This is a genomic window from Streptomyces sp. NBC_00016 (assembly GCF_045040885.1).
Classification (GTDB): domain Bacteria; phylum Actinomycetota; class Actinomycetes; order Streptomycetales; family Streptomycetaceae; genus Streptomyces; species Streptomyces coriariae.
Genome location: NZ_CP108304.1, coordinates 4,346,830 through 4,402,411 on the forward strand (window position 1 = coordinate 4,346,830; position 55,582 = coordinate 4,402,411).

Genomic DNA, 55,582 nt, shown 5'->3' on the forward strand with positions numbered 1-55,582 from the left:
CTCGCCGCAAGTTGCAGTTTGGTTTCCCTTGCAGTACAGAGCCTGCGGAGCATGTAACCGCGGGCTCTCGTCGTTTTCAGACGTATGCAGTTGTGCGGCACTTGCTTTCACGCTTGCAGGGTTCTGGAGCAGGGCAACCCTTTGGGCCCAAGGAGGGCTTATGGCTACCGGAACCGTGAAGTGGTTCAACGCCGAAAAGGGCTTTGGCTTCATCGCCCAAGAAGGCGGCGGCCCCGACGTCTTCGTCCACTACTCCGCGATCAACGCGCAGGGTTTCCGCTCGCTCGAGGAGAACCAGCAGGTCTCCTTCGACGTGACGCAGGGCCCGAAGGGTCCCCAGGCGGAGAACGTCACCCCCGTCTGATCTTCAGAACCCTGAGATCGCAAGTCTGAGAGCAGTACCCAAGGAGCCCTGTGCCGATCGGCACGGGGCTCCTGCCTTTGCCCTGCGGCCGCCACCCGCCGGCCTCCCGCTGCCGCCCCTTGCCCTCGGGCCGGCTCACACGTGCTGCATCACCAGGACGAACGTCGTGCCCGGCGCCAGCGCCTCGTACGAGTGCGGCACATCCCCGCGGTAGGTCATGTAGTCCCCCGGTTCCAGTTCCACCGTCTCCCCGGCCGGCCCCGCCTTCACCCGCCCCGTGCTCACCACCAGATGCTCGACCGTGCCCGGAATGTGCGGCTCCGAGGTCCGCGCCGCACCGGGCTCGGCCCGCAGGTGATAGATGTCCCGCCGCGCGCCCGGCGGGCTGGCCGACAGCAGAGTGGCCACGTAGGGCGCCTGCTCCGAGGCGACCGTGGGCCCCTCCCCGGCCCGGATCACCCGGACCGCCGACACCGGCGGCTCGACGAGCGCGGCGAACGGCACGCCCAGCGCCACACCCAGCGCCCAGATCGTCTCCATGCTCGGATTGCCGCTCGCCGCCTCCAGCTGGGACAGCGTGGACTTCGCGATACCGGCCCGCTTGGCCAGCTCCGAGAGGGAGAGCCCGGCCCGGGTGCGTTCGCGGCGCAGGGCGGCGGCGATCCAGTCGAGCGGCAGGCGGGACGGGGGCCGGGGCGGGGGCGGGGGCGGGGCTTCGGGCATGTCGTTCGCTCCATCGGTACGGGCGTTCGCCTTGACGAACAGTGGCCGGTCTGTTCATTGTAGAAAACATGCGTTCGCCACAACGAACATCCCCTCCTCCGAACCCGAACCCGACCCCGGCTCCGGCTCCGATTCCGGCTCCGGCCCCGGCTCCGGCTCCGGCCCCGGCTCGAACGACGCGATCCCTGGTCCGCGACAGTTCGCTCGTCTGGCTGGCCGGTGGCGTGGTGGGGGTCTCCTTCGGCGCGATCGCCGTGGCGGGCGGGCTGCCGGTCTGGGTGCCGGTGGTGATGTCCGTGGTGGTCTACGCGGGCTCCGCCCAGTTCAGCGCGGTCGGTGTGCTGCTCGCCGGGGGCGGTCCGCTCGCCGCCGCCGCGACCGGGCTCCTGCTCAACACCCGCAACGCCGCCTTCAGCCTCGCGGTCGCCGACCTCCTCGGCCCCGGCCGCGTGACCCGGCTCCTCGGCGCGCACCTGGTGACCGACGAAACGGTCGCCTTCGCGCTCGCCCAGCCGGATCCCGCCCGCCGCCGCGCCGCGTTCTGGATCTCCGGGATCGGCCTGTTCGCCGCGTGGAACACGGGCGTGCTGGCCGGCGCCTTCGCCGGAAGCGCCCTGGGGGACACGGCGGACTACGGCCTGGACGCGGCGTTTCCCGCCGTCCTCGTCGCCCTGGTCCTGCCCGCCCTCCGTGAGAACGCCCGCCTGCGAGGGCCGGCGGCACTCGGCGTCGTCCTGGCTCTGGCGGCCACACCCTTCGTACCGGCCGGGGTGCCCGTGCTGCTCGCCCTGGCCGGGCTGGGGCTGTACGGGTACGGCCGTAAGGGGGCCGCCGGATGAACGCGACGGTCGCCCTGATCCTGATGCTGGCGGTGGGCACGTACGCCCTCCGGCTGGTGGGCCCCGCGCTGCACGGACGGGTGGAGCTCCCCGCCCGGGTCCAGGAGCTGCTGTCGGCCGGGGCGGTGGTCCTGCTGGTCGCGCTGCTGGCGACGGGCGCGCTGACCGAGGGCGGCGGCTTCGCCGGGTGGGCGCGGCCGGCCGGGGTGCTGGCCGGTGGGGTCCTGGCGATGGGGGTTCCCCCACTCGGGCGCGGCCGGAAGTGGGGGAAGGGGGCGCCCTTCCCGGTGGTGGTGCTGGGGGCGGCGACGGTGACGGCGGTGCTGCGTGCGATGGGTGTGGCGTAGAACCGCCCCCGCTGTCGGTGCCTGCTCCTAGGCTCCTCGCCCATGACCACAACCCCGGACCCCGTCTCCGCCACCCGTGCCTTCTACGACGCCATCGCCGAGGACTACGCCGAGCGCTACCGTGACGAGCTGGCGGCGAAGCCGCTGGAGCGGGCCGTGCTCGGCGCGTATGCCGAGCTGGTCGGCGCCGGTGGCCGGGTGGCGGACCTGGGGTGTGGTCCCGGCCGGGTGACGGGGTTCCTCGATGCGCGTGGGCTCGACATCTGCGGGCTCGACCTGTCGGAGTCGATGCTGGCGGTCGCGCGGCGCGAGAACCCGACGATCCGGTTCGAGCGGGGCTCGATGCTGGAGCTGGACTTCGCCGACGGGAGTCTCGCGGGGGTCGTCTCCTTCTACTCCTCCATCCACACCCCTGTGGAGAACCTCCCGGCCCTCTTCACCGAGTTCCACCGCGTGCTCGCCCCCGGTGGCCATCTCCTCCTCGCTTTCCAGGTAGGCGACGAACCGCGTCACTTCGACCGCCCGTGGGGCCACCCGGTCACGCTCGACTTCGAACGGCGCCGCCCTGAGCGGATGGCCGAACTGCTGACGGCGGCCGGTTTCGCGGTGCTGTGGCGCACGGTGCGGGAGCCGGTCCTCGAGGAGTCGACCCCGCATGCCTTTCTGATCGCGCGCAGGCCGGCCGCGCCGGACTCCTGAGCTTTGGGCATGGGGTGACAGAAGCCGGGTACGGGAGGGGTCAGTGAGGTTTGGGAAACTGGTGGGTATGGACATCGCTCGCAGGAACAACGTCACGGTCACCGGCAACCCGCAGGGGCCGACGGTGGTGCTGGCGCATGGATTCGGCTGCGACCAGAACATGTGGCGGCTCACCGTGCCCGCCCTGGCCGAGCAGTACCGGGTGGTGATGTTCGACTACGTGGGGTCGGGCCGCTCGGATCTGTCCGCGTTCTCGGAGGCCCGCTACTCCTCCCTCGACGGTTACGCGCGAGACGTGGTGGAGGTCTGCGAGGCGCTCGACCTGCGCGACGCGGTGTTCGTCGGGCACTCGGTCAGCGCGATGATCGGCGTGCTGGCCGCCGACATGGCTCCGGAGCGCATCGGGGCGCTGGTGATGGTCGCGCCGTCGCCGCGCTACATCGACGACGCGGACTACCGGGGCGGGTTCAGCGCGCCGGACATCGACGAGCTGCTGACGTCACTGGAGTCGAACTATCTGGGCTGGTCGGCGGCGATGGCCCCGGTGATCATGGGGAACCCGGAGCGGCCCGAGCTCGGTGACGAGCTGAAGAACAGCTTCTGCGCCACCGATCCGGACATGGCGCGCGTCTTCGCCCGGACCACGTTCCTGTCGGACTCGCGGGACGACCTGAAGAGCGTGCGGGTGCCGACGCTGGTGCTGGAGTGCACCCAGGACGCCATCGCGCCCCGGGAGGTCGGCGCCTTCGTCCACCGGTCGATCCCCGGCTCGACGCTGATCACCCTCGACGCCATCGGGCACTGCCCGCACCTGTCCGCGCCCGAGGCCACCAACGAGGCGATCACCGGCTTCCTGGCCGGGCTGCGGTGATGTGCCGGACCGGCCGGCAGACCGACCCGGCCGATCCACATCCCGATACCCGTACCGACCCCGATACCCGTACCGACCCCGCTACCGATACCGACCCCTGCCTCGATAGCGACCCCGACCCCGGCCTCGATGTCGAGGCCGACAACGGGAAGGCCTCCAACGCGGCGTTCGCCGCACTGCTGGAGGACAGCGCCGAGGATCTGTACGAGAGCGCGCCGTGCGGGTACCTGTCCATGCTGATGGACGGCACCATCGCGAAGATCAACACCACGCTGCTGGACTGGCTCGGCCTCGACCGGGAGGCGGTGGTGGGCCGGATGCGCTTCACCGACCTGCTGGCCGTCGGCGGCAAGCTGTACCACGAGACCCATTTCGCGCCGCTGCTGCGCATGCAGGGCCGGATCGGCGGTATCGCGCTCGAGATGAAGCAGGCCGACGGCGCCCGGAGGCCGGTGCTGGTCTCCTCCGTGGTCAAGTACGGCGGTGGCGGCGAGCCGCTGCTGATCCGCACCACCGTCTTCGACGCCCGGGACCGACGTGCCTACGAGGAGGAACTCCTGCGCGGCCGGAAGGCGGCCGAGGAGGCGCGCCGGCAGGCGGAGGCCGACCGCGCCCGGCTGCAGGAGGCCCTCGCGGTGCTCCAGCAGTCGCTGCTGCCCGCCACCCTGCCGCCGGTGCCCGGGATGGAGACGGCCGCCCACTACTGCACGGCCTCCCCCGACCGGCTCGGCGGCGACTTCTACGACGTCTTCCCGATCGACGGCAAACGCTTCGCGTTCTTCCTCGGCGACGTGTGCGGCAAGGGCCCCCAGGCCGCCGCCGTCACCTCGCTGACCCGCTACACCCTGCGGGCCGCCGCGCTGCACGACTCCGACCCGGTCGCGGCCCTGTCGACCCTCAACAAGGTGCTGCACGAGCGGTACTCCGCCGGCGGTGATCCGCGCTACTGCACCGCCGTCTTCGGGGTTCTCGAACCCGACCCCGCGACCGGGCAGGTCACCGTCCGCATCGCCTCGGGCGGCCATCCGCCGGCCCTCGTCCTGCGGGCCGACGGCACGGCCGACTTCCTGCCCACGCCGGGCGGTCTCCTCGTCGGCGTCCTGCCCGACGCGCGCTTCGTCGCCGCCACCACGGTCCTCGCTCCCGGCGACACCCTCCTGCTCTACACCGACGGACTCACCGAGGCGCGTACCGGTGAGGACCGCGACACCCTGTACGGGGACGAGGCCCTGCGCGACTTCGCCGCCGAGCACGCCGGCCGGCGCCCGCAGGCCGTCGTCCAGGCCCTGACCGGCCTGCTGGACGAGTTCGGCGACGGCCTCGACGACGACACCGCCCTGCTCGCGCTCGGCGTCCCGGCCCTCGACCCCGCCCCCGACCCCGACCCGGCGACGAAGAGCACCCGATGAGCCCGCTGAAGATCACCACCCGCGACACGGCGACCGGTCCCGTCCTGGCGATCCTCGGCGACCTCGACTACGCCCACGCCGGTGAGCTGCGTGACCTGCTCGGCACGCTGACCCTCCGGCCGGGCCAGTGCCTCGTCCTGGACCTGGCCGGCATGGACTTCTGCGACTCCAGCGGCATCACCGCGCTGATCGCGGCCCACCACCACGCCCAGGCCGCCCACGCGGACATCGCGCTGGCCGCCGTTCCGGCCAACACCCTGCGCATCCTGCGCATCGTCGGTCTCGACCAGATCTTCCCCCTCCACCCCGACACCGAGAGCGCCGCCCGAAGCACCCGCCCGAGCCGCTGATCGAGAGGCGGCGGCCCCGGCACAATGGGGCCATGATCGAGGTACCGCAGGCCTTCGCGAGCACCACCGTCCAGCGGGAGGGGAAGCGCGGGGCGGGCTGGGTCGAGGGACTCCCCGCGCTGGTGGCCGAGTTGCTCGACCGCTGGGACTGCGCGCCCGACGGCGAGATCGTGCACGGCGGCGTCGGGATCGTCGTGCCCGTGCTGCGACGGTCCGACCGGGCCCCCGCCGTCATCAAGGTGTCCTTCCCGCACCCGGGCAACGTCCACGAGCCCGACGCCTTCGCCGCCTGGAGCGGAGCGGGTGCCGTGCGGCTGTACGAGCGGGACGACGCGCGCTTCGCGATGCTGCTGGAGCGGGTGGGGACGTCGTCCCTCGCCGAGGTCGAGGACGCCGAGGAGGTCGCCGTCGTCGCCGGGCGGATCAGCCGCCGCCTCGCCGTTCCCGCGCCGGACCGCCTGCCCCGGCTGAGCGACATGGCCGATGGCTGGAAGCGGCAACTGCTGCTCGACCAGGCGGAGTTCGACCGGGCCCTGCCCGCCCGTACCGTCGACGCGGCCCTGGACACCGTACGAGAACTCGGGCGCAGTCAGCCCGAGCTGCTCGTCCACGGTGACCTGCACGCCCGTAACATCCTGCGCGCCGAACGTGAGCCGTGGCTCGCCGTCGACCCCAAGGGGTGGGCCGGGGATCCCGCGTACGACGGCGGCACCCTGCTCAAGCCGCTGATCTTCGGGCACGTCATGCGGCACGGCCCGGGAAGCGACGCAGACCTGCGCCGGGTCGCCCACCGCATCCTGGACCACTTCGCGGAGGCCGCCGGGCTGGACCGCGAACGCACCCGCCGCTGGGCGCAGTTCCACCTCGTCCAGGCCGCCTTCCACGGGCGACACCACGGGTTCCGGGTCGCCCGTGAGGGGCCGCGTCTCGACCTCGTCACCGAGTTCGTGGACCGGCTGGCACAGACACTCACCCCGTATCGGCACCCTTCACATCCCTAGAGTTCCCCGGCGAGGTCGAGGGCCGCGATGTAGCCGAAGGTCATCGCGGGCCCGATCGTGGAACCCGCGCCGGCGTAGCTGTGCCCCATGACGGCGGCGCTGGCGTTCCCGGCGGCGTACAGGCCGGGGATCGTCGATCCGTCGGCGCGCAGCACGCGGGCCCTGGCGTCCGTGCGCAGGCCGCCCTTGGTGCCGAGGTCGCCGGGGACGATCCGGAAGGCGTAGTACGGCGGCAGCCAGAGGGGCGCGAGGCAGGAGTTGGGGAGGACCGAGGGGTCCGTGTAGTAGTGGTCGTAGGCGCTGTCGCCGCGCTTGAAGTCGGTGTCCTTGCCCTTGAGAGCAAGGGAGTTGAAGCGGTCGACGGTGGAGCGGAGCGCGGCGGCCGGAACACCGATCGAGGCGGCCAGGGCGTCGAGGGTCCAGGCCTTGCGCGCGGCGCCCGAGGTGTACCAGTCGTCGGGGAGCACGAAGGTCGGGGCGATGTCCTTGAAGAGGTACCGGTTGCGGTAGTTCTGGTCGACGACCAGCCACGCCGGGATGTCGGGGGCGGTGGGGTCGAGGTCGTACATCGTGTGCACCACGTCGCTGTAGGGACCGGCCTCGTTGACGAAGCGGGCACCGGCCTGGTTCACCAACAGGCCGCCGGGAAGGGTGCGTTCGGCGAGGCAGAAGTAGGGCTCGCCGGGGAGCGGGACGGCGGGCCCCCACCAGGCGTCGTCCATCAGCGCCAGCGCCCCGCCCGCGCGTTGACCGGCGCGTATCCCGTCTCCCGTGTTCTCCTTCGCGCCGACCGTCCACGCGGTCCCGATCGGCTGCCGCTGGTACTGCGCCCGCATCGCCGCGTTGTGCTCGAACCCGCCCGAGCCGACGACGACACCCCGCCGGGCCCGCAGGAGTCCCGGCACGCCGTCGCGCGTGACGACGGCCCCCGTCACCACTCCCCCCTCGACGTACAGGTCGGTGAGCGGGGTGTTCAGCCACACCGGCACCCCGGCGGCGAGCAGGCCGGCCCGCAGGCCCGCGGCCAGCGACTGCCCCATGGTGAGCGGCTTCTGCCCGAGCAGGGCGGCCCTGGTCCCCCGCGCCAGACACTCGGTGGCGACGGCGGCCCCCTTGACGCTGACGGCGGCCAGCGCCAGCCACTTGTAGTCCGCGCTGAACACGACCATGCCCGTCGGCACGGCCATGTACGGCGGGTTGAGGCGGGCGAGTTCCGCTCCGAGGAGGTTGCCGTCCAGCTGGTCGGGCTCGACGGAGCGGCCGCCGGGCAGCCCGCCCGGCAGCCCCGGGTAGTAGTCGCTGTACCCCTCCATCCAGCGGAAGCGCAGCGGACTGTTGGCCATGACGAAGGAGAGCATGGCGGGCCCGTGCGCGAGGAAGGCGGCCTGACGGTCGGCGGGGACGTCCGCCCCGACGACGGCGGCCAGGTAGGCGGCCGCCTTGGCGGGGGTGTCCGGGACCCCGGCGGACAGGACGACGGAGTTGTTCGGGATCCAGATCCCGGCGCCCGAGCGGGCCGCGGACCCGCCGAACGTCGGCGCCTTCTCGACCACGACACAGCTGAGCCCACGCTTCGCGGCCGTCAGCGCGGCAGTCATCCCGGCGGCGCCGGAGCCGATGACGACGACGTCGTAGGTACCGAGGACGGGAAGGTCGGCGGCGGCCGCCTCCCGCCCGACGGCGGCCAGCGCCAGCCCGGCACCGGCGGATGCGGAGGCGCCGAGCACGGCCCTCCGGGAGGGAAGGCCGACTTGTCTCACAGGGTCCGCGCTCGTGGTCATGGCCACTCCAGCCAGAGGGGAACGAATGGATGGATTCGGGTGCGGAGCCCGGAATGTCGCGCGAGGGTCTTGTGAAGTCAAGGGCTGAGCGGTAGTTCCGCCCAGACCGTCTTGCCGATGTCCCGCTCCGCGACACCCCACGTGCGGGCCAGCACCCAGACGAGGATCAGCCCCCGGCCGCCCTCCTCCTCCGGGTTCGTGACGATCCGCAGTCGCCGGTCCGCGCGGGCGTCGCTCACCTCGACACGCAGCGTGTCCTGCGGGAGCAGCCGGAGCCGCAGCTCGAAGTCCCGGCCCGGGACGCGTCCGTGCGTGACGGCGTTGGCGGCCAGCTCCGCGACCACCTGCTGCGCGGTGTGGTTGGCGTCGCTGCCGTGCGGATGCCCCCAGGCGGTGAGCTGGTGACCCGTGAGGCGACGGGCCAGCCGGGCGCCGCGCGGCGTCGCGCTGAGGCGCAGGGTCAGCTCACCGAGCGAGGCGTCCCGGGTGGATTCCAGGGTCGATTCCCGGGTGGAGATCTGGGTGGAGATTTCGGAGTTCACCTGACTGAGCGTGGCCGGTTGTCCCTACCCTGACCAGGAGCGGCATGGCAACTCTGTGTAGTTGTACGGCTGCGGTGGCGCAGGCGTACGGGTCGTCGGCCGTGACCACGGAGGCGGGAGGGTGGTGGCGTACGTGACGGAGGACCGCAGGCCGGAGACACCGGCGGAGGCCGACGGGACGACAGGGCTGTTCACGGCCCTGGGCAAGATGCTGAAGCTTCTGCGGGAACGCAAGGGGCTCACACAGAAGGAGTTCGGGGAGCTGGTGGGGTACGGGCCGGACGCCATCTCCGCGATGGAGCGGGGCGTGCGGACGATCCGGCCGGAGGTGCTGGAGAAGGCGGACGAACTGCTCGACGCCGGGGGCCTGTTCAAGGAGGCGATTCCCGAGGTCCGGGAGGCGATGAGTCGGGTTCGGACGCGACACCCCGAGTGGTATCGCGGGTACGCGGCGATGGAGGCCGAGGCCGTAGAGCTGCACCAGTACTCCATCAACGCGGTCCACGGGCTGCTCCAGACCAAGGCCCACGCCCGCGCGGTGTTCGCGAACCGGCGTCCCTTCCTGAATGAGGAGACCATCGAGAAACGAGTCGCCGACAGGCTCTCGCGGCAACAGGTCTTCGACCGTTGGCCGGTGCCGATTGTGAGCTACGTGATCGAGGAGACCGTCCTGGACCGGCCGATCGGCGGACGGGATGTCCATGCGGAGCAGTTGCGGCGTTTGCTGACGGTCAGCCGCATGCGGAACGTCGAAATCCAGGTGATGCCGACCAGGGTGGAAGAACACCCCAACCTGGACAGTGCATTCAATCTTCTGACGCCCAAGAAGCATTCACAGGTCGCCTATACAGAGGCGCAGGGCTTTCCCCGACTGATCACCGACCCGGAAGAGGTCCGGAAGATCGCCGACCGCTATGGGAGCATGCGGGCAATGGCTCTCCCGCCCAGGGAAACCCGCACGCTGATCGAGAAAAAGCTGGAGGAGCTGTGAACAGCGAGGACCTCAACTGGTTCAAGTCCAGCTACAGCAGCGGCGAAGGCGGTGATTGCCTCGAAGTCGCCTACACCTGGCGCAAGTCGACGTACAGCGACGGCGAAGGCGGCGATTGCGTGGAAGTAGCCGTCTGCCCCCGGACCATCCACGTCCGTGATTCCAAGAACCCCGACGGCCCCCGCCTCTCCCTCGCGACCGGTGCCTGGGCCGAGTTCCTCGCGCACGCAGTGAAGTAGTCGCCTCAGCGCAGCACGGCCCCCAGCAGGTCGGACCCCAGTGCCGTCAGCGCGGGCAGGTCGAGGGTGTAGCGCACGTAGCGACCGTGCCGCCGGGCCGTGAGCAGGCCCGCGCCGCGCAGGACGGCGAGGTGGCGGGAGACCTCCGGGGGTGTGAGGTCCCATGCGTAGGCCAGCTCACGGTTGGTCTGCGGGCTGCGGGCCAGGGTGCGCAGCAGCCGTAGCCGTACCGGATGGGCGAGGGCCTCCAGTCGCAGGGTGACCGTCTCCAGCGACACCTGCTCCGGCTCCGGCTCCGCCGCACTCGGCTCGGCCACCGGGTACTGCACCACCGGCCGCCAGCCGGGCGCGTGGACCGCCACCAGGTGCGGGCGGCCGAAGACGCTGGGGATGAAGGTGACCCCGGAGCCGTGGGCGGAGGTCGCCTTGTCCTGGAGCTTGTCCACGATGATCCAGTCGCCCTCCGGTGCCAGGGTGACCGCGTCGGAGACCGACGCGATCGCCGCTCCGATGCCCTGGCGCTTGAGCAGGTCGTTCTTCAGGCGCAGGTCGGTGGCGAGGCGCACGGCGGCGCCCGCCCAGGCGGCGTCGAAGAAGGCCTCGCCGCACTGTTCGAGGGTGTCGCGCACCCGCGCCCGTACGGCGGCCGGGTCGGCGAGCAGCCGTTCCGCGAAGGCCTCCTGCAGTGCGCCGCGGGACTGGGCCAGGTCAAGGGCCCGTTCGCGTGCGGTCGCGTCGGTGAGCGGCGACCGGGTGCCGAAGTGGACGCGGTTGCTGCCGCACGTGGTGACGAGCGCGGCCGTCACATACCTCTCGTCGTCGATCCGGTCCACGTCGTCCAGTTCCTCGGCGAGGGTCGGCCGGGGCCGGGCGGGGATCAGGAAGTCGGCCTGTGAGGAACGCCAGAGGAACTCCGCCTCCCGCAGCCGCTCGGCCAGCTCGGGCCGCAGAGCGGTCCAGACGTCCCCGGCCCAGTCGGCGAGCTGCGGATGGTGCCCGGGTTCGGCCAGCACGTGCAGCATCGCGGTCAGCTCGGCCAGCGGGGAGGCGGCGAACCGCAGTCGCTCGGCCGGCAGTCCGCCGATGTCGATCCTCAACGTCATCCCTCATCATCACCGACCGGCCGGCCGCCGACGGCGTCGGTTGACGGTGTCCGTCAACCGACGTGCCCGGCCCGGCGGTCGAACTCACCGTTGCCGCCATGGCAATCACCAGCACCGCGAAGATCCGGCCCCGCGCCCTCGTCCGGGCCTCCGGGGGACCCCGCTATGCCGTCGCCCTGGCCGTGGACGCGCTCGGCACCGGCCTGCTGCGGCCCTTTCTGCTGCTCTACGGGGTGACGGTGCTGAGGCTGTCCGCGCCGGTCACCGGTATCGCGATGACGGCCGGCATCGTCGTGGGCCTGGTGTGCATGCCCGCGGTGGGCCGCTGGCTGGACCGGGGCGCGCGCAGCACGGTCGTGGCGGCGTCGATGCTGGTGCGGGTGCTGGGTGTGGCGCTGCTCCTTGCCACCCCGGCGGGGCACGCCTGGCCGTTCGCGACGGCGGCGCTCTTCCTCGGCATCGGCAACCAGGCCTGGCCGGCCGCCCATGCCGCCCTCGTGGCCACGGTCGCCCACGGCCGGGAACGCGACACCGCTCTCGCGGCGGGCCGCGCCCTGCGCAACGCGGGCCTGGGCACGGGCGCGCTGATCGCCACCGCGTGCCTGGCGGGCGGTACCACGGCTCTGCAGGCGCTGGCAGCCGTCACCGGAGTCGCCTATCTCGCGGCGGCGACCCTGGCGTGGTCGGTCCACCTGCGCGCGGATCCGGCCGCGGCCCCGGCCGAGGCGGGAGCCGCCGGCGCAGCTCCCTCTCCCGCCCCCGCCCCCGCCCCCGCTCCCGCTCCCCGGATGCGCGCGCTGCTGGCCGCCAACGTGGTCTACGTGTTCTGCCTCAACGTGCCGGAGATCGCGCTTCCCCTGGTCCTGGTGACCCAGTTGCACGCGTCCCCGGTGTGGTCGGCGGCCATCTTCGTGGCCAACACGGTGCTGGTGGTCACCTTGCAGGTTCCGGTCACGGTCCTGATGTCCCGCTTCTCGCGGCGGAGCGTGCTGGCTCTCGCCGGTGTGATCCTCACCGTGTCCTACCTGGGCTTCCTCGCGGCCTCCTCACTGGGACACGGGTGGGGTGCCCCGGCCGTCGCCACGGTGTCCGTGGTCTGCACCCTCGGCGAGATCGTCTACGCGGGCAGCGCCACCGCGCTCGTCACCGTCCTGGCCCCGCCCCACGCCCTGGGCCGCACGCTCGCCCGTTTCGAGCTCTCCACGGGCTTCGGCCTCGCCGTCTCCCCGGCGGTCATCACCGCTCTCGCACCCCACGGCCCGGCCGCGCTCTGGGGCGGCCTCGCCGGTGCGACGCTGCTGTCCGCCGCCGCCGTCGCCACCGAGCAGGATCAGGGAACACAGCCCAAGGACACCGGAGCCGGGCCCAGCGGGTCCTCCGCCAGCACCTCCGGCGCGCTCAGCGCCTCCTCGTAGGCCTGCCGCTCGAAGACGAACGGGCCCAGGGGCAGTTCGCCCCACTCCTCGCGCTCCGGGTAGTGAAAGCCGGACCAGGTGACCGTCGTGGGCGTCATGGCGACGCGGGCCATGAGGGGCCAGCACTGCCAGATGCCACAGGGGCAGCCGAGGAGCGGGGTCCGGCCGGCCGTGCGCAGAAACGGGTTCTCGGTGAAGTCGAGAACGCCCAGCCCGCCGTGCTGACGCCAGATCAGCTCGGCCGACTCCCGCTCCTGATCCTCGAACTGCCCCGCCAGCTCCGGCCGCCACAGCTCCCGCGTCGCCCAGGCGGTCAGCGCCCGCAGATCGACACCGTCGACACGGGCACCCCAGACCGGGGCGGCGGGGCGCTCGTCCCAGGGACAGTGGAAGAACTCGATACCGTTCACCATCCGCATACTCCCCGGCCGAGAGGCACCCCGCGAATCCTTTGCCGCTTCACAGCAGGTGACACGGGTATCGAGCGGTTCGGTGGTACGTCCCGCGGGCATGATTGCCGTCTGTTGCGGGGGCAACTGCCAAGAGGGGGGCGTCAGATGGCGTTCGGAAGCAGCATCGTCATGGACCAGCCGAGAACGATGTTCGCCCATGTGCTGAGTGTGCGGGGGGTCGCGGTGGTGGTCACCAATCACCGGGTCCAGCCGCTTCCCATGCGGCCCGAGAAGGGCAGCGGCAAGGGCGTGATCGTCTGCCAGGCATGCGGAGGGCAGTTCCTGGTGACCGTCCAAAGTCGCGACCGCACCACCGCCAGGCGAGTCCGCTACTTCGTTCTCGGCCTCATCGGCCTGGCCCTCGGCGCCTTGCTGCTCTGGCTGTCCTTCGACGTCGCCATACAGCCGGACGGCCCGGACAGCGACCTGGACACGGACGTTGCTTCCTGGCTCGCGTACACCGGCATAGCCGGCGTCCTTCTCCCCATCTTCGGCCTGGGCTACCTCAGCAACGCCCGCAGGTACGACGGCGTCGGCAATCTCCGCCGCATCAGTGAGGACGGCACCAGGTTCATCCGCGCCTCAGGGCACAAGCTGCTGCCGAACAAGTAGGAGCGCGTACCACCTCCCTAGTGCGCGTACAGCCCCTCCACCTGGTCGGCGAAGTCCGCCAGGACCGCCTCGCGGCGGAGTTTCATCGAGGGGGTGAGGTGGCCGGCGTGCTCCGAGAAGTCGGTCGGGAGGATGGCGAAGCGGCGGATCGACTCGGGGCGGGAGACCAGCTTGTTGGCCTCGTCGATCGCTCGCTGGAGTACGGCGTGCAGGTCGGGGTCGTCCATCAGCAGTTCCACCGGGACCGGGTGCTTGCCGTTCATCTGGCGCCAGTGGGTGAGGCCGTCCGGGTCGAGGGTGAGGAGGACGGAGACATAGGGGCGGCCGTCGCCGAGGACCATGGCCTGGGAGACCAGGGGGTGGGAGCGCAGCCAGTTCTCCAGGGGCGCGGGGGCCACGCTCTTGCCGCCCGCCGTGATGATCATTTCCTTCTTGCGGCCGGTGATCGTCAGATAGCCCTCGTCGTCGAGTTCGCCGATGTCGCCGGTGGGCAGCCAGCCGTCGGGCGTGGCGGGGACCACTCCCCCGGCCGCCGGGTCCCAGTAGCCCCGCAGGACGTGTTCGCCGGCGATCAGGATCTCGCCGTCCGCCGCGATGCGGATCTTCGTCCCCGGCAGGGGCCAGCCGACCGTGCCCAGGCGGGGCTTGAGCGGCGGGGTGACCGTGGACGCTCCGGTCGTCTCCGTCAGGCCGTAGCCCTCGTAGATCTCGATGCCCGCGCCGAGGTAGAACGCGGAGAGGCGCTGGCCGAGGGGCGAGCCGCCGCAGATGGCGTGGCGGACGCGGCCGCCCATGGCGTTGCGGATGCGGCGGTAGACGAGCGGGTCGTAGATGGTGCGGGCGGCGCGGAGGGTGGCCGCGGGGCCGGATCCGGTGCCGGTCTTCTGTGCCTCGACCGCCTCGCCGTAGCGGCGGGCCACGCCGGCCGCCCGGTCGAAGGAGGACAGTTTGCCGCCGGCCTCGGCCTTCGCGCGGGCGGTGTTGAAGATCTTCTCCAGCATGTACGGGATGGCGAGCAGGCAGGTGGGTCTGAAGGCCGCCAGGTCCGGGAGGAGCTCGTCGGCCTTCAGGCTAGGAGCGTGCCCGAGGCGGACCCGGGCGCGGACGCAGGCGATGGCGACCATGCGGCCGAAGACGTGGGACATGGGGAGGAAGAGGAGGACGGAGAGGTCCTCGCCGCTCGACTTGAAGACCGGGTAGAGCAGTTCGATCGCGTTGTCGACCTCGGCGAAGAAGTTGCCGTGGGTGAGCGCGCAGCCCTTGGGGCGGCCCGTGGTGCCGGAGGTGTAGATGAGGGTGGCGAGGGTGTCGGGGACCAGCATTCCCCGGCGGATCTCGACCTCGGCGTCCGGTACGTGCTCGCCCGCCTCGATCAGCCGGTCCACATGCCCCTTCTCCATCACCCACAGGTGGTGCAGGTCGGGCAGCCGGTCGAGTTCGGGGCCGAGGGCGGCCGCCTGGGCGGTGCTCTCGGTGACCAGGGCGACCGCGCCGGAGTCGTGGAGGATCCAGCGGGTCTGGAAGACGGAGGAGGTCGGGTAGATCGGGACGGTGACCAGGCCGGCCGCCCAGGCCGCGAAGTCGAGCAGCGTCCACTCGTAGGTGGTGCGGGCCATGATGGCGAGCCGGTCGCCGGGCACGAGGCCCTCGGCGATCAGCCCTTTGGCCACCGCGTGGACCTGGGCGGCGAAGCGTTCGGCCGTGATGTCCGTCCACTCGCCGTCCTGGCCCTTGCGGCTGAGCACCACCGTCTCGGGGACGGCGGCCGCGTTGTCGTAGGGCAGGTCGGCGAGCGACCCGTACGTCACCGGGCGGGCGAGCGCCGGTACGGACGCCTCCCGGACCACGCCGTCCAGTCGTCGTGTCTCGGGTTCCACCAGGGTGGGGGGAGCGTCGGGATCGGCGAAGGCCGAGCCGTCGGCTGGATACGGGGTGGACACGGGCGACTCCCTGGGCGTGCAGCGACGAAACTGCTTGCTGCATGACGTACGTGCCTCACGTGCCGAGGCGTTCAACCGGGATGCCCCCGAAGAAAGGGGTTACCGCCAGTTAGGTAGGGGATCGTACGGCGCTCACGTGTGGGGCTTGTGCGCATTCCGGGATGTTCCGGGGCTGGGGATGTGCAATCTCGGGGGTTATAGGAGGAATCTTCACGTTCGTTCCAGAATCGCGGTGACTCCCTGTCCGCCCGCCGCGCAGATCGAGATCAACCCCCTTGCGGGGCCCTCCCGTTCGGCGAGCAGCTTGGCCAAAGTCGCCACGATGCGGGCGCCGGTCGCCGCGAAGGGGTGACCGGTGGCGAGGGAGGAGCCGGCCACGTTCAAACGGTCGCGGTCCACCGGCGCCAGCCCCTGCTTCTCCCAGGCCGCGAGCGTCGCCAGCACCTGGGAGGCGAAGGCCTCGTGGATCTCGAACAGGTCGAAGTCCTCAATGCCCAGACCGGTCCGCTCCAGCATGCGCGGGACAGCGTACGCGGGCGCCATCAGCAACCCGTCCTCGCCGCCCGCGACATCGCCGCGTACGAAGTCCACGGCCGCCGTCTCGTACGCCGTCAGGTAGGCGAGCGGTTCCAGGCCCCGCGCCTCGGCCCACTCCTCGGAGGCGAGGAGCACGACCGCCGCTCCGTCCGTCAGCGGCGTCGAATTGCCCGCCGTCATGGTCGGGTTCGGCCCGTCGGTGCCGAACACCGGCTTCAGCGTGGCCAGTTTCTCGACCGTGGAGTCCGGGCGCAGGTTCTGGTCGCGGGCCAGGTCGCGGAACGGGACCACCAGGTCGCCGAAGAATCCGCGTTCGTAGGCGGCGGCGAGCCGCTGGTGACTGGTGGCCGCCAGTTCGTCCTGGGCCTCGCGCTCGACGCCCCAGGCACGGGCGGTGACCGCCGCGTGCTCACCCATGGAGAGACCGGTGCGCGGTTCGGCGTTGCGCGGGATGTCGGGGACCAGATGGGAGGGGCGGATCTGCGCGAGGGCCTTGACACGGTCGCCCGTCGACTTCGCCCGGCGGGCCTCGAGGAGGATGCGGCGCAGCCGGTCGTTGACGCCGAGCGGGGCGTCGCTGGCGGTGTCGGCGCCGCCGGCGATCGCGGACTCGGTCTGGCCGAGGGCGATCTTGTTGGCGGCGGCGATCACGGCCTGCAGGCCGGTGCCGCAGGCCTGCTGGATGTCGTAGGCGGGGGTGCGGGCGTCGAGCTTCGAGCCGAGGACGGTTTCGCGGGCGAGGTTGAAGTCGCGGCTGTGCTTGAGCACGGCCCCGGCGACCAACTCGCCCACCACGCCGGGCACATCGAGCGCGTAGCGGTTCGCCAGACCGTTCACGGCCGCCGTCAGCATCTCCTGGTTGGAGGCGGTGGCGTAGGGGCCGTCCGAGCGGGCGAAGGGGATGCGGGTGCCGCCGACGATCGCCACGCGGCGGATCCGCGGCAGTTCCGGCCGGGCCCCCGGCGCGCCGCTCTCCGCGACCTTCAGATGGCTCACTCGCCGGCTCGCCCGTGACGGTTCCGAGGTACTCATCTCGACCTGCTCCTCACCCGTGACCTAGACTTACCCACGGTAACCTTACTCCAGAGTAAGCACCCGGTACGAGGTGTGCGCCGAGCCCGTGGGAGATCATCATGGCCGACCGCTATCTGAGCTTCACCGCCACGGCCCCCGGCCGGTTCCTCACGGCGCGGCTCGGGCTTCCACAGCCGGCCGCGCTCAGCCGCTGGACAGCCGAACGTCCTGGCCTGGACGGCCACTTGCTGCACCTCACGGCCGGCGGACCGTCCGGGCTCGACCTCGCGCCGGTCCTGGCCCGCACCGGACTGCCCACGGCCACCGAAGCAGCCGGAGCCACCACCGGATCCACCGCCGGGTCCGCCACCGGGTCGCCCGGTCCCGCCGCCGTCGTCCTGGACGCGACCGGTGTCCGGGACGTCGACGCGCTCGCCGAGGTCCACGCGGCCCTGCACCCGGTCGTACGGTCGGTCGCGGCGAGCGGGCGGGTCGTCGTGCTGGGCGCTCCCCTGGACGCCCGGGACCACCACCAGTCGGCCGTGCAGCAGGCCCTGGAGGGCTTCGTACGGTCCCTCGGCAAGGAGATAGGACGGGGCAGGACCGTCAACCTCGTCCGGCTGACCGACGCGCCCGCCGCCGAGTCCACCCTGCGCTTCCTGCTCTCCCCCAAGTCGGCCTACGTCAGCGGCCAGGTGATCGGGGTGGGGACCGCCGAGGGGCCCGACGGCCCCGTCGACTGGACCCTCCCCCTCACCGGGCGCACCGCGCTCGTCACCGGCGCCGCCCGCGGCATCGGCGAGGCCGTCGCGGAGACGCTGGCCCGGTACGGCGCCCATGTCGTCGTACTGGACGTACCGCAGGCCGCGGAGGACGCCCGCCGGGTCGCCGCGCGGCTGGGCGGCAGCGCCCTCACCCTCGACATCACGGCCGCCGACGCGGGCGAGCGGATCGCCGCCGAGCTGCCCGACGGGCTGGACGTACTGATCCACAACGCGGGGATCACCCGGGACCGGCGGCTGGTCAACATGCCCGCCGAGCGCTGGAGTTCGGTGCTGGACGTCAATCTGGCGTCCGTGCTGCGCACCACGGACGCCCTGCTCGCCAAGGGCGCCCTGCGGACGGGCGGGCGGATCGTGGCCACCGCCTCCATCGCCGGACTCGCGGGCAACGCGGGGCAGACGAACTACGGCGCGAGCAAGGCCGGCGTCGCCGGTCTGGTCCGGTCCCTCGCGCCGCGCGCGCTCGCCGAGCACGGGGTCACGGTCAACGCGGTGGCGCCGGGCTTCATCGAGACGAAGATGACGGCCGCGGTGCCGTTGTTCATCCGCGAGGCGGGGCGCCGGATGAACTCCCTCGCCCAGGGGGGCCTGCCGGTCGACGTGGCCGAGACGACCGCCTGGCTCGCCCACCCCGCGTCCGGTTCGGTGAACGGTCAGGTCGTGCGCGTGTGCGGCCAGAGTCTGCTGGGGGCGTAGTGACCGGCACGGTGACCATCCTGTCCGGACCTCCCTCCCTCGGTCCGCTGCTCGCCCTCGGCGCACTGCGCTCGCCGTTCAAGCGGCCCCGGCCGGGCGTCGCGTTCCCCGGCACCGGCGACCGGCTCGTCCTGCCCGACCTGCGGGTGGACCTGGCCCGGCTGGCCGCCTACGAGCGGGTGTGCGGCTTCCCGACCGGCGAGGACTCCCTGCCGCTCACCTATCCGCATGTCCTGGGCTTCCCGCTGGCCATGCGGATCATGAGCGGCCGCGGCTTCCCGCTGCCGCTGCTCGGCCTCGTCCACACGTCGATCGAGATCACCCGCCACACCACCCTCGCGGCCACCGGCAGCTACGAACTCACCGTGCACGTCGAGCGGTTGGCCGCGCACCGGCGCGGGACCGAGGCGGTCGTCGTGACGGAGCTGCGGGACGGCGGCACGGTCGTGTGGGAGTCGACGAGCACGTATCTGGCCCGGCACCGCACCGAGGCCGCGCCCGCCGCGCGGGAACCGGAGCCCGACCCGCTCCCCGTGCTCGACGAATGGCGGCTCGCCGCCGACGTCGGACGGCGCTACGGCGCCGCGTCGGGCGACCGCAACCCCATTCACCTCCACCCGCTCACCGCCCGTCTCTTCGGCTTCCCCCGGGCCATCGCGCACGGCATGTGGACCGTGGCCCGCTGCCTCGCCGCACACGGCACCCCCCAGGCCGTACGGGTACGCGCGGAGTTCCGGGCACCGGTCCTGCTGCCGGGAACGGTGACCTTCGCGGCGGACGGCGAGCGGTTCGAGCTGCGCGGGACGGGAGAGTCGGGACGGGTGCATGTAAGCGGCCGGGTGGCCCCGCTGACACGGTGACCGGGCCCGAGTGACGGGCGGCCCGAGTGACGGGCCCGGGGGTGCGGGCCCGGGTGTGCGGGCCCGGGTGTGCGGGCCCGCGTGACCGGCCCTGGTGACCAGCCCGGATGACCGGGCCCTGGTGACCGGTGCGCTGCTTCGTCGGGAGGGCGCCGACTGCCCTGTCCGTCGCAGCACGGCTCCGCCGGAGCGCCCGGTGGTCCTGCGCGATCGGCCCCCGACGCTGCCCTCGAGGTCCTTACCCCGGTCGCGTCCGGTCGAGCACAGTGGTGGGTTCAGATGGCTCTGTCGCTGAAGGGAGCGTCCATGCGCGCGCAGGACCAGGAGAACGACCTGGGTGGCAACCACCGGTCCAAGGCCGGGAGAGGCTCCGCACGGTCGTCGCTCACGGGACCGGCAGCGGGACTGCTCGCCCTCCAGCGCTCTGCGGGCAACGCGGCGGTGACGCGTGCCATCGAGGAACAGCGGCACGAGCACGGCCCCGGCTGTGGCCACGCGGACCGGTCGGTCCAGCGGGCCGTGGACACCGACGAGGCGCAGCAGGCCGCGGTGCAGCGCCGGGTGTCGCTGGCCGAGGTGACCGGATCCGGCGGCAGCGGTCTGGACCCGCGCATCCAGGCCAAGGCCGAGCAGGCGTACGGAATGTCGCTCGGTCATGTGCGCGTGCACAACGACGCGACCGCGCAGCGCGCGAGCGCCGACTTCCAGGCCCACGCCATGACCGTCGGCCATCACATCGTGCTCGGCTCGTCACGGGTGGACGACGAGACGATGTTCCACGAACTCGACCACGTCCGGCAGCAGTCGCAGGGCCCGGTGGCGGGCAGCGACAACGGCTCGGGTGTGAAGGTGTCCGACCCGGGCGACGCCTTCGAGCGCCAGTCGGCCGCCAACGGGCGTCTCGTCGCGCAGGGTTCGACCCCCGACCTCTCGCTGCCCGGCTCGGCGGGCCACGGGGCTCCGGTACAGCGGGCGGCGACCGGGACCGCCGAGCGGCAGAGCGTGCAGCGGATGCCCACGGCCCCCAGCGGCGTGACCAAGTCCAAGGCCAAGGCCAAGGCCAAGGGCGGCAGCAAGAAGACCATCGCGCAGGCGATCACCAGGGCACTCGTGGACGACTACGGCTGGAAGGAGTACGGCGGGGCGCAGAACAAGACCGTGCACCTGCCGATCGCCTCCGATGCCCCTCCCGAGCACGCGGTGAAAGAGGGGCTCTTGGGTGCCACGATGAGCGCGATGTACCACGGCACCGACAACATCCGGAAGGAACGCTCCTTCTCCGCGGAACGTCCGGAGCAGGCCCTGCGCTGGATCTCCACCGTCACCTTCAACTACCTCAACGACCTGCGCAAGCAGCCCGAGGAAGTACAGGCGGGCGTGAGCGGCGTCCAGCAGGAGGGGCCGGACGGCGCCGCCATGAGGTACCAGCTGTACATCTCGTCGAACAAGGACGGCGCCAACAAGGCACTCTCCGACCTGTACGAGGGCAAGGCCAACGCCAAGGCGTTCCTCACCGCGATCCTGGAGGCAGGCGAGCCGAACCTCTCCAGCCGCACGGCGCGCGAGCAACGGCACGCCCAGAAGCTGGCCTCACGTCTGCTGGGGGACAGGGAGGGCATGGAGGCGTACGGAGCGGTTCTCCAGGCTCTCGGTGGCTCGGTGAGCGTGCCCGCGAAGCGGGAGGACGCCGCCACGGACGGCCTGCACGCCGAGCGCCGCATCGTGGAGAGCGCGCCGGCGGGAAGCGTCTCCGCGATCGCCGGGGTCAAGCGGCCCTGCATGGTCTGCTACATGGAGCTCTTCCCCGGCGACGCCTCCAAGCGTCCCGGCCCCTACTGGCCCAGCAGGGCCGCCAACACGGGGAGGTTCGACTACACCCTCGACATGGCCCCGATGCTCGCTCGCAGCATCAATGAAGCGGCGGTGAAGGGCGGCGGCACGCATGTCAGCCTCCGGGTCGACTGCGAGGGCCAGGATCGGGTGGACACCGGGTACGGTTCCGAATCCGACTCCTCGGCCTCCGACAGCGAGCAGGCCCCGATGCTGGTACCGGCGGAAGCGATGGATCTGAGCTGAGGCGACACCCCGAGGTCCTTGCCGCGGGGCCTCTCAGGCCTCCGGTGGGGCCCAGGGCCGCCCCTCCATGAGGTTGCCCAGGCCTGCCCAGGCGAAGTTCATCAGGGTCGCCGCCGCCTGCCGGGCCGTGGTGCCGTCGGCGGTGTTGGCCCAGGCGGCGAGGGACTCGGCGGCGCCGACCAGCGCCTCGGCGAGTCCGGCGACCTCTCGTTCGGGCAGGTCGGGGTCCCGGTGTGCTTCCCTGGCCGCGACCACGATCAGGTGCGTGACGAACGCGACGATCTCCTCGCGCATCGCCGTGACCTCGGCGGCGAAGGGCTCGCCGTGCGTGCGGGCCTGAAGATGCAGGACGGACCAGGCGTGCGGATGCTCGGCGGTGTGCGCGAAGAACGCCCGCAGACCGTCCCAGAGTTGGCGGTCGGCGGGCAGGTCGGTGCGGACGCCGGTGCGCACCGCCGCGACGAGCGCCTTGGCCTCGCGCCGGATGCAGGCGGTGAAGAGGTCTTCCTTGGAGTTCAGGTACAGGTACACCAACGGCTTGGACACGCCCGCGAGTTCGGCGATCTCGTCCATGGACGCGGCCATGTACCCCCGGCGGCCGAAGGTCTCCACGGCGGCGTCCAGCATCTGCTGCTCACGGACCGCACGCGGCATCCGCTTGGTCTTCACGGTCCCCATGGACACAGCGTAGTTGGGCCCGCTCGGGTCCCCGCTCGGGTCCCTGCCCGGCCGTCCCGCCGCGCGACGCGACTACGAGGTCTGCGCCTGGCTCTGCGGCCGCGTCGCCTCGTCGATCGAGGCGTCCTCCTGGGACTTGTTGGCCTCCAGGTTGGCCTTCATACGGTCCACCCGCTGCACGACGTGCACCGAGGCACGGTCGCGCTCCTTGCGCAGCACCACGAAGCTGATCGGCGCGGAGATCACCAGTGAGAGCAGCAGGATCCACATGATGTTGGAGTCGCCGAGCCCGCGGGGCACGACGCCCGAGTAGACGAGACCCCAGACGACCACGAGGCAGCCGGCGAAGACACCGAGGCGCATCAGTGTGTAGCGGAGCATGTCAATCCACTCTTCCGAATCCAAAAGGGGCCGTCATCCAGTGAAGCACGCCGGGGTGCCGATCTTGCATCGGGGTGCGAGCGGTCGCGGCGGTCGCGGCGGTCTCAGACGTCACAGCGGTCACAGCGGTCACGTCAGGGGCAGCAGCATGATGATGTCGTCGCGGTCGTCGCCCGGCGCGACCCGGATGGCGCCGGGCACCCGGCCGACCTCCTTGTAGCCGCAGGAGCCGTAGAAGTGCTCCAGGCCGAGTCCGCCGCGGCAGGTGAGCCGGATCGCGTCGATGCCGTCGAAGGCGCGGGCCTCCTCGGCGGCGGCCGCCAGCAGGTCACGGCCGTAGCCCTTGCCCTGGTGCCGGGGGTGCACCATCACCGTGTAGAGCATCACCCAGTGGGTCTGGAGCCGGTGGGTGTTGAAGCTGAGGAACGCCGTCGCCGCCACCTGGCCGGCCGCGTCGTGTCCGACGAGCAGCCGGGTACGGCCCTCGGCCATCTGGACGAGGTGGCGGACCAGTTCCGGCCGGACCGTCTCGCGCTCCACCGGCGCCACGAAGCCGACGGCTCCGCCCGTGTTGGAGACGTCCGTCCACAGGTCGAGGATGCCGTCACGCAGGGCGGGGGTGACGGCGGGGTCGAGAGTGAAAGTAAGGGCCACGAAAGGATGGTAATCCTTACGCGGCCCCGACTTCCCAGTCCCTGCTCCTACCGCCTCAGACCCGCATCGGCTGCGGCGACTCGCGGAGCGCCGGGTCGGGGCCGTCGTACTCGCGGATGATCTCGTACCGGGTGTTGCGCTCCACCGGGCGGAAGCCGGCGTCCCGGATGAGGTCCAGCAGGTCGTCGCGGGTCAGCTTGTTCGGGGTGCCGTAGTTGTCGGCGTCGTGCGTGATCTTGTACTCGACGACCGAGCCGTCCATGTCGTCGGCGCCGTGCTGGAGCGCGAGCTGCGCGGTCTGGACGCCGTGCATGACCCAGAAGACCTTGACGTGCGGGACGTTGTCGAAGAGCAGCCGGGAGACCGCGAAGGTCTTGAGGGCCTCCGCGCCGGTCGCCATCTGGGTGCGGGCCTGGAGCCGGTTGCGGACCTTGCCGTCCTGCATGTCCACGAAGTCGTGCTGGTAGCGCAGGGGGATGAAGACCTGGAAGCCGTTCGTCTCGTCCTGGAGCTCACGCAGGCGCAGGACGTGGTCGACGCGGTGGCGGGGCTCCTCGATGTGTCCGTACAGCATGGTGCACGGGGTCTTGAGCCCCTTCTCGTGCGCCAGCCGGTGGATGCGCGACCAGTCCTCCCAGTGGGTGCGGTGGTCGACGATGTGCTGCCGGACCTCCCAGTCGAAGATCTCGGCGCCGCCGCCGGTCAGCGACTCCAGACCGGCGTCGATCAGCTCGTCGAGGATCTCGGAGGCGGACAGCCCGCTGATCGTCTCGAAGTGGTGGATCTCCGTCGCCGTGAACGCCTTCAGGGAGACGTCCGGGAGCGCGGCCTTCAGCTCCCGCAGCGAGCGCGGGTAGTAGCGCCACGGCAGGTTCGGGTGCAGGCCGTTGACGATGTGCAGCTCGGTGAGGTTCTCGCCCTCCATCGCCTTGGCGAGCTTCACCGCCTCCTCGATGCGCATCGTGTACGCGTCCTTCTCGCCCGGCTTGCGCTGGAAGGAGCAGTAGGCGCAGGAGGCCGTGCACACGTTCGTCATGTTGAGGTGCCGGTTGACGTTGAAGTGCACGACGTCGCCGTTCTTGCGGGTCCGCACCTCGTGCGCCAGTCCGCCCAGCCACGCCAGGTCGTCCGACTCGTACAGCGCGATGCCGTCCTCACGGGTCAGCCGCTCACCGGCCCTGACCTTCTGCTCCAGCTCGCGCTTGAGTCCGGCATCCATGCCCACACCTCTCTACGACTTCTCTTCGACTTCCTACGACGCCACCGACCGCCAACCGTACGCCCCCACCCTTCGGGCGGGAGGTACCCCCAGACGGCCCTGAAACGGGCCTACACCTCTTCGGGAAGCTCCCCGACCCGGTTCTCCCACTTGGTGGAGAGCACGATGGTGGTACGGGTCCGGGACACGCCCTTGGTCCCGCTGAGCCGCCGGATGATCCGCTCGAGACCGTCCACGTCGTTCGCCCGCACCTTGAGCATGAACGAGTCGTCGCCGGCGATGAACCAGCAGTCCTCGATCTCGCTGAGGTCCTTCATCCGGTTCGCCACGTCCTCGTGGTCGGCGGCGTCGGAGAGGGAGATGCCGATGAGGGCGGTGACGCCGAGGCCGAGCTGGGCGGCGTTCACCGTGGCGCGGTAGCCGGTGATGACACCGGCCGCCTCCAGCCGGTTGATGCGGTCGGTGACGCTGGGTCCCGACAGACCGACGAGGCGTCCCAGCTCCGCGTAGGAGGCCCGGCCGTTCTCCCTCAGGGCCTGGATGAGCTGCCTGTCCACCGCGTCCATGCGATCGAAGCCTTCCGATGAGGAGAGATGAGGAGTGTGGGGGGAGTTCCTGAAACGGGTGTTTCTGAAGCGGGTGTTTCTGAAACGGGTGTTTCTGAAGCGGTTTCCTGGAGCGGTGTTCCTGGAGCGGTGGTGCGTGCCGCCCGCGCCGTCCGTGCCGCCCGACGCTCAGGCGGGAGGACGGGAGCCGCCGCCGATCTCGCCCTTCCAGCGGCGGTACAGCCCGTGCCCGACGCCCGCCGCGTCGAGGACCCGCCCGGCGACGAAGTCCACCAGGTCCTGGATGTGGGTGGCGCCCGCGTAGAAGGCCGGGGAGGCCGGCACGACGCTCGCGCCCGCCTCGTCCAGGGCGACCAGATGACGCAGGGTCTGCCCGTTCAGCGGGGTCTCCCGTACGGCCACGACCAGCGGACGCCGCTCCTTGAGCGTCACGCTCGCCGCCCGCTGGAGGAGGTCCTTGGAGAGCCCTAGGGCGACCCCGGCCACACAGGCGGTGGAGGCGGGCACGATCAGCATGCCCTTCGTGGCGTACGACCCGGAGGAGGGCCCGGCGGCCAGGTCCCCGGCCGCCCAGTACCGCACCCGGTCGCCCCCGCCCTCACCGTCGAGGTCCACATCGAAGGTGCCCGGCTTCCCGTCGGCCCCCCGAGCGAGCCATTCCCGCAGGTCGTCGCGCCAGTGCGCGTCCCGGAAGGAGATCCCCGTCTCGTCGAGCAGGGTGAGCCGCGAGGCCCGGCTGACCACCAGGTCGACGCTCTCTCCCGCGGCGAGCAGCGCGCGCAGCACAGCGGCGGCATAGGGCGTACCGGACGCCCCGGACACCCCCACGATCCAAGGCACGCGCTGCGTTTCTCCTGCGTTCACACCTTGAGCGTACCGGTGGGCGGAGAGGTCTTCAGGACCGGTCGGCCCCGGAGCCCGCGTGCCCCCTTCGCTCCCTGCGCCCGCCCGTTCACCCGGACGGAGTACATGGCCGGATCACACGGACCGCCCGGCCCTAGACGGTGAGCCCCCGCACCAGCAGGTCGATCAGCGCGCACCCGAACAGGCTGATGCCGATGAACCCGTTCGTCGAGAAGAACGCCCTGTTCAGGCGGGTCAGGTCGTGGGGCCGCACGATCGTGTGCTCGTAGACGAAGGCCCCCGCGACGATCACCAGGCCGAACCAGAAGAAGGCGCCGGCGTCGGTGGCCAGGGCGTACCAGACGAACAGGGCCGTCGTGATCGCGTGACAGACCCGCGCCCCCCAGACCGCCGCCGGGATGCCGAAGCGGGCCGGGACCGACATGACGCCGACCTCGCGGTCCGTCTCCACGTCCTGGCAGGCGTAGATCAGGTCGAAGCCGCCGATCCAGATGCCCACCGCCAGGCCCAGGATCACCGCGTCCCAGGACCACTCGCCGGTGATCGCCAGCCAGCCGCCGATCGGGCCCATCGCCTGCGCCAGGCCGAGGATGGCCTGCGGGAAGTTCGTGAAGCGTTTGCCGTACGGGTAGACCACCATCGGGATCACCGCGATGGGAGCCAGGGCCAGGCAGAGCGGGTTCAGCAGCGCCGCCGCGCCCAGGAAGATCACCAGGGCGATCAGGGCGCCGGTCCAGGCGTGCCGCACCGACATCGCGCCCGTCACCAGCTCGCGGTGTGCCGTGCGGGGGTTACGGGCGTCGATCTCGCGGTCGATGATCCGGTTGACCGCCATGGCGAAGGTGCGCAGGCCCACCATGCAGACGGTGACCAGCAGCAGCCTGCCCCAGTGGATGTTCTCGTCGGTCTGGAACATCGCCGTCAGCGCGGCGATGTAGGCGAAGGGCAGCGCGAAGACCGAGTGCTCGATCATCACCAGCCGCAGGAAGGCCTTGGTGCGTCCTGGCTGCGGCAGCGCCGCGGAAGCGGAACTCACAGGCCGTACTCCTTCCAGCGGCGGTCGACCTTCGCCGCCGTATCCGGGTCGGACAGCACCATCTCCGGCCAGCCCCCGTCCCGCGTGTACCCCTCCTCGGGCCACTTCCGCGTCGCGTCGATGCCCGCCTTGCCGCCCCAGAACTGCTGGTAGGAGGCATGGTCGAGATGGTCGACCGGGCCTTCGACGACGGACAGGTCGCGGGCGTAGTCGGTGTTGCCGAGCGCCCGCCACGCGACCTCGTGCAGATCGTGGACGTCGCAGTCCGCGTCGACGACCACGATCAGCTTGGTCAGGGACATCATGTGGGCGCCCCAGACCGCGTGCATGACCTTCTGCGCGTGCTTGGGGTACTTCTTGTCGATCGAGACGATCGCACAGTTGTGGAAGCCGCCGGCCTCGGGCAGGTGGTAGTCCACGATGTCCGGGACGATGATCTTCAGCAGCGGGAGGAAGAAGCGTTCCGTGGCACGGCCCAGCGGGCCGTCCTCCGTCGGCGGCCGGCCGACCACGATCGACTGGAGCAGCGGACGCTTGCGCATCGTCACGCAGTCGATCTTCAGGGCGGGGAACGGCTCCTGCGGGGTGTAGAAGCCGGTGTGGTCGCCGAACGGGCCCTCCGGCAGCATCTCGCCCGGCTCCAGCCAGCCCTCGATCACGACCTCCGCCTGCGCCGGCACCTGGAGCGGGACCGTCTTGCAGTCGACCATCTCGATCCGCTTGCCCGCGATGAAGCCGGCGAAGAGGTACTCGTCGATGTCGCCGGGGAGCGGGGCGGTGGAGGCGTACGTCACGGCGGGCGGGCAGCCGAAGGCGATCGCGACGGGGAGCCTCTCGCCCTTGCGGGCCGCGACCTGGTAGTGGTTGCGGCTGTCCTTGTGGATCTGCCAGTGCATGCCGATCGTGCGCTTGTCGTGGCGCTGGAGGCGGTACAGGCCGAGGTTGCGGATCCCGCTCTCCGGGTCCTTGGTGTGCGTCAGGCCCAGGTTGAAGAAGGAGCCGCCGTCCTGCGGCCAGGTGAAGAGGGCGGGGAGGGCGTCGAGGTCGACGTCGTCGCCGTGCAGGACCACCTCCTGGACGGGGGCGTCCTGGGGCTTCACCTTCTTCGGCGGGACGTGCGTCATCGCGCCGAGCTTGCCGAACGCCTCGCGGACGCCGACGAACCCGTGCGGCAGCTCGGGCCGCAGCAGTCCGCCGATCTTCTCGCTGATCTCGGCGTAGGACTTGAGGCCGAGAGCCTTCAGGAGCCGTCGGTCGGTGCCGAACACGTTCATCGCGAGGGGCATGCTCGACCCCTTCACGTTCTCGAAGAGCAGCGCGGGGCCACCGGACTTCTGGACCCGGTCGACGATCTCCCCGACTTCCAGATACGGATCGACCTCAGCCTTGACGCGCTTGAGGTCGCCTTCGCGTTCCAGTGCCCTGAGCAGGGAACGAAGATCGTCGTAAGCCATGTGTCCCAGTATCGCCGAGGCCCGTCCGGCGCCGACGCGCGCCCCGCACTACGCCCCCGCACCGCCTCGCGGGAACGTTTTCCGCCACCCGCTACCCTGGCCCGGTCACCGGGGCGCTCCCGCGCCCCCGTCGCCGTCACCGTCTCCTGGGGGAACCCGCCACCATGCTCAGGTATCTGCCGTTCCTGCTGGTACTGGCGCTGTGGATCTACGCCTTCATCGACTGCCTCAACACCCCCGAGGAGGAGGTGCGGGGGCTGCCGAAGGTGGTCTGGGTCATCATCATCCTGCTCTTCGGCGAGGTGCTCGTCGGTCCGGTCGCCTGGCTGGTGGCAGGCAAGGCGCGCCGCGCGCCCGTGGGCGGTAACGCTCCGGCCGAGTCGTCCCGCGGCCGACGCGCCGAGTGGGTCGCGCCCGACGACAACCCCGAGTTCCTCAAGTCCCTCAAGGAGAACAAGGAAGAGGACAAGAAGGACGACGAGGCTCTCCTCAAGGACTGGGAGGCCGACCTGCGCCGCCGCGAGGACGAGCTGAAGCGCCGCGAGTCCGGTGAGGACCCCCAGCCTCCGCAGGCCTGAGACACGCCGACGGCGCCCTGCGGTCTCGGTGAGACGCGGGCGCCGGGGCGTGGACGCGAGGGGGGCCGCCGGAACGGGCGACCCCGGGGCGGGGACGGATCCTAGGCGGCGTCGTGTTCGACGGACCTGGGCGAGCACTGGGGAGCGTGCTGCCAGTAGCAGCCGACCTGGACGAGTCCGTACCGGTAGTCCGAGCCGGTGCCGGCGACGGGCCGGGCGTCCCGGCCGAGCGTGCGCAGGATGTCGCGGGCGTTGCCCTTGCAGTGGCCGGAGGTCAGGCACACCGCGGCGGAGCCGGTGACGAAGGGCGCGGCCATGCTCGTGCCGGAGAGGAAGCCGTAGTCCTCGCCCAGCGGCGTGGCGCGGGTGGGGAGTGTGGAGAGGATGTCGGCGCCCGGGGCGGCGATGTCCACCCACGACGCTCCGTAGTTGGAGAAGGACGCCCGCTGGTCGAACACGGTGGTGGCGGCGACGCTGATCGCCTCCGGGTAGGCCGCCGGGTAGTTCAGCGCGGTCGTACCGGCGTTGCCCGCGGAGGCCACCACGGCGACGCCCGCCTGGGTGGCCAGCCGGACGGCCTGGTGCACCAGCGGGCTGTCCACCGAGGTTCCCAGACTCAGGTTGGCGACCCGGATGTTCTTCGCCTTCGCGTTCTGGGCGACCCAGTTCAGGCCCGCGATGAGGTCGGAGAAGAGACCCGAGCCGCTGTCACCCAGGACCTTGACGTTCCACAACCGGGTGCCGGGGGCGGTGCCCTCCGCGCCGATGCCGTTGTTGAGCGCCTGGATGATGCCCGCGACGTGCGTTCCGTGGCCGTGGAGGTCGTTCGCGCCGGGCGAGGTACTGAAGTTGGCGTTCCCGGCCACCCGCAGGTCCGGGTGACCGGCGTCCACGCCGGTGTCCAGCACCGCCACCCCGACCCGGGCGGCCTCCGGCACCCGGAATCCGTGCTCGGAGCCCGCCACGGCGCCGATCCGGAACAGGCCCCACTGCCCGGCGAGCAGCGGGTCGCCCTTGTACGCGACACCGCCCCCGTCCGGCTTGCCCGTCCGCTGTCGCGGCGCCTGGAGCGAGGAACCGGCGACCGGTTCGGGCAGGGACACCGTTTGGTCGGGTTCGACCGAGGCGACCTGCGGGTCGGCGCGAATGGCCTCGATCTGGTCCGCGGTCGCCTCCAGGGCGTAGCCCTTGAGAGTCGCCCCGTCCACGGTGGCGTCGAAGACATGGCGCAGCCGGCTCCCGCCGTCCGACGCCTGTCCCTTCGCCTGTTCCTCGGCGACCTTGCCCGGATCGGTGACCGTGTCCTTGAGCTGCACGATCCACCGCTCCGCCGGAGCGGGCTCGGCGGCCTGCGCGGAGCCGGGCACGACCGCGGCGGCCGTGAGGGCCGACAGCGCGGCACAGGCGACCAAACCGTTACGGAGCGGAATCTTTCCGAGTCTTCGCACCAAATCCTCCACACCCTGCACACCGAAGATCGACAAGGTAGGACAATAGGAGCGGCCGCATGTTCCCCGGAGGCGACTCACTCGGGATCACCCGGACCGATCGTCGAATCACCTGATCGGCCGCGCGGGCTACGCTGACGCCGACAGCAGCGCGACCGAGGACAGCCGTTCGATGAGCCCCGAGCAGCAAAGCGGCCAGGCCACCGCCGAGTTGACGCAGGACGCGACGGTCACCGAGCCCAAAAGGTCCGGCCCGGCGGCCGGCCGCCCGCTGCGCTCCGTCGACCTCGCCCGCCTCGCCGGGCTCTCGACCCAGCAGATCCGCAACTACGAGGAGGCGGGCGTCCTGCCGCCGGCCGAGCGCACGGCGTCCGGCTACCGCACCTTCACGGACGTCCACCGGCAGGCGCTCACCACCTACCGGACGCTGGTGAAGGGGTACGGGCCCGTGGTGGCGGCCCGGATCATGCGGACCCTGCACGCCGGCGACGTCCCGGCCGCCCTCGCCCTCGTGGACGCCGCGCACGCCGCGCTGCACGAGGAGCGTGGCGCGCTGCGGGCGACCGGCGAGACCCTGGAAGCGCTGGGCCCGGCACCGCCGGTCACGGCGCGGACGCGGCGGGAGGCCGGGGCACCGCCCCCGGCGACACCCCGCTCCGGCCTGCGCATCGGCGAGGTCGCCGCGCTGCTGGGCGTACGGACGTCGGCGCTGCGCGTGTGGGAGGCGGCCGGGCTGCTCAGCCCGACGCGTCAACGGGGCACCGGATACCGCGTGTTCGGCCCCGCCGACGTGCGCGACGCCCGGGTGGTCGACTCCCTGCGACGCGGCCACTACCTGTTCCGGCAGATCCGCCCGGTGCTCGAGGGCCTGCGCCGGGAGGGCGGCGGCGAGCCCCTGCGGGCGGCGCTCACGGCCCGCGGGGAGGCGCTGACGGCCCGCACCCACGCGATGCTGGAGGGCGCGGGCGCCCTCCACGGCTACCTCGCCCGGGTCACCGCAGCCGGGAGGACGACAGGATCGACAGCAGGTGGGCCGGGACCATCACCCAGGTGATCGCGGCGATGGCCGCCAGCGCCCAGCGGGTGGGCCCGACCCCGCCGGTCGCCGCGTCCAGGGCGGCCACGGCCAGCAGGACCAGGGAGGCCTCGATGCCGTTGGTGACCCGGTGGATCTTGAAGGCGGCGGCGAGCCGGCGCAGCGAGGCGACGCCCTGGGAGCGGGGCGCGGTGGCCTCGTCGTCGGCGACGGCGAGGCCGCGCCGGGCCCGGGCCACGTCCACCAGGTCGGTCGAGGCCTTCAGCAGCACCACACCGAGCGCGGTCGCCAGCCCCAGCGACACCCAGCCGTTGAAGCCCGCCCAGCCGCCGAGGCCGGACTCGGCGGCCCGGAAGCCGAAGCCGATCATGAGTGCCGCGTCGGCCAGATAGGCGCCGAGCCGGTCGACGTAGATGCCGGTCGCGCTGTTCTGTCCCTTCCAGCGGGCGACCTCGCCGTCCACGCAGTCGAAGAGCAGGAACAACTGCATCAGGAGCGCGGCGAGCACGGCCCCCGCGAGACCGGGGACGAGCAGCGCGGCGCCGGACAGCACCCCGCACACCACCATCGTCCAGGTCAGCTGGTCCGGGGTGACCCGGGTGCGCACCAGCTGGCGGGTGAACCGCAGCGAGACGCGCCGCATGTAGAGGCGTCCCGCCCAGTGCTCGCCGTTGCGGCTGGCGAGCTTGGCCTGCGGCTGGCAGACCTCCCGCAGCTCCTCCAGAACAGGAGCAGCAACCATGAACTTTCCTTCCGCCCGGGGCTCAACTGCCGCGCCTGCGGCGGTGATCGGCACAGGTTACTTGACCCGCTCCCGGACATTTCCCGGGGGATTCCGGCCCGGTCGAAAGCGGTGTCCCGCCCCGCCCGGCCACACGATCGCGTGAGCGCCCGCGTCGGCGCGGATCCCTCCGGGAACGGATCGGGGTGAAGACACGCACCCTGTCGAGGAGGACCGTATGGATCGGGTGGATCAGGCGACGGCACGGTCGTGGCTCGCCACCGCCGTCGCAGAGGCGCGGGCCGGTCTCGCCGAGGGCGGCATCCCGATCGGCGCCGCGCTCCACGGCCCGGACGGCACCCTGCTGGGCCGCGGCCACAACCGGCGCGTCCAGGACGACGACCCCTCGATGCACGCGGAGACGGCCGCCTTCCGCGCGGCGGGACGCCAGCGCTCGTACCGCGGCACGACGATGGTGACCACCCTGTCCCCCTGCTGGTACTGCTCCGGGCTGGTCCGCCAGTTCGGCATCTCCCGGGTGGTCGTCGGCGAGGCGAGCACCTTCCACGGCGGCCACGACTGGCTGGCGGAGCACGGCGTCGAGATCGTGCTCCTCGACGACTCCGAGTGCATCGCCCTGATGCGCGACTTCATCGCGAAGAACCCGGCTCTCTGGAACGAGGACATCGGTGAGTAACCCCCCTGCCCGCACCCCCCGCGCCCCCCGCACCTCCCGTATCCCGGCCATCGACCTCGGGCCGTGGCTCTCCGGCGACGCCGACGCCCGCGCCGCGATCGCCCGTACCGTCGACGACGCCCTGCGGACCGCCGGGTTCCTGCTGGTCACCGGGCACGGGGTCGACCCCGCCCTGCGCGACCGCATCCGGGAGGCCGCCCGGGCGTTCTTCGTGCTGCCCGCCGACGTCAAACAGGCCTACGGCGCGAAGGTCGGGGGCCGCGGCTGGCTGGGGCCGGGCGCGGAGGCCAACGGGTACTCGGAGGGGACGAAGACCCCACCGGACCTGAAGGAGTCCCTGACCTTCGCCACGCACGAGCCCTTCGACGACCCGGTGGTCAACGCGGAGTGGTACGCCCCGAACGTGTGGCCCGCGGAGGTGCCGGAGCTCCGGGGGCTGTGCGAGGAGTACCTGACCCGGATGGGTGAACTGGAGAAGCAGCTGCTCTCCCTGCTCGGGGAGGCCCTCGGCCTCGGAGCGGACTTCTTCTCCCGGCACATGGACCACCCGACCTACGGTTTCAACATCAACTGGTATCCGGGTACGGAGGTCGTCGGGGAGCCGCAGCCGGGCCAGTTCCGGATCGGCCCGCACACCGACTTCGGCACCGTCACCATCCTCGACCGGCAGGCCGGCAGGGGCGGGCTCCAGGTCTGGACGGACGAGGGCGGCTGGGAGGACGCGCCCTTCGACCCGGACGCCTTCACCATCAACATCGGTGACCTGATGGCCCGCTGGACCGGTGACCGGTGGCGCTCGGGCAGGCACCGCGTACTGCCGCCCCCGGCCGACGCGCCGACCGAGGAGCTGATGTCCCTCGTCTACTTCGGCGAGTGCACCCCGGGGACGCTCGTGGAGTCCGTCCCGGCGCCCGTCGGCCGGGTGGCGTACGAGGCGGTCGACTCGCATGTGTATCTGCGGGAGAAACTGGACTCGATCACGGTGGAATGACGGCCTCATTCCGCTCACGTCCGGAAGTTTCGTGACCCAACGGACACCATGCGATCTGGCACTTACCAACTCCCTCTCCTTACCCTTGCGTTGGGAACCGAGCCCTGGGGGAGGTGCGCGGTGCACAGACGGTTGTACGGGCGTGGCGCGCTGTTCGACGTCGAGCCGGCCGGTCTCGTACCGCGACTCGTGGGGATCCGTCCGTACGAGCTCCACGCGGAGAAACCCGAACACCCCGCAGGGCCGCCCCTGCTGGTGCTGGCGGGCGGCCGGGGTCTGGGCAAGAGCGCGGTGCTCGCCGAGTTGTGGGACGCCTACACGGAACACACCCGCAGGGGCGAGGCCCGCAGACGTACCCCGGTCGCGTTGATCGACTGCGAGGACGAGCAGTTCGCGCGGCCGCCGCACGAGGAGAGCCCCGAGTCCTGGTCGCCGGTCTGGCAGGCGCTGCTGGTCGTCGCCGAGCAGCTGACGGAACCGGTGCGGGCGGCCGGGCAGCTCACCTTTCCGCGGCTGACGGCCGGGCTGGTGGCGGTCCGGGCCAGCGACTGGAGCGGCCGGACCGACTCCGACCGCATCCGGCGGGAGCTGGTGCGGATCCTGCTGCTGAACGAGCGCGCTTCCCGGTTCAGCCTGGCCGGGCGGTGGGCGGCCAAGGTCGCGTCGAAGGTGATCGCGGCGGCGAGCGGCGGGGGCCCGTTCGTCGCGGCGACCGTCGAGGCCACCCTGGAGGCGCTCTCCGAGGGCGTCACGCACCGCAAGGAGCAGAAACCGGCCACCTGGTACCGCTCGTATCCGAACGCGGGCGGCAACGCCAAGCGGGGACTGCTGCTGCTCGCCGGGAACTTCCGGGCCGGCGGCACCTCGCGCGAACACGCCGAGCGCTGGCTGGTGCGGGCGCTGCTCGCCGACCTGGCAGAGGCCTACTCGGGGCTCGGCTCGCATCTGACCCGGCTGGGCCGGCCGCTCGTGCTGCTGGACAACGCGCGGAGCGGCCCCGGCCCCGGGCTGCTGGACGCCGTCCTGCGGGACCGGGCGGACGGGGTCGCCGACCAGGTGGTGTGGGTGGCGACGGTACGCGGCGCGAGCCATCCGGCGCTCGGCGACGCCGTACGCCGTGAACTGCCCGAGGTGGCCCGGGCCACGGACTGGGAGCCGGGCAGTTCGCCCTCCTCGCGGGCACTGCTCGTACCGCTGCCGCCGCTGTCCCCCGACGACACCCTGCACATGGTCGGCGCGGTCTGCGACGACACCGAGCCGCCGCCTGGGTTCCCGCACGCCACACACCGGCTGACGGGCGGCAACCCGCTCGGGATCGTGCTGCTCGCGACCGCCGCCCGGCAACACCCCGGGCGGGCGGCCTCCTTGGGGCGGCTGCTCACCGCGAAGGTCAGGCTGGAGGAGGGGCAGGCCGACGACGGCAGGCCCGCCTACGCCGAGTTGCTGGGCCGCCTGGTCCCCGCCGACCGGCTCGACGAGCTGACGGTCCTCGCGGCCGCCCACGACCACGACTCCGCCGTGGCCCTCGCCGACGCCCAACTCCCCGACGACTTCGGTTCGTCGGGCGTCCGGTCACTGCGGGCGCGGCTCGCCGCGGAGGGGCTGCCGGCCGCGCCGGGCCACTTCGTCGGCGACCCCTTCGCCCGCACCCTGCTGCTGCTCCGGCTGCACCACCGGCCCGCCGACCACGCCAAGTGGCGCGAGGTGCACGAGACCCTGATCCGGCACTACACCCACGCCGGCGGCCAGGACCCGGACGACCAGGACCCCGCCCACGCCCGCTACCGGCTCTACCACGAGCTGGCGCTCGGCGACACGGCCGGCGCGGTGGCCTACCTGCGCGACACGTTCGCCGGCCTGCGCACCCGCACCTGGCTGGAGACCCTCCGGTTCCTGGCGTCCGCGCCCTACTTCCACGCGCACGACGCGGCAGGCCGCGACTTCGACGGCCGGGGCGACCGCCGGGCGGCGATCGCGCTGGGCCGCACGGACGCCGGCCAGGAGCCGCCGGAGGGCGTGAACGCCGCCCTCCACCTGCGGATACGGCGGCTGCTGCACGCCGTCTGGCAGGTGACCGACCCGCTGGTACTGCCGGACCCGAAGGTGTGCGGGCGGCTGGAGTTCGAGCTGCTCCAGCTGTCCGACCAACGGCCCGCCGGGGGCGCGCTGCTGTTCGCGACCTCCCAGACCTGGCCCCGGGACGCCCTCGCGGGCCGTCCGCTGCGCATCCCGGCCGAGGACGACGACGGCGACACGGACGGCGACGGGCACGGACCGGACGACGGGGACGGGGTGGCGTGATGGCCGACGGGGACGGGGTGGCGTGATGGCCGACGGAGTCAGAAGCCCGCTGGTGCGGTGGCTGCGGGAGATCTGGGAGATCCGCCTCTACCGCTATCTGGCACTGCTGATCACGGCCGCCGTGCTGACCGGGCTGGTCTTCGCCGTGCGGGCGGTCACCGACGAGGACCGGTCCTGCGCGCCCGGGGTGGCCCGTCCGGCCGGCAGCGACGAGTGCGTGGGCGTGGCCACGGGCGCGTACGACTTCGGGCATCCCCAGCTGCGGGACGCGGTGCGGGCGATCGACCGGGAGAACGACCGGCTCAAGGCCGGCGGTTACGTCACCGTCGCGCTGATGCTGCCGTACACCGCCTCCACCCCCTCGACGCTCAGCGACATCCAGCACGAGGTGCAGGGCGCCTACCTGGCCCAGTGGCAGGCCAACCACACCTCCAACGGCCAGGCTCCGGCGATCCGCCTGGTGCTCGCCAACCCGGGTGCCACCAGCGACCACTGGGAGACCATGGTCGACCGACTGGAGCGGATGGCGAAGGGGGCCGACCGGCTGCGCGCGGTCGCCGGGGTCGGGCAGAGCACCGACAACAACAAGAAGGCCGTGGCGGAACTGACCCGGCGGGGCATCCCGGTGGTCGGCGCCTCCATCACCGCCGACAACCTCGCCAACGGGCAGCACGGCAAGGACCCCTTCCCCGGCCTGGCCCGGGTCTCCCCCACCAACACGGACGAGGCACGCGCCCTGGCCTCGTTCGCCAAGGTCGACGCCGGCCGGGCCCTGCTGGTGTACGACAAGCCGGGCGACCCGTACACGCGGACGCTCCAGACGTCGTTCGCCGCGCTGCTGAAGGGTTCGCCCTACGAGCCGCAGCCGTTCACCCCGCCCGCCGACCGCACCCAGGAGGGGACGACGGCGAACACCTTCCGGCAGATCACCCACCTGGTGTGCGACACCTCCGCGGAGACCGACACGATCCTGTTCGCGGGCCGGCACACGCAGTTGCGGCAGTTCGTCAACGCGCTCGGCACGCGCGGCTGCCAGAACCGGAAGTTCACGGTGCTGACGGGCGACGAGGGCTCGTACCTGTCCGGCGACAAGAAGCTGGACCGCACGGCCCTCACCCACAACCTCTCCGTCCGCTACACCTCGCTCGCCCATCCGGACGCGTGGGTGAACGCCCCCGTGACACTGCGGGGCGGTTCGGCGGCGGACGCGAAGGTCCTCACCGACCTCCTCGCCCGCAGCGCCCGCGAGCCGGTCGGCCCGATCGGCGACATCGCCCTGGAGGACGGCCAGCTGATCATCGGATTCGACGCGATGACGCTGGCCGTGCACGGCATCCGCGAGGCCACGCCCGACGGCGCGACCGTCCCGCCCCTCGCGGACGTCGGCCTCCAGTGGCCGCAGGTCAAGGGCTCGCTGCGGGTGAGCGGGGCGAGCGGCTGGATCTGCCTGGACGTGCACGGCAATCCGTACGACAAGGCCGTACCGATCGTGGAACTTCATCCCGACGGCGGCTCCCGCTTCGTCCGCATCGCCTGGCCGGAGGGCAAGCCCCCGACCACGGAGTGCCTGCCGCCGTCCTGACGGCTCGACGGAAAAAGGCCGGTCCCGTGACCCTGGGTCACGGGACCGGCCTTCGCCGTGGGGCGGCTACACGCCCGCGTACGAGTGCTTTCCGGAGACGAAGATGTTGACGCCGTAGTAGTTGAACAGCCAGCAGCCGAACGCGATCAGGGCCAGGTAGGCGGCCTTGCGGCCCTTCCAGCCGGCCGTGGCGCGGGCGTGCAGGTAGCAGGCGTAGGCGACCCAGGTGATGAACGACCAGGTCTCCTTCGGGTCCCAGCCCCAGTAGCGGCCCCAGGCGTCGCCCGCCCAGATGGCGCCCGCGATGATCGTGAACGTCCACAGCGGGAAGACGGCCGCGTTGACGCGGTAGGCGAACTTGTCGAGCGAGGCCGAGGCGGGCAGCCGGTCGAGGACCGAGTTGGCGAACTTACCGGGCTTGCCGCCGGTCGCCAGCTTGTTCTCGTAGGCGTCCTTGAACAGGTACAGGATCGTGGCGACCGCGCCGACGTAGAACACCGCACCGCAGAAGATCGCGGTGGAGACGTGGATGTACAGCCAGTACGAGTGCAGCGCCGGGACCAGCTGGTCGCTCGCCGTGTACAGGACGGTGACCGCGAGACCCAGGTCCAGCAGGACCGAGGTGATCAGGAACAGGCCGAGCCAGCGCACGTTCTTCTTCAGCGCCAGCAGCCCGAGGTACACGCCGACGGCCACCGTGGAGAAGGTGAGGTTGAACTCGTACATGTTGCCCCACGGCGCCCGCTCCACCGAGGCCGCGCGGGCGATCACGCCGCCCAGCTCGACCAGGAACGCGAGCACCGTGAGGGAGATGGCGATCCGGCCGTACATGTCGCCCTGCTCGTCACCGCCGTGCGCGCCGGGCCCGTCGGGCACGTCGCGCGCGCCGGCCGCGGAGCGCACGACGACCTGCGGCCGCTCCAGGACGGCCGTCCCGCCCTCCTTCCTGGCCGTGACGGCCGGGCCCTTGGCCGCGGTCGTGGCGGTGAGCGCGGCGGCGGTACGGCCGACCTTGCTGCGACTGCCGAGGAGCCATTCGGCGATGTACGCGAAGAAGGCCAGGGTGTAGACGGCCATCGCGGAGTAGATCAGCGTGTTGCTGATGCTCGCGAGGTTTTCGTTGGTGGCGGCGGCAAGCTCCGTGGTGGCGGCGAGAGTCACTTCTCAGCCCCTTCGGCAGGTACGACTTCGGGTTCGGGGGATGCGGAGGATGCGGACGGCCCGGGGGTGTCGGGGTCCGGGGTCGAGGGAGCCTGGTCGTACAGGATTCCGGCGAGGTCGCCGAGTTCCTCGGGCACCTTGGCCGACTCGCTGCGGCCGAGTCCGCCCATCTCGACGACCGTCACCCCGTCGTCGCCCTGCACCGCGCGCACCCAGACCCGGCGGCGCTGGAGGAACAGGGAACCGGCGAGACCGAAGATCGCGGCGATGGCCCCGCCCAGCGCCCAGCCGCTCGCGGGCTGCTGGGTGACCTGGAAGTTCGCCCACTCCTTGGTGCCCTCGTAGGTCACCGAGCCGGCGCCGTTCGGGAGGGTCATGGTCTCGCCGGGCTTGAGGTTGTCCCGCAGCTGAGCGCCCTTGGAGTCCTTGAACTCCTTCATGTGCGACTTGTCGAGCTGGTACACGCTCTGCGGGATGCCCGAGTCGACGCCGAGGTCGCCGTGGTACGGCGTCAGGTTCAGCACCGGGTTGCGCAGCGCCGGGAACGTCGAGGCCGCCTCGCTGCCCTTGGTGTACGTCGGCAGGAAGAAGGCCGAGATGCCCAGCTGCTCACCGACGCCCTTGGCGTCCCGGTAACCGTCGAGGACCTTGATCACACCGCTGGAGGTGATGTTGGAGTCGAGCGGCAGCAGCGGCACCGCGTCGCGGTAGACGACGTTGCCCTTGCCGTCGCGGACGGTGATGACGGGCGCGTAGCCGTGGGCGGTGAGGTAGATCTTCGAGTCGTCGATCTCCAGCGGGTGGTTGACCTTGACGACGGCCTTCTTGTCCTTGCCGTAGGCGCCCACGCTGTAGGTGAGGGCGGACTGGAAGGTGCGTGCGGTGCCCGTGTTGGGACCCGAGGTCTCGTACGTGCCGGTGAACTTGTCCAGGGTGAAGCTGAACGGGTTCAGGTCGTCGGTGCCGAAGAGGTTGCCGGACTTGAAGTCGTTGTACTGGGTGAGGGTGTTGGAGAAGCCGTCGCCCTCTACGACCAGCTTGTTCCCCTCGGCCTTGTAGAGCTGGCCGCAGGCGAAGGCGATCAGCATCACGATCAGCGCGATGTGGAAGGAGAGGTTGCCGACCTCACGGAGGTAGCCCTTCTCCGCGGCGACGGCGTCCCCGGCCAGGTGGGCGCGGAAGCGCCGCCTGCGCAGCAGGGTGAGCGCGGCCGCACGGACCTCTTCCGGCTCGGCGTCGGTGCGCCAGGTCGTGTACGCGGGCAGCCTGGTCAGCCGCTTCGGCGCACCCGGCGGGCGGCTGCGCAGCTGACCGACGAACTGCCAGGTGCGGGGCACGATGCAGCCGATGAGGGAGACGAACAGCAGGATGTAGATCGCGGAGAACCACACCGAGCTGTAGACGTGGAAGAGGCCGAGCCTGTCGTAGACCGGCGCGAGCGTCCCGTGGGCCTGACGGAATTCGGCGACCTTCGTCTCGTCGGTGCCGGACTGCGGGATCAGCGAACCGGGGATCGCGCCGAGCGCCAGCAGCAGGAGCAGCAGCAGCGCGACCCGCATGGAGGTGAGCTGCCGCCAGAACCAGCGGGCCCAGCCGATGACCCCCAGGGCGGGTCCACTGGCCAGCGTGTCCACGGGCGCGGTGGACAGCTGGGAGCCGGCGGCGCCGAGATCCTGCTCGTCGGAGGGGGCCGGGGTCTCGCCCGGGGCGGGGCCGACGGTGCTCTTGCTCATGAATCAGATCCCCACAGTGAAGCCGACGGACCAGGACTGGATGTCCTGCACAAGGCGGTCCCAGGCACCGGTCAGCAGCAGCAGACCGGTCACGATCATCATCGTGCCGCCGATCCGCATCACCCAGGCGTAGTGACGCTTGACCCAGCCGAAGGCACCGAGCGCCTTGCGGAAGGCGACCGCGGCGAGCACGAAGGGCACACCGAGGCCGAGGCAGTAGGCGACGGTCAGTATGGCACCGCGGCCCGCGCTCCCCTGCTGGGAGGAGAGGGCGATCACGGAGGCGAGGGTCGGGCCGATGCACGGGGTCCAGCCGATGCCGAACAGCGCGCCGAGCAGCGGGGCGCCGGCCAGCCCGGCGACGGGCCGCTTGTGGAAGCGGAACTCCCGCTGGGTCATCCAGGGCATCAGCCCCATGAAGAAGACGCCCATGAGGATCATGAGCACCCCCAGCACCTTGGACAGGACATCCTGGTTGGCCTGGAGGTTCTCGCCGAAGTAGCCGAACAGGGCCCCGCTGGAGACGAACACGGCGGTGAAGCCGAGGACGAAGAGCGAGGCACCGGCGACCATCCGCCCGCGGCGGGCCTCGGCGAGGTCGGTGCCGGCGACGCCGGTGACGTACGACAGATAGCCGGGGACGAGCGGCAGGACGCACGGCGAGAAGAAGGAGACGAGCCCGCCGAGCAGCGCGATCGGCAGCGCGACCAGCAACGCGCCGTTGAGCACGGTGTCGTTGTAACCCGTCGCGGCGAGCGTGGTGACCGCGCTCACGTCACTTCTCCGCGAGGACGGGCGCGATCATCTTGCGCAGCCTGTCCTCGCTGAGCGCGGCCAGCGACCGGGCCGCGATCTTGCCCTCCCGGTCGATGACCAGCGTGGAGGGGATGGCCTGGAGGCTGAGCGTGCCCTTCTTGAAGCGCAGCAGCAGCTTGCCCTTCGGGTCGGACAGGCTGGGGTAGGTGATGCCCTGCTGCTTCTCGAAGGCGAGGGCGTTGTCGTTGCTGGTGTCGAGGGTGTTGATGCCGACGAACTGCACACCCTGGCCCTTGAGGTCCGTGTAGACCTTCTGGAAGCCCGGCGCCTCGGCACGGCACGGAGCGCACCAGGAGCCCCACACGTTGAGGACGACGACCTTGCCCTTGTAGGCGGCGATGTCGAGCTGTCCTCCGGCGACGCTCTTGCCGGACAGGTCGGGGGCCGCGGCGCGGGTCCCCTTCTTCGCGGTGGAGATGCCGTCCTTGCCCATCACGAAGTTGGTGTCACCGCCTCCTCCGGCGGTTCCTCCGGAGGTGCAGGCGGACAGCAGCAGTGCGGCGACGGCTCCGCCGGCGGCCGCGGTCAGGGCGGCACGGCGCGAACGGTTCCGGCTGGTCGAGCACAGGGGGGTGCGGCTGGCGGCACTCATGTGAAAAGTTTCGCATGCCCGTTCTGGGGATCTTGCGCACCCCCCTTGCGGGGAGAAAACCCCATTTCAGGCAGCGTTGGCGGCGGTACCCGCGGAGGTCGAGGCGGAGGTGGACGCGGAGGGGGTGCTCGCGCCCAGGAACGTCTTCCAGCCCCCGGCGGGCTGCTGCCCGACGTCGAGGGTGCGCAGCTTCTCGAGGACCTCCGGCTTCTGGACGTCGATCCAGTCCACGAACTGCCGGAAGGAGACCAGCCGTACGTCGGCGCCCTTCTCCTTCTCGCGCGCGATGTGCTTGAAGGCCTCCTCGACGGCGTCCATGTAGATGCCGCCGTTCCACTGCTCGAAGTGGTTGCCGACGAAGAAGGGTGCGCGGTTCGTCTCGAATGCCCGCTTGAATCCCTGTATGTACGCCTGCGAGGACTGCTGCCGCCAGCCCGGGTAGTTGTGGCTGGGCGCCTTGGTCGAGTTGATCGACTGGTTGGCGAGCATGTTGTAGTCCATCGAGAGGACCTCGAAACCGCGGCCGGGGAAAGGTATCTGCTGCAACGGCAGATCCCAGAGCCCGTCCTTCTTCTGCGGCCACACCTGACGCCCGCCCGGCGAGGAGGCGTCGTAACGCCAGCCGAGGGCGCGGGCGGTGGGCAGCAGATTGTCCTGGCCGAGCAGACAGGGCGTCCGGCCGCCGACGAGTTCCTTGTCGTAGTCGAAGGGCAGCGCGGGCAGGTCGCTCCAGCCGGTGTTGGTCCGCCACTCCTTCACGAACGACTTCGCCTGGTCTATCTCGCTGCGCCACTGCTTGGGCGTCCAGTTGCCGACGGTCCCGTTCCCGGAGCAGAAGTGCCCGTTGAAGTGGGTGCCTATCTCGTGCCCCTCGAGCCAGGCGCGGCGGACGCCGTCGAGCGTCATCCTGACGTGCTCGTCGGTGAGGTAGCCGATGTCGGAGGCGCCGCGCGGGTTGTTCGGCGGGTCGTAGAGCCGCTTCTTCGACTCGGGCAGCAGATAGAGCCCGGAGAGGAAGAAGGTCATGCTCGCGCCGTGTTCCTTGGCGAGGTCGAGGAAGCGCGTGAAGAGTCCGTTGCCGACCTCGCCTGCCCCGTCCCAGGAGAAGACGACGAACTGCGGCGGCTCCTCGCCGGGCTGGAGCGGCACGGGCTTGGCCGGCTGGTGGAGCTGCTTGCCGGTGAAGGAGGTGGAGCCGTCGCCGATGGGGCGGGCGGTGACCTTCGGGCTGGGGCTGCCGGAGGGCTTGCCGGAGCCACTGGAACCACCGGGGGTGCTCGGCCCGTCCGAGTTCGTGAGGCTGCCGCAGCCCACGAGTCCGGCAGCGGCGGCGGCCCCGGCGCCGAGTCCGAGTGCTCCCCTTCGGGTGATGGCGCGCATGGCAACCCCGTTCGTCACATTTTCCGATGGTCACCCATTCAGAGGACGTGACGAACGAGGAGGTTCCGCCGATAGTTCCGGATTCCGTAACAGAGGGGCTTGTTTCGGCCACGGCAGCCGGCCACGAGTTCCGGGGGCCGGACACGGTGGCCGAGGTCGGTGGTCGGACACTGAGGCGGCGGACCCGGTGGCCGGACCCGGAGGCGGCGGACCCGGTGGCCGGACCCGGAGGGCGGGTCCGGCCGGGCGGTGGGCCTACGCCCCGAAGGCCTTGCTCTTCCCCTGCACCGGCTTGGCGCCGGCCCGGAGATGCGCGGGCACCAGATCGATGGCGGGCTCGCTGTAGCCGACGGACACGATCCTGTCGCCCTGGTACGTGAAGGTCGTCAGCGACGCGAGCGTGCACTGCCGCTTGCGCGGGTCGTGCCACAGCCGCCGCCGCTCGACGTAGGACCGCACGATCCAGATCGGCAGCTGGTGACTGACGAGCACCGCCTCCCGCCCCCGGGCCGCGTCCTTGGCCGCGTCCAGCGCACCCATCATCCGGACGACCTGGTCGACGTACGGCTCGCCCCAGGACGGCCTGAACGGGTTGACGAGGTGCTTCCAGTTCTCGGGCCGGCGCAGCGCCCCGTCCCCGACACCGAAGGTCTTGCCCTGGAAGACGTTCTCCGCCTCCAGGAGCCGCGCGTCGGTGGCCAGGTCGAGCCCGTGCGCCTTGGCGATCGGCGTCGCCGTCTCCTGCGCCCGCTCCAGCGGGGAGGCCACGACGTAGGTGACGTCGCGGGAGGCGAGGTGCTCGGCGACCCGGTCGGCCATCTGCCGGCCCAGCTCGGAGAGGTGGTAGCCGTCGAGACGGCCGTAGAGCACCCCGTCCGGGTTGTCGACCTCACCGTGCCGCATGAGGTGGACGACGGTGAGGTCCTTGTTGCCCGAGGTCTTCTCGAAGGCGTTCTCGAGGGCGTCCTCGAAGGCCTTGTCGGGCGCGTTCTCGGGGGCGTTCTCCGGGGTGGTCATGCCGCTGTGGCCTCCGCAGCCGCTCGGGCCGCCGCCGGGAGGGCGTCGGCGATTCTCTGGACGGCCTGGTCGTCGTGGGCCGTGGACACGAACCAGGACTCGAAGGACGACGGCGGCAGATACACGCCGTTCGCCAGCAGCGAGTGGAAGAAGGCGGTGTAGCGGAACGACTCCTGCGCCCTGGCGTCGTCGTAGTCACGGACCGGCCGGTCCGTGAAGAAGACGGAGAACATGTTGGAGGCGCTCTGAAGCGTGTGCGCGACCCCCTCCTTGGCCAGCGCCTCCGACACCAGGGACTGGATCCGGGTGGAGACGTCGTCGATCCTGGCGTAGGCGGCGTCGTCGAGGAGCCGCAGCTGGGCGAGCCCGGCGGCGGTCGCCACGGGGTTCCCGGAGAGGGTGCCGGCCTGGTAGACGGGCCCGGCGGGGGCGAGGTGCGCCATGATGTCCGCCCGCCCGCCGAAGGCCGCGGCGGGGAAGCCGCCGCCCATGACCTTCCCGAAGGTCATGAGATCGGGCCGCACGCCGTCGATCCCGTACCAGCCTGCCCGGCTGGTCCGGAACCCGGTCATGACCTCGTCGGAGATGAAGAGCGCGCCGTTGTTCTGGCAGGCGTCCTTGAGCCCCTGGTTGAAGCCGGGAAGGGGCGGCACGACTCCCATGTTGCCCGGCGAGGCCTCGGTGATCACACAGGCGATCTCGCCGGGGTGCCGGTGGAAGGCCTCCTGCACGGCCTCGAGGTCGTTGTACGGCAGGACGATGGTGTCGCCGGCCTGGGCGCCGGTGACGCCGGGGGTGTCGGGAAGCGCGAAGGTCGCGACCCCGGAGCCGGCCGCCGCGAGGAGCGAGTCGACGTGCCCGTGGTAGCAGCCGGCGAACTTGATCACCTTGGTGCGCCGGGTGAACCCGCGGGCCAGCCGGATCGCCGACATGGTGGCCTCGGTGCCGCTGGAGACGAGCCGCACCTCCTCCAGGGGCTCGATGCGGGCGACCATCTCCTCGGCGAGCGCGACCTCGCCCTCACCGGGCGTACCGAAGGAGGTGCCGCGCGAGACGGCCTCCTGCACGGCGGCGATCACCTCGGGGTGCGCGTGCCCGAGGATCATGGGCCCCCAGGAACAGACCAGGTCGACGTACTCCCGGCCGTCGGCGTCCGTCAGGTACGGGCCGGTGCCGGACACCATGAACCGGGGCGTGCCGCCCACGGCACGGAACGCGCGCACCGGCGAGTTCACACCCCCCGGCGTGACGGCGGACGCACGGTCGAACAGCGCCTGCGATACAGGCGCATCGTATGAATAGGGCAGTTCGCTCATGACCTGCGACTTCTCCGACCTTCTCCGACTTGCTGGACTCCGGTTGTCAGTGACCTCCCAGGGTAGGCCAGGGGCGGTCGGGGCCGACGGGGCCGTCATCCGCTTCACCGATCTGCGAAACTGAGTCGGAACGGCCCTGATAGACGTAGCTCACACCGACCGTGTGTCCAGTGGCTGCGAAGATCCTGCGGACAGGTGTTTCAACGCACGTTTCGGCGGGCGGCCGTGGGGGAGGTCACTGACACGATGATCGGGTTGCGCGGCGGGGGCCACGCGTCCTAGAAAAGCAGTCGGGTGGAGATATGCATCGCGGTGGTGGACTGGGCGAGGGGACTGACGACCTGGGTCCTCGACGTGCCCGGCGGGGAAGGCACCGGCGCGACGCTGAGGAAGCCAACGAAGCACGTCAGACGCAGGCACAAGGTGTACCGAGTGAGCCCGAGCGGATCGACCGGATCGATCAGATCGACCGAATCGACCGACTCGACCAGATCGAGCGGTTGGACCAGGTCGAGCGGTTCGAGCAGGTCGAGCGGCGCGTCGACCAGCGGATCGATCCCCTCCGGGCGGGGAGCAGGAATGGTGGTCGGGTGGGGGTGACGTACAAGTACTTCGGCGCGCCCGACGGCGCGACCGCGGCCCGCGTCCCGATCTCGATGCGCCCTGAGGAGCTCGGCGGCGACGAGCTCGGCATGAACGGCATGTTCACCAAGATCAAGCCGGAGACGATGGCCGCGATGGTGCTGACCGGCATCGAAGGCGTCCCCCTCAGCAAGGTGCCCCCGCTGGAACTGGTCGTCCTCCATCCCGACTACGCCGTGGTGAAGCTCCCCATGACGGTCGTGGATCCGCTGCGGGACATAGGCGAGGAAGCGGTGGGCGCGGCGGCCTTCATCTGGTCGACGGTCCCGGACCGGGGCGGCCCCCGCGACGCGTTCAACGTCTACCAGCTGCTGCACGAGTGGCAGGACTTCAGCCACCGCCTGCACGAGGCGGGGCATCAGCCTTATTGCCTTGTCTGGCCCTGACCCGAGGTTCGGTGAAGGCGGGCGAGGTCTGCCGTAGAGGTCGGCGGTGTTCTCGGCTGCCAGGCCGACCGGAACGCAGGGGCCGGCACCTCGCCCCGCTTACGAGGATCGTCCGTACGCCGGTCGAGGACCGGGTGTCAGCGCCGGTCGGCGGGCGAGACGAGGCCCGGCAGCGACGAGATCCGCCGTGTCGGCGTGCCGATCGACTCGGGCGGGGGACCACCGCGGGGCAACGTGCAGCGGCGGGTGGTGAACGTGCGGCGCGCACCGACGGGTGGTGCAATGGACCTGGTGGGGCGGTGTCCCTGCGTGGAACCGCACCGCAGCGCATCCGGCCTCGTCGCGGCCGTACCGGGCCGCGGACGTCGGCAGACCGCACTGCTGCCAAGGTGCTTCCTCCGCGGGGTGGCGAACGAGGCGGACGACCGAACCGCGGGCCCCGAACAGGTCCGGGCACCGGGCTCGTTCGCCGTTGACCGGCTCCGCTCGGACACGGCGGGGACCGCCAGGTCGTGGTACCACGCGCAGTCGCGTCGGCCGTGCCCCGACCGGCAGGAGGCTCCATGCACAGGGACTCCGGGGCGCGCGGTCGCCTCGTACAGCGTTGGTCCGCACGGCTAGCCCTCGTAGCCGGGCTCGCTGCCGTGGTGATCCTGCTCGTGTTCGCCGGAGTCAAGAGCATCGCGCTCCTGGGTGCAGGGCTGGCCGGGCTGGCCATATCAGGAGCGAGCCTGTGGTGGGCGCTGACCCAGCGGGGGATCGGCAGGCTGCTTGCCTTCACCCTCGCCGCCGTCGCCCCGCTCGCGGTGCTGGCGCTCTACGTGTGGGCGGAGCTGCTGTGGGTCGTCCTCGTTTCCGTTGCCCTGTGGGCCCTCGCGGTCTTCGTCGGCAGAGCGGCACTCAGCAGGGACGTCGAGCCGGCCGGGTCCCCGGAGCTGCGGACTGCTCCTCCCGAGCACCCCTTCCTCATCATGAATCCACGATCAGGCGGCGGAAAGGTGGGGCGGTTCCACCTCAAGGAGAAGGCCGAGGCGCTGGACGCCGACGTCCTCCTGCTGGACACGGCTCATCAGCAGGACGTGGTCGCGCTCGCCGACAAGGCGGTCGAAGACGGTGCCGACCTTCTCGGCGTCGCAGGCGGTGACGGCACGCAGGCCCTGGTCGCCGGAGTCGCCGCCAGGCACGGCATCCCCTTCATGGTGATCTCGGCCGGAACCCGCAACCACTTCGCCCTCGACCTCGGCCTGGACCGGGACGACCCGTCGACCTGCCTGGATGCTCTCACCGACGGCGTCGAGCTCCGCGTCGACCTCGGTTTCATCGGTGAGCGCGCCTTCGTCAACAACGCGTCCTTCGGGACCTACGCAGCGGTGGTGCAAAGTCCCGCCTACCGCGACGACAAGGTCCGCACCATCCTCCAGACGCTTCCCGACCTGCTGACCCACCGACGCGGGCCCCGGCTGACCGTCCATACCGCGGGCACGGCCATCGACGGACCCCAGGCCGTGCTCGTCAGCAACAACCCCTACGGGATGGGCGACCTCGCCGGCCTCGGACGCCGTGAGGTCCTGGATTCAGGTGCTCTCGGCGTCCTGGGCGTCAAGGTCGACAACGCCGCGCAGGCAGCCGAGTTGCTCGCGGAGAAGCACGCGCCCGGCCTCACCAACCTGACCGCCCAGGAGGTCGTCATCGATGCGGACGAGCCCGAGATCGAAGCCGGGGTCGACGGTGAGGCGCTGACCCTGCCGACGCCCGTGCGGTGCACGATCCACCCCCGGGCTCTGCGGGTGCGCGTACCACGCCACCGCCCTGGCGTGCCCCTGGCGAAGTCCCCCATGGACTGGCGGCAACTGCGGAGGCTGGCGCTGAGTTGAGGAGCCGTTGTCCTTCCGGACGTGATCGGTGGGCCCGTCCGCGAATGCCACCCGGGTCACTTGCTCGTTACTGACTACCGTGGCCTACGTCGGCTGGTTCGGACCCCGCGGCCTGGCCTCCGTGGTCCTCGGACTCCTCCACCAGCGCCCACCGGGCGGGGTCTGTCGGCGCGGTCCGCCACCGTCAACCCGGGTGGCCCGGTCCTGCGTCCGGCCGGATGATCACCCGCCTGCCCGCGCTCAGGCGCCGGACCCGGATGAGTTCTAGGGTTGAGGGAGATCCCGGGGGCGCGGAAATCCGTTTCCTTCCGTCTGCCTCCCCCACTCGGGCCCTGAACAGACCAGGAGGACATGCCACATGTCCACTGCATCGGAAACCCCAGTCCTGGACACCCTCGCCGCCATGACAGTCGACTCGATCGAGCGATGTGGGCTGGCCCCGGACATGCTCCTGCTCACGCGCATCGCGGCACTCGCCGCCTCGGACGCCCCGCCGATCTCCTACGCGGCCCATATCGACCCCGCCCTCAGGACCGGCGTGACCGCAGACCAGTTTCAGGACGTCCTGGTCGCCATCGCGCCCATCGTGGGCACCGCCCGCGTCATGACGGCAGCGGGCAACATCGCCGCGGCACTCGGCATCGCCATCGCCGTCGCCGATGCCGAGATCGAGGCGCAGGGCTGAGGAGCGGACACCCACCCGGCGCATCGACGATCCGTACGGCCTGCATCGGGCAGAAGGCCACAGCGCTGCCCTTCTGCCCCACGTGCCCCGTGCCGGACGTCCCCACGGCCGACCAGGCAGGAGGGTCTTCGATGTCCCAGAACGCGACCACGGCCATGCGCGCCGCACCCCACACCACGCCCGAGGACCGTGCGGCGCTCGGCAAAGAGGCGCGGCGCCTCTCACCGCGGTCGGGCCACGCCGTGTACAGGCCGTCTCCCGACCGGCCGGACCCGCTGGCGATCCTGGAGGCCCAGTCCGCGGCACGGGTGCCCGAACTCGTCCCGATCCGCTACGGCCGGATGATGGAGTCCCCGTTCCGCTTCTACCGGGGCGCCGCCGCGATCATGGCGTCGGACCTGGCCGACAGCCCGGTCTCGGGCATCACGGCCCAGCTGTGCGGGGACGCACACCTGCTGAACTTCCGTCTGCTCGCCTCGCCGGAGCGGCAGTTGATGTTCGACATCAACGACTTCGACGAGACGCTGCCGGGCCCCTGGGAGTGGGACGTCAAACGGCTCTCGGCGAGTCTCGTCATCGCGGGCCGGGCGAACGGCTTCGACGACGACGAGCGCGCCCGCATCGTGAGCTCCACGGTCCGCTCCTACCGCGAGGCGATGATCCGCTTCGCCGGCACGGGCAACCTGGACGTCTGGTACGCGAAGATCGACGCGGACCTCCTGGAGACCCTGGCCACAGGCCGACTCCACGGAACCAAGCGCGGCCAGAAGAACCTGGCCCGCGCCATGGCGAAGGCCCGCACCCGCGACAGCCTGCAGGCCTTCGACAAGCTCACCGAGACGGTCGACGGCGAGCCGAGGATCGCGGCGGATCCCCCGCTGCTCATCCCGGCCGCCGACCTGCTGCCGGACGTCGAACGCAGCGCCCTGGAGCGCCAGTTCCGCGGCCTCATCGAGCGGTACGGCCGCACGCTCGCCTCCGACCGGCGCACGCTCCTGAAGGACTACCGCCTCGCGGACGTCGCCCGCAAGGTGGTCGGCGTCGGCAGCGTCGGCACCCGATGCTGGATCTTCCTCCTCCTCGGCCGGAGCGACCAGGACCCGCTCTTCCTCCAGGCCAAGGAGGCCGACACCTCAGTGCTCGCCGCACACGTCGGCACGAGCCGCTACCGCAACCAGGGCGAACGGGTCGTCTCGGGCCAGCGGCTGATGCAGGCGGCGAGCGACATCTTCCTCGGCTGGGAACGGGTGGACGGCATCGACGGCAAACAGCGCGACTTCTACGTCCGTCAACTGCGCGACTGGAAGGGCATCGCCATGCCGGAGAGGATGCGGCCGAAGGACATGCAGGCGTTCGGCGAACTGTGCGGCGCCACCCTGGCTCGCGCGCACGCCCGGTCCGGCGACCGCATCGCCATCGCCGCGTACCTGGGCAGCGGCGACTCGTTCGACCGAGCACTCGCCACCTTCGCCGAGGCATACGCCGACCAGAACGAACGCGACCACCAGGCCCTGGTCGACGCCGTACGCGCGGGCCGGCTCCCGGCGGAGGAACTGCCGACGGCCTGACCCGGTCGAGGACACCCGGCTCGCCCTCCCGCTCATTCAGGCGGCCGTCAGGCGTCGAGGGTGACATTGCCGAGGCGGCTGACCATGGCCGGATCGCGGTGGTCGAAGAACAGGGACTCCCCGGTGTCGAGGGCGGCGACGGCGGCCATCTGGTCGTCGGTGAGCCGGAAGTCGAAGACGTCGATGTTCTCCGCCATGCGCTCGGCGCGGACCGACTTCGGGATCACGACGACCTCGCGCTGGATGAGCCAGCGCAACACGACCTGTGCCACGGACTTGCCGTGCGCGACGGCGATCTCGCTGAGCACCGGGTGGGTGAAGAGGTGGTTACGGCCCTCGGCGAAGGGGCCCCACGACTCGATCTGGACCCCGCGCTCGCGCATGATCGCCTGGTCGTCGGCGCGCTGGTGGAAGGGGTGGGTCTCGATCTGGTTGACCGCCGGCGTGACCTCGTTGTGGTCGATCAGGTCCACCAGCCGGTCGGCGTGGAAGTTCGAGACACCGATGGCCCGGGCGCGGCCCTCGGCGTGCAGGCGCTCCATGGCCCGCCAGGAGCCGTAGACGTCGCCGTAGGGCTGGTGGATCAGGTACAGGTCGAGGTGGTCGAGGCCGAGCTTGCGCAACGAGGTGTCGAAGGCGCGCCCGGCCCGGTCCTCGCCGGCGTCGGAGATCCACAGCTTGGTGGTGACGAACAGCTCCCCGCGCGGTACGCCGCTGCTCCTGATCGCGCGGCCGACGGCCTCCTCGTTGCCGTAGGCGGCCGCGGTGTCGAGCGCGCGGTAGCCGGCGGCGAGGGCGTCACTGACGGCCTGCTCGGTCTGCTCGGGCGGAATCTGATAGACGCCGAAGCCGAGGACGGGCATCTCGACGCCGTTGTTCAGGGTGACGGCGGGGACGGCGGGGACGGCGGGGACGGTCTGCATGAGCTTTTCCTCACGTGGGGGGAGGGGGGAGAGCCGGGGGCCATGGGCCGCCCTCCGGGCGGGTGTCCGCGGGGGCCGGGGGCAGGCCGGCGGGTTTCCCGATGCTCGGGGTCCGGCAGGCCGGACGCCGTCGCCGGCGGTACCGCTGCGCCCGGTCCGGGAAACGAGTAGGTCGCCCGGCTCGATGTACCGCATCGCTCGCCGCCTCTCGTCGTCGGTCGCCCGCTCCGGGCCGCTCCGGGCCGGCCGTCGTGGCCGTGGTCGTGGCCACGGCCGCATCCAGCCGTACCCGTCGGACGGCGGCGCCTCACGGCCGGTGCTCCATGCGGGCACGCCCTCCTGGTGCGACGGTGTCAGCGCCTCGGCCGGTCGCCCACCCACGTGCGGGACGCCTGCCGCCGAATGCCCACGGCAGGCAGGCCGGCCCCCTCACCGGCGTCGAGCCGCGGCCGTCCGGGCGGCAGCGGTGACCGCCGGTCGGCGGCCGGCCCTCGTGGCGGGAACTCCCGTTGCGGGTCCGGTCGTTCGGGTTCACGGAAGGCGTCGACGGCCACGGGGACGGGGCTGGTCTTCGAGCGACCCCGCATGGTGAATGATGATCCGACAGTCACTCACGGCGGTTCATCCGGTGGTGGGACGCGAGTCCAGGACGGAGCCAGGCAGCATGACCTCTCCCCTCAGCGGCAGCAGCGACGCCGGTAGCGGCGGCACCGGCAGCCCCTTCTTGAAGATAGACACGAGCAAGCCCCACCCCGCCCGGATGTACGACTACTTCCTCGGCGGGAAGGACAACTACGAGGTCGACCGGGATGCCGCCGAGCAGTTCATCAAGGTGGCACCCGAGGTGCGGGAAGGCGTCCGCGCCAACCGGTACTTCATGCACCGCGCCGTCCGGCACGTCGTCGCGCAGGGCGGTGTCCGGCAGATCCTCGACATCGGTACGGGCCTGCCCACCGAGCCCAACGTGCACCAGATCGCGCACTCCATAGCCCCCGGGACCCGGGTCGCGTACGTCGACAACGATCCGATCGTCAGCACCCACTCGATGGCCCTCATGGCCGACGCCGACACCGACACCGATTCCGGCACCGACGCCCACACCTCGGTCGTCCTGGCCGACCTGCGGGATCCGCGCGCCGTCCTCGACCACCCCGACGTCCGCAAGATCATCGACTTCGACGAGCCCGTGGCGCTGCTGCTGGTGGCCGTCGTGCACTTCCTCGCCGACGCGGACGACCCGGACGCCGTCCTCGCGACACTCCGCGACGCGCTGCCCACCGGTTCCTACCTCGTCCTGTCGCACGCCACGGGCGACGTCCACGAGGACCGGCGCGAGAACGCGGCCTCCGTCTACAACAAGGCCAGCGCCTCCCTGAACCTGCGCCCCCACGCCCGCGTCCTGGACTTCTTCGGCGACTTCACCCTCCTCGACCCGGGCCTGGTCCCGGTCCCGGACTGGCGCCCCGAAGAGCCCCCGCAGCACAACGCCCCACCGATCGGCATCTACGGCGGAGTGGCCCGCAAGAACAACTGACCGACGGGCGGGGGCGATGGAACGGCGGAACGGCCGGTCAGCGTAGAGCTGTTGTCTGGAGGAGGTGGCGGGCCTCGTGGTGGGCCGGGGTTTCGGTTTGTCGGGCCACTTGGCGGAAGGTGTCCTGGGCGGGGCGGGCCGGCCAGTCCGGGGGGAGGTGGCGGGACGGGAGCCGGGGATCCGCGCGGATCGTCCAGAGCCACTCGCTGACCAGGCGCAGGCGGGTGCCGATCGGATCCTCGCCCGGTCCCGCGTTCAGGTGGGCCGTCCAGCGCTTGTCGAAGGAGACATAGCGGGCGGCGACGCTCTCCAGGTCCCAGGTGTCGCGGATCATGAGGCCGATGTCGGTGGCCTCGTCGGCGGAGGCGTGGAAGATCTTGACGTGGGCGGTGAGGCCGAGTTCGGCGACGACGGGGGCGACGTCGACCTTCCCCGGCGCGATCCACAGCCCGCTGTACAGCGCGCCGAACCCGGACCAGGCGAGCCGTGAGCGCAGGTCGTGGCGCTCACGCTGGCGGGACTCGGGGAGCGAGAAGCCGAGCAGCGTCCAGTCGCCGTCCCAGTCGTCGTTGACCGCGCCCTCGCGCCAGATGCGGGTGCGGCCGTCCCGCAGTACGCGGGTCGCCTGCTCGGTGAGGCCGAAGTACATCTTGCGGCCCTCCCGCTGCCGCCGCAGCAGACCCCGGCTGACCATGCGGGTCAGCGTGGACCGTACGGCCTGTTCACCGACGCCGACCCGGCCGAGCACGTCGATGATGCTGCCCGAGTAGACGCACAGGTCGCCCTCTTCCAGGACGTGGTTGCCGAAGAAGGCGAGCATGAGCGACTGCGGGCGCAGCTGCGGAGCACCGCCGTCCGAGGTGTCCGGCACCTCGTGTGGCACCTCGTGTGGCATGTCGTGCTGCATGGTGTCCGGGATGTCGTCGTCCTCCACGGGGGAAAGGGTACGACCGCCCGCCGGAGGGTGCGGCGGACGGTCGTGGGGGGCTATCGGCGGTCGGCCGGGTGGGCGAGGTCGTACGGGCGCAGGTAGGGCGTGGGGCGATAGGCGACGTAGCGGGTGGGGGTCGTCGGATCGGCCGCCGTGGCACGGGAGTTGAGGGCGGCCGGGTCGGTGCCCCGCCAGTGCCCGGTGGAGAGGCGGTCCTCCAGGGTGTGCAGGGCGGCGAGCTGCTCGGCGGGGCTGAAGGTGCAGTGGCCCGCGTTGTCGACGTACGCCTGCCGCAGCAGGGCCGAGGACCCGGCGGCGGTCACGGCCCGGCGCAGGGCGCTCTCGGTCTGGACCGGGACGAGGGCGTCACCGATGGTGTGGACGGAGAGCTGCGGCTTGGTGAGCTTCCCGGTGAAGGAGCTGGTGCCGCTCATCCATGCCGCCGCGGCCGGATCGGCGGCGATGCGCGGGGCCCGGTTCAGGGCGGTCAGGTCGGCCGTCAGGGACAGTCCGGCCTTCCTGTACAGCTCGGTGACCTCCTTGCGGACGGAGGACCGGCCGAGCAGCTGCGCGTAGTCGACGCCGGTGTTCCAGGACATGTTGCCGCCGGCCCGGACCTCGGCCTCCTGCCGCCGGTTGAAGGCGGCGATCTTCAGCAGCCCCTTGACGGCGTCGTACTGGTTGGCCTGCTGCGCGTCCCAGTCGGTCGCGGCGGGCCGGGGCTGCGTCGGCTGGTTCCAGACCGGGATGTTGTGCAGGGCGGCGGCGAGGGCGATCCGGGCCCGGCCGGCGGCCGTGGTCTGCGCCGAGTCGACCGCGGCCGTCAGGGTGTTCGCCGCCTCGGTGGCGGCCGTCTGGTCCGCGAGGTCCACCAGCGGGACGTCGGAGCCGGGCGCGAGGAGGGTCTTGACGGCGAAGGCCGGGTCGAGGGTGTTGTTCCAGTTGGCGACTCCGCCCTGGACCAGGCCGCACAGCGCGACGGAGCCGTCGATACGGTCCGGGTGGCGTTCGGCGATGGCCGTGGTGACGAGCCCGCCGTACGACCGTCCCCAGGCGATGGTCCGGCCGGCCGCGCCGAAGCGGTCGGTGAAGGCGGCGAGCGCGGCGAGCTGGTCGGGCACCGCGTCCGTGACCGCCCAGCCCGTCGTGGCGTACGAGGAGCCGACGAGCGCGTA

The 55,582-nt window shown here is 71.5% G+C and carries 53 protein-coding genes (1 of these 53 cut by a window edge); 26 read left to right on the forward strand and 27 right to left on the reverse strand.

The window, feature by feature from the left end; translation table 11 throughout:
* Window positions 1-160: 160 nt before the first annotated feature.
* Window positions 161-364, forward strand: a complete 204-nt coding sequence (locus tag OG933_RS19185; protein ID WP_003974443.1) for a cold-shock protein — start codon at window positions 161-163, stop codon at window positions 362-364.
* 135 nt (window positions 365-499) lie between these two features.
* Here the strand turns inward: OG933_RS19185 and OG933_RS19190 are convergent, their stop codons facing one another.
* The gene (locus OG933_RS19190; protein ID WP_405627965.1) at window positions 500-1,087 is read right to left on the reverse strand and encodes a helix-turn-helix domain-containing protein; all 588 of its coding nucleotides are present in this window, start codon (window positions 1,085-1,087) and stop codon (window positions 500-502) included.
* A 68-nt stretch (window positions 1,088-1,155) separates the two neighbouring features.
* On the opposite strand from OG933_RS19190, the gene OG933_RS19195 reads away from it, so the two are divergent.
* The 7 genes from OG933_RS19195 to OG933_RS19225 all read left to right on the forward strand — a co-directional run bounded on the left by OG933_RS19195 (window position 1,156) and on the right by OG933_RS19225 (window position 6,603).
* The gene (locus OG933_RS19195; protein WP_405627967.1) at window positions 1,156-1,926 is read left to right on the forward strand and encodes an AzlC family ABC transporter permease; all 771 of its coding nucleotides are present in this window, start codon (window positions 1,156-1,158) and stop codon (window positions 1,924-1,926) included.
* Entirely contained in the window at window positions 1,923-2,273 is a 351-nt protein-coding gene (locus tag OG933_RS19200) for an AzlD domain-containing protein (RefSeq protein ID WP_405627968.1), read from the forward strand. Before OG933_RS19195 ends, OG933_RS19200 begins: the two co-directional genes overlap by 4 nt.
* Before the next feature lie 42 nt (window positions 2,274-2,315).
* Window positions 2,316-2,972, forward strand: coding sequence for a class I SAM-dependent DNA methyltransferase (locus tag OG933_RS19205; RefSeq protein ID WP_405627970.1), 657 nt, complete (start codon window positions 2,316-2,318; stop codon window positions 2,970-2,972).
* 67 nt (window positions 2,973-3,039) lie between these two features.
* A complete protein-coding gene (locus OG933_RS19210; RefSeq protein ID WP_405627971.1) occupies window positions 3,040-3,843 on the forward strand; it encodes an alpha/beta fold hydrolase in 804 nt (267 codons plus the stop codon).
* Window positions 3,843-5,252: a PP2C family protein-serine/threonine phosphatase gene (locus OG933_RS19215; protein ID WP_405627973.1), complete on the forward strand. Its 1,410-nt coding sequence runs from the start codon at window positions 3,843-3,845 to the stop codon at window positions 5,250-5,252. Before OG933_RS19210 ends, OG933_RS19215 begins: the two co-directional genes overlap by 1 nt.
* Window positions 5,249-5,602, forward strand: coding sequence for an STAS domain-containing protein (locus OG933_RS19220; RefSeq protein WP_405627975.1), 354 nt, complete (start codon window positions 5,249-5,251; stop codon window positions 5,600-5,602). Before OG933_RS19215 ends, OG933_RS19220 begins: the two co-directional genes overlap by 4 nt.
* 32 nt (window positions 5,603-5,634) lie before the next feature.
* Window positions 5,635-6,603, forward strand: a complete 969-nt coding sequence (locus OG933_RS19225) for an aminoglycoside phosphotransferase family protein (protein WP_405627976.1) — start codon at window positions 5,635-5,637, stop codon at window positions 6,601-6,603.
* Here the strand turns inward: OG933_RS19225 and kstD are convergent.
* Both kstD and OG933_RS19235 read right to left on the reverse strand, forming a co-directional pair.
* Window positions 6,600-8,384: a 3-oxosteroid 1-dehydrogenase gene (kstD, locus tag OG933_RS19230; protein WP_405627978.1), complete on the reverse strand. Its 1,785-nt coding sequence runs from the start codon at window positions 8,382-8,384 to the stop codon at window positions 6,600-6,602. The two genes, OG933_RS19225 and kstD, sit on opposite strands and share 4 nt — an antisense overlap.
* Window positions 8,385-8,461: 77 nt before the next feature.
* Entirely contained in the window at window positions 8,462-8,926 is a 465-nt protein-coding gene (locus tag OG933_RS19235; protein WP_405627979.1) for an ATP-binding protein, read from the reverse strand.
* Between the two features lie 121 nt (window positions 8,927-9,047).
* On the opposite strand from OG933_RS19235, the gene OG933_RS19240 reads away from it, so the two are divergent.
* Complete coding sequence (locus OG933_RS19240; protein ID WP_362518123.1) at window positions 9,048-9,917, forward strand: helix-turn-helix transcriptional regulator; 870 nt, start codon at window positions 9,048-9,050, stop codon at window positions 9,915-9,917.
* Window positions 9,914-10,156: a DUF397 domain-containing protein gene (locus OG933_RS19245; protein ID WP_405627981.1), complete on the forward strand. Its 243-nt coding sequence runs from the start codon at window positions 9,914-9,916 to the stop codon at window positions 10,154-10,156. The genes OG933_RS19240 and OG933_RS19245 overlap by 4 nt, the downstream gene beginning before the upstream one ends.
* Window positions 10,157-10,161: 5 nt before the next feature.
* On the opposite strand, the gene OG933_RS19250 is transcribed toward OG933_RS19245, so the two are convergent.
* Window positions 10,162-11,259: a DUF5937 family protein gene (locus OG933_RS19250; RefSeq protein ID WP_405627983.1), complete on the reverse strand. Its 1,098-nt coding sequence runs from the start codon at window positions 11,257-11,259 to the stop codon at window positions 10,162-10,164.
* Between the two features lie 98 nt (window positions 11,260-11,357).
* Between OG933_RS19250 and OG933_RS19255 the strand changes: the two genes are divergently transcribed.
* Window positions 11,358-12,674, forward strand: a complete 1,317-nt coding sequence (locus OG933_RS19255; protein ID WP_405627984.1) for an MFS transporter — start codon at window positions 11,358-11,360, stop codon at window positions 12,672-12,674.
* Here OG933_RS19255 and OG933_RS19260 read toward each other — a convergent pair.
* Window positions 12,590-13,087 (reverse strand): hypothetical protein, encoded by a 498-nt coding sequence (locus OG933_RS19260; RefSeq protein ID WP_362518135.1) that lies wholly within the window; start codon window positions 13,085-13,087, stop codon window positions 12,590-12,592. The two genes, OG933_RS19255 and OG933_RS19260, sit on opposite strands and share 85 nt — an antisense overlap.
* 168 nt (window positions 13,088-13,255) lie before the next feature.
* Between OG933_RS19260 and OG933_RS19265 the strand changes: the two genes are divergently transcribed.
* Window positions 13,256-13,738: a hypothetical protein gene (locus OG933_RS19265; RefSeq protein ID WP_362518138.1), complete on the forward strand. Its 483-nt coding sequence runs from the start codon at window positions 13,256-13,258 to the stop codon at window positions 13,736-13,738.
* A gap of 17 nt (window positions 13,739-13,755) precedes the next feature.
* On the opposite strand, the gene OG933_RS19270 is transcribed toward OG933_RS19265, so the two are convergent.
* Window positions 13,756-15,678, reverse strand: coding sequence for an AMP-binding protein (locus tag OG933_RS19270; protein WP_362518141.1), 1,923 nt, complete (start codon window positions 15,676-15,678; stop codon window positions 13,756-13,758).
* A gap of 210 nt (window positions 15,679-15,888) precedes the next feature.
* Window positions 15,889-17,247 carry an acetyl-CoA C-acetyltransferase gene (locus tag OG933_RS19275; RefSeq protein WP_362518144.1) on the reverse strand — a complete coding sequence of 453 codons (1,359 nt, stop codon included), beginning with the start codon at window positions 17,245-17,247 and terminating at the stop codon, window positions 15,889-15,891.
* A 101-nt stretch (window positions 17,248-17,348) separates the two neighbouring features.
* Between OG933_RS19275 and OG933_RS19280 the strand changes: the two genes are divergently transcribed.
* The 3 genes from OG933_RS19280 to OG933_RS19290 all read left to right on the forward strand — a co-directional run bounded on the left by OG933_RS19280 (window position 17,349) and on the right by OG933_RS19290 (window position 21,643).
* Window positions 17,349-18,707, forward strand: coding sequence for a 3-oxoacyl-ACP reductase (locus OG933_RS19280; RefSeq protein ID WP_405627986.1), 1,359 nt, complete (start codon window positions 17,349-17,351; stop codon window positions 18,705-18,707).
* Entirely contained in the window at window positions 18,707-19,567 is an 861-nt protein-coding gene (locus OG933_RS19285) for a MaoC family dehydratase (RefSeq protein ID WP_405627988.1), read from the forward strand. The genes OG933_RS19280 and OG933_RS19285 overlap by 1 nt, the downstream gene beginning before the upstream one ends.
* Before the next feature lie 306 nt (window positions 19,568-19,873).
* Window positions 19,874-21,643: a DUF4157 domain-containing protein gene (locus tag OG933_RS19290; protein ID WP_362518153.1), complete on the forward strand. Its 1,770-nt coding sequence runs from the start codon at window positions 19,874-19,876 to the stop codon at window positions 21,641-21,643.
* A 33-nt stretch (window positions 21,644-21,676) separates the two neighbouring features.
* Here OG933_RS19290 and OG933_RS19295 read toward each other — a convergent pair whose 3' ends face one another.
* The 8 genes from OG933_RS19295 to OG933_RS19330 form a co-directional block, all read right to left on the reverse strand.
* Entirely contained in the window at window positions 21,677-22,321 is a 645-nt protein-coding gene (locus OG933_RS19295) for a TetR/AcrR family transcriptional regulator (RefSeq protein ID WP_057602770.1), read from the reverse strand.
* Window positions 22,322-22,393: 72 nt separating this feature from the next.
* Entirely contained in the window at window positions 22,394-22,702 is a 309-nt protein-coding gene (locus OG933_RS19300; RefSeq protein WP_362518157.1) for a DUF4229 domain-containing protein, read from the reverse strand.
* Between the two features lie 129 nt (window positions 22,703-22,831).
* The gene (locus OG933_RS19305) at window positions 22,832-23,356 is read right to left on the reverse strand and encodes a GNAT family N-acetyltransferase (RefSeq protein WP_362518159.1); all 525 of its coding nucleotides are present in this window, start codon (window positions 23,354-23,356) and stop codon (window positions 22,832-22,834) included.
* A 55-nt stretch (window positions 23,357-23,411) separates the two neighbouring features.
* Complete coding sequence (gene mqnE / locus OG933_RS19310; RefSeq protein WP_020130098.1) at window positions 23,412-24,575, reverse strand: aminofutalosine synthase MqnE; 1,164 nt, start codon at window positions 24,573-24,575, stop codon at window positions 23,412-23,414.
* A 110-nt stretch (window positions 24,576-24,685) separates the two neighbouring features.
* Window positions 24,686-25,141, reverse strand: coding sequence for an Lrp/AsnC family transcriptional regulator (locus OG933_RS19315; protein WP_054238669.1), 456 nt, complete (start codon window positions 25,139-25,141; stop codon window positions 24,686-24,688).
* 168 nt (window positions 25,142-25,309) lie between these two features.
* A complete protein-coding gene (locus tag OG933_RS19320; protein ID WP_362518162.1) occupies window positions 25,310-25,981 on the reverse strand; it encodes a UbiX family flavin prenyltransferase in 672 nt (223 codons plus the stop codon).
* Between the two features lie 157 nt (window positions 25,982-26,138).
* Window positions 26,139-27,041, reverse strand: a complete 903-nt coding sequence (gene mqnP, locus OG933_RS19325) for a menaquinone biosynthesis prenyltransferase MqnP (protein ID WP_362518165.1) — start codon at window positions 27,039-27,041, stop codon at window positions 26,139-26,141.
* Complete coding sequence (locus tag OG933_RS19330; protein WP_405627991.1) at window positions 27,038-28,495, reverse strand: menaquinone biosynthesis decarboxylase; 1,458 nt, start codon at window positions 28,493-28,495, stop codon at window positions 27,038-27,040. Before OG933_RS19330 ends, mqnP begins: the two co-directional genes overlap by 4 nt.
* 164 nt (window positions 28,496-28,659) lie before the next feature.
* Here OG933_RS19330 and OG933_RS19335 point away from each other — a divergent pair, with 164 nt between their 5' ends.
* Window positions 28,660-29,073, forward strand: coding sequence for a PLD nuclease N-terminal domain-containing protein (locus OG933_RS19335; protein WP_362518170.1), 414 nt, complete (start codon window positions 28,660-28,662; stop codon window positions 29,071-29,073).
* Window positions 29,074-29,174: 101 nt separating this feature from the next.
* Here OG933_RS19335 and OG933_RS19340 read toward each other — a convergent pair whose 3' ends face one another.
* Entirely contained in the window at window positions 29,175-30,521 is a 1,347-nt protein-coding gene (locus OG933_RS19340) for a S8 family peptidase (protein WP_362518173.1), read from the reverse strand.
* A 172-nt stretch (window positions 30,522-30,693) separates the two neighbouring features.
* On the opposite strand from OG933_RS19340, the gene OG933_RS19345 reads away from it, so the two are divergent.
* Window positions 30,694-31,575, forward strand: coding sequence for a MerR family transcriptional regulator (locus OG933_RS19345; protein WP_405627993.1), 882 nt, complete (start codon window positions 30,694-30,696; stop codon window positions 31,573-31,575).
* Here OG933_RS19345 and OG933_RS19350 read toward each other — a convergent pair.
* Complete coding sequence (locus tag OG933_RS19350) at window positions 31,514-32,299, reverse strand: CDP-alcohol phosphatidyltransferase family protein (RefSeq protein WP_020130090.1); 786 nt, start codon at window positions 32,297-32,299, stop codon at window positions 31,514-31,516. The genes OG933_RS19345 and OG933_RS19350 overlap by 62 nt on opposite strands.
* A 217-nt stretch (window positions 32,300-32,516) precedes the next feature.
* On the opposite strand from OG933_RS19350, the gene OG933_RS19355 reads away from it, so the two are divergent.
* From OG933_RS19355 to OG933_RS19370, 4 genes are all read left to right on the forward strand, one after another.
* On the forward strand, window positions 32,517-32,975 hold the full coding sequence (locus OG933_RS19355) for a nucleoside deaminase (RefSeq protein ID WP_362518180.1): 459 nt from the start codon (window positions 32,517-32,519) through the stop codon (window positions 32,973-32,975).
* Entirely contained in the window at window positions 32,968-33,966 is a 999-nt protein-coding gene (locus OG933_RS19360; protein WP_405627997.1) for an isopenicillin N synthase family dioxygenase, read from the forward strand. Before OG933_RS19355 ends, OG933_RS19360 begins: the two co-directional genes overlap by 8 nt.
* Window positions 33,967-34,086: 120 nt before the next feature.
* The gene (locus OG933_RS19365; protein WP_405628000.1) at window positions 34,087-36,267 is read left to right on the forward strand and encodes a hypothetical protein; all 2,181 of its coding nucleotides are present in this window, start codon (window positions 34,087-34,089) and stop codon (window positions 36,265-36,267) included.
* Between the two features lie 25 nt (window positions 36,268-36,292).
* Window positions 36,293-37,849, forward strand: a complete 1,557-nt coding sequence (locus OG933_RS19370) for a hypothetical protein (RefSeq protein ID WP_405628002.1) — start codon at window positions 36,293-36,295, stop codon at window positions 37,847-37,849.
* A 66-nt stretch (window positions 37,850-37,915) separates the two neighbouring features.
* Here OG933_RS19370 and ccsB read toward each other — a convergent pair whose 3' ends face one another.
* The 7 genes from ccsB to hemL all read right to left on the reverse strand — a co-directional run bounded on the left by ccsB (window position 37,916) and on the right by hemL (window position 45,864).
* On the reverse strand, window positions 37,916-39,010 hold the full coding sequence (ccsB, locus tag OG933_RS19375; protein ID WP_362518192.1) for a c-type cytochrome biogenesis protein CcsB: 1,095 nt from the start codon (window positions 39,008-39,010) through the stop codon (window positions 37,916-37,918).
* Window positions 39,007-40,743: a cytochrome c biogenesis protein ResB gene (locus tag OG933_RS19380; RefSeq protein ID WP_405628005.1), complete on the reverse strand. Its 1,737-nt coding sequence runs from the start codon at window positions 40,741-40,743 to the stop codon at window positions 39,007-39,009. The genes ccsB and OG933_RS19380 overlap by 4 nt, the downstream gene beginning before the upstream one ends.
* A gap of 3 nt (window positions 40,744-40,746) precedes the next feature.
* Window positions 40,747-41,517, reverse strand: coding sequence for a cytochrome c biogenesis CcdA family protein (locus OG933_RS19385; protein ID WP_020130083.1), 771 nt, complete (start codon window positions 41,515-41,517; stop codon window positions 40,747-40,749).
* Between the two features lies 1 nt (window position 41,518).
* Window positions 41,519-42,151, reverse strand: coding sequence for a TlpA disulfide reductase family protein (locus tag OG933_RS19390; RefSeq protein WP_020130082.1), 633 nt, complete (start codon window positions 42,149-42,151; stop codon window positions 41,519-41,521).
* A 66-nt stretch (window positions 42,152-42,217) separates the two neighbouring features.
* Window positions 42,218-43,531, reverse strand: coding sequence for a hypothetical protein (locus OG933_RS19395; RefSeq protein WP_405633442.1), 1,314 nt, complete (start codon window positions 43,529-43,531; stop codon window positions 42,218-42,220).
* A 255-nt stretch (window positions 43,532-43,786) separates the two neighbouring features.
* The gene (locus tag OG933_RS19400; protein ID WP_362518374.1) at window positions 43,787-44,434 is read right to left on the reverse strand and encodes a histidine phosphatase family protein; all 648 of its coding nucleotides are present in this window, start codon (window positions 44,432-44,434) and stop codon (window positions 43,787-43,789) included.
* Between the two features lie 110 nt (window positions 44,435-44,544).
* Complete coding sequence (hemL, locus tag OG933_RS19405) at window positions 44,545-45,864, reverse strand: glutamate-1-semialdehyde 2,1-aminomutase (protein WP_405628009.1); 1,320 nt, start codon at window positions 45,862-45,864, stop codon at window positions 44,545-44,547.
* 590 nt (window positions 45,865-46,454) lie between these two features.
* Here hemL and OG933_RS19410 point away from each other — a divergent pair.
* The 4 genes from OG933_RS19410 (at window position 46,455) to OG933_RS19425 (ending at window position 51,019) form a co-directional block, all read left to right on the forward strand.
* Entirely contained in the window at window positions 46,455-46,892 is a 438-nt protein-coding gene (locus OG933_RS19410) for a hypothetical protein (protein ID WP_020130078.1), read from the forward strand.
* A gap of 563 nt (window positions 46,893-47,455) precedes the next feature.
* Window positions 47,456-48,766: a diacylglycerol/lipid kinase family protein gene (locus OG933_RS19415; protein ID WP_405628011.1), complete on the forward strand. Its 1,311-nt coding sequence runs from the start codon at window positions 47,456-47,458 to the stop codon at window positions 48,764-48,766.
* Between the two features lie 358 nt (window positions 48,767-49,124).
* Window positions 49,125-49,451: a carboxymuconolactone decarboxylase family protein gene (locus tag OG933_RS19420; protein WP_405628014.1), complete on the forward strand. Its 327-nt coding sequence runs from the start codon at window positions 49,125-49,127 to the stop codon at window positions 49,449-49,451.
* Between the two features lie 131 nt (window positions 49,452-49,582).
* Window positions 49,583-51,019 carry a DUF2252 domain-containing protein gene (locus tag OG933_RS19425; RefSeq protein ID WP_405628017.1) on the forward strand — a complete coding sequence of 479 codons (1,437 nt, stop codon included), beginning with the start codon at window positions 49,583-49,585 and terminating at the stop codon, window positions 51,017-51,019.
* A gap of 47 nt (window positions 51,020-51,066) precedes the next feature.
* On the opposite strand, the gene OG933_RS19430 is transcribed toward OG933_RS19425, so the two are convergent.
* Window positions 51,067-51,942 carry an aldo/keto reductase gene (locus OG933_RS19430; protein ID WP_362518225.1) on the reverse strand — a complete coding sequence of 292 codons (876 nt, stop codon included), beginning with the start codon at window positions 51,940-51,942 and terminating at the stop codon, window positions 51,067-51,069.
* 664 nt (window positions 51,943-52,606) lie between these two features.
* Here OG933_RS19430 and OG933_RS19435 point away from each other — a divergent pair.
* Complete coding sequence (locus OG933_RS19435; RefSeq protein WP_405628019.1) at window positions 52,607-53,476, forward strand: SAM-dependent methyltransferase; 870 nt, start codon at window positions 52,607-52,609, stop codon at window positions 53,474-53,476.
* A 37-nt stretch (window positions 53,477-53,513) separates the two neighbouring features.
* Here OG933_RS19435 and OG933_RS19440 read toward each other — a convergent pair whose 3' ends face one another.
* Together OG933_RS19440 and OG933_RS19445 are read right to left on the reverse strand one after the other, a co-directional pair.
* Window positions 53,514-54,410, reverse strand: a complete 897-nt coding sequence (locus OG933_RS19440) for a PaaX family transcriptional regulator C-terminal domain-containing protein (protein ID WP_405628021.1) — start codon at window positions 54,408-54,410, stop codon at window positions 53,514-53,516.
* A gap of 53 nt (window positions 54,411-54,463) precedes the next feature.
* Window positions 54,464-55,582, reverse strand: the 3' portion of a protein-coding gene (locus OG933_RS19445; protein ID WP_405628024.1) for an alpha/beta hydrolase family protein. It continues 303 nt past the right edge of the window; only the last 1,119 of its 1,422 coding nucleotides appear in the window; the start codon falls outside the window, past its right edge; its stop codon occupies window positions 54,464-54,466.

What these genes read in the sequence shown, in the direction of transcription:
- OG933_RS19185 (WP_003974443.1), top strand. Translation starts at nt 161, where the DNA reads ATGGCTACCGGAACCGTGAAGTGGTTCAACGCCGAAAAGGGCTTTGGC.
- OG933_RS19190 (WP_405627965.1), bottom strand. Translation starts at nt 1,087, where the DNA reads ATGCCCGAAGCCCCGCCCCCGCCCCCGCCCCGGCCCCCGTCCCGCCTG.
- OG933_RS19195 (WP_405627967.1), top strand. Translation starts at nt 1,156, where the DNA reads ATGCGTTCGCCACAACGAACATCCCCTCCTCCGAACCCGAACCCGACC.
- OG933_RS19200 (WP_405627968.1), top strand. Translation starts at nt 1,923, where the DNA reads ATGAACGCGACGGTCGCCCTGATCCTGATGCTGGCGGTGGGCACGTAC.
- OG933_RS19205 (WP_405627970.1), top strand. Translation starts at nt 2,316, where the DNA reads ATGACCACAACCCCGGACCCCGTCTCCGCCACCCGTGCCTTCTACGAC.
- OG933_RS19210 (WP_405627971.1), top strand. Translation starts at nt 3,040, where the DNA reads ATGGACATCGCTCGCAGGAACAACGTCACGGTCACCGGCAACCCGCAG.
- OG933_RS19215 (WP_405627973.1), top strand. Translation starts at nt 3,843, where the DNA reads ATGTGCCGGACCGGCCGGCAGACCGACCCGGCCGATCCACATCCCGAT.
- OG933_RS19220 (WP_405627975.1), top strand. Translation starts at nt 5,249, where the DNA reads ATGAGCCCGCTGAAGATCACCACCCGCGACACGGCGACCGGTCCCGTC.
- OG933_RS19225 (WP_405627976.1), top strand. Translation starts at nt 5,635, where the DNA reads ATGATCGAGGTACCGCAGGCCTTCGCGAGCACCACCGTCCAGCGGGAG.
- kstD (WP_405627978.1), bottom strand. Translation starts at nt 8,384, where the DNA reads ATGACCACGAGCGCGGACCCTGTGAGACAAGTCGGCCTTCCCTCCCGG.
- OG933_RS19250 (WP_405627983.1), bottom strand. Translation starts at nt 11,259, where the DNA reads ATGACGTTGAGGATCGACATCGGCGGACTGCCGGCCGAGCGACTGCGG.
- OG933_RS19255 (WP_405627984.1), top strand. Translation starts at nt 11,358, where the DNA reads ATGGCAATCACCAGCACCGCGAAGATCCGGCCCCGCGCCCTCGTCCGG.
- OG933_RS19260 (WP_362518135.1), bottom strand. Translation starts at nt 13,087, where the DNA reads ATGGTGAACGGTATCGAGTTCTTCCACTGTCCCTGGGACGAGCGCCCC.
- OG933_RS19265 (WP_362518138.1), top strand. Translation starts at nt 13,256, where the DNA reads ATGGACCAGCCGAGAACGATGTTCGCCCATGTGCTGAGTGTGCGGGGG.
- OG933_RS19275 (WP_362518144.1), bottom strand. Translation starts at nt 17,247, where the DNA reads ATGAGTACCTCGGAACCGTCACGGGCGAGCCGGCGAGTGAGCCATCTG.
- OG933_RS19280 (WP_405627986.1), top strand. Translation starts at nt 17,349, where the DNA reads ATGGCCGACCGCTATCTGAGCTTCACCGCCACGGCCCCCGGCCGGTTC.
- OG933_RS19290 (WP_362518153.1), top strand. Translation starts at nt 19,874, where the DNA reads ATGCGCGCGCAGGACCAGGAGAACGACCTGGGTGGCAACCACCGGTCC.
- OG933_RS19295 (WP_057602770.1), bottom strand. Translation starts at nt 22,321, where the DNA reads ATGGGGACCGTGAAGACCAAGCGGATGCCGCGTGCGGTCCGTGAGCAG.
- OG933_RS19300 (WP_362518157.1), bottom strand. Translation starts at nt 22,702, where the DNA reads ATGCTCCGCTACACACTGATGCGCCTCGGTGTCTTCGCCGGCTGCCTC.
- mqnE (WP_020130098.1), bottom strand. Translation starts at nt 24,575, where the DNA reads ATGGATGCCGGACTCAAGCGCGAGCTGGAGCAGAAGGTCAGGGCCGGT.
- OG933_RS19315 (WP_054238669.1), bottom strand. Translation starts at nt 25,141, where the DNA reads ATGGACGCGGTGGACAGGCAGCTCATCCAGGCCCTGAGGGAGAACGGC.
- OG933_RS19330 (WP_405627991.1), bottom strand. Translation starts at nt 28,495, where the DNA reads ATGGCTTACGACGATCTTCGTTCCCTGCTCAGGGCACTGGAACGCGAA.
- OG933_RS19335 (WP_362518170.1), top strand. Translation starts at nt 28,660, where the DNA reads ATGCTCAGGTATCTGCCGTTCCTGCTGGTACTGGCGCTGTGGATCTAC.
- OG933_RS19345 (WP_405627993.1), top strand. Translation starts at nt 30,694, where the DNA reads ATGAGCCCCGAGCAGCAAAGCGGCCAGGCCACCGCCGAGTTGACGCAG.
- OG933_RS19350 (WP_020130090.1), bottom strand. Translation starts at nt 32,299, where the DNA reads ATGGTTGCTGCTCCTGTTCTGGAGGAGCTGCGGGAGGTCTGCCAGCCG.
- OG933_RS19355 (WP_362518180.1), top strand. Translation starts at nt 32,517, where the DNA reads ATGGATCGGGTGGATCAGGCGACGGCACGGTCGTGGCTCGCCACCGCC.
- OG933_RS19370 (WP_405628002.1), top strand. Translation starts at nt 36,293, where the DNA reads ATGGCCGACGGAGTCAGAAGCCCGCTGGTGCGGTGGCTGCGGGAGATC.
- OG933_RS19380 (WP_405628005.1), bottom strand. Translation starts at nt 40,743, where the DNA reads ATGAGCAAGAGCACCGTCGGCCCCGCCCCGGGCGAGACCCCGGCCCCC.
- OG933_RS19390 (WP_020130082.1), bottom strand. Translation starts at nt 42,151, where the DNA reads ATGAGTGCCGCCAGCCGCACCCCCCTGTGCTCGACCAGCCGGAACCGT.
- OG933_RS19395 (WP_405633442.1), bottom strand. Translation starts at nt 43,531, where the DNA reads ATGCGCGCCATCACCCGAAGGGGAGCACTCGGACTCGGCGCCGGGGCC.
- OG933_RS19400 (WP_362518374.1), bottom strand. Translation starts at nt 44,434, where the DNA reads ATGCGGCACGGTGAGGTCGACAACCCGGACGGGGTGCTCTACGGCCGT.
- hemL (WP_405628009.1), bottom strand. Translation starts at nt 45,864, where the DNA reads ATGAGCGAACTGCCCTATTCATACGATGCGCCTGTATCGCAGGCGCTG.
- OG933_RS19415 (WP_405628011.1), top strand. Translation starts at nt 47,456, where the DNA reads ATGCACAGGGACTCCGGGGCGCGCGGTCGCCTCGTACAGCGTTGGTCC.
- OG933_RS19420 (WP_405628014.1), top strand. Translation starts at nt 49,125, where the DNA reads ATGTCCACTGCATCGGAAACCCCAGTCCTGGACACCCTCGCCGCCATG.
- OG933_RS19425 (WP_405628017.1), top strand. Translation starts at nt 49,583, where the DNA reads ATGTCCCAGAACGCGACCACGGCCATGCGCGCCGCACCCCACACCACG.
- OG933_RS19430 (WP_362518225.1), bottom strand. Translation starts at nt 51,942, where the DNA reads ATGCAGACCGTCCCCGCCGTCCCCGCCGTCCCCGCCGTCACCCTGAAC.
- OG933_RS19435 (WP_405628019.1), top strand. Translation starts at nt 52,607, where the DNA reads ATGACCTCTCCCCTCAGCGGCAGCAGCGACGCCGGTAGCGGCGGCACC.